The organism is Roseibium sp. AWQ4_254, assembly GCF_056161025.1.
Genome location: NZ_JBSWYH010000014.1, coordinates 57,672 through 115,342 on the forward strand (window position 1 = coordinate 57,672; position 57,671 = coordinate 115,342).

General features: G+C 60.2%; 53 protein-coding genes (2 of these 53 cut by a window edge). 18 read left to right on the plus strand and 35 right to left on the minus strand.

Annotation, left to right across the window (positions count from 1 at the left end; translation table 11 throughout):
• Together ACXAIC_RS12475 and ACXAIC_RS12480 are read right to left on the minus strand one after the other, a co-directional pair.
• On the minus strand, positions 1–39 hold the beginning of the coding sequence (locus tag ACXAIC_RS12475) for a metal ABC transporter ATP-binding protein (RefSeq protein ID WP_475178948.1). 765 nt of this gene lie to the left of the window's left edge; only the first 39 of its 804 coding nucleotides appear in the window; its start codon is at positions 37–39; the stop codon falls past the left edge of the window.
• A 487-nt stretch (positions 40–526) separates the two neighbouring features.
• Positions 527–2,038, minus strand: a complete 1,512-nt coding sequence (locus ACXAIC_RS12480; RefSeq protein WP_475178951.1) for an AMP nucleosidase — start codon at positions 2,036–2,038, stop codon at positions 527–529.
• Between the two features lie 296 nt (positions 2,039–2,334).
• On the opposite strand from ACXAIC_RS12480, the gene ACXAIC_RS12485 reads away from it, so the two are divergent.
• The 5 genes from ACXAIC_RS12485 (at position 2,335) to ACXAIC_RS12505 (ending at position 9,855) form a co-directional block, all read left to right on the plus strand.
• Complete coding sequence (locus ACXAIC_RS12485) at positions 2,335–3,135, plus strand: transporter substrate-binding domain-containing protein (protein WP_475178956.1); 801 nt, start codon at positions 2,335–2,337, stop codon at positions 3,133–3,135.
• 115 nt (positions 3,136–3,250) lie between these two features.
• Positions 3,251–4,057: an amino acid ABC transporter permease gene (locus ACXAIC_RS12490; protein ID WP_475178960.1), complete on the plus strand. Its 807-nt coding sequence runs from the start codon at positions 3,251–3,253 to the stop codon at positions 4,055–4,057.
• 681 nt (positions 4,058–4,738) lie between these two features.
• Positions 4,739–5,416, plus strand: a complete 678-nt coding sequence (locus ACXAIC_RS12495; protein ID WP_475178963.1) for a DNA-3-methyladenine glycosylase I — start codon at positions 4,739–4,741, stop codon at positions 5,414–5,416.
• Between the two features lie 140 nt (positions 5,417–5,556).
• Positions 5,557–6,696, plus strand: a complete 1,140-nt coding sequence (locus tag ACXAIC_RS12500; protein WP_475178968.1) for a DNA methyltransferase — start codon at positions 5,557–5,559, stop codon at positions 6,694–6,696.
• A 411-nt stretch (positions 6,697–7,107) separates the two neighbouring features.
• On the plus strand, positions 7,108–9,855 hold the full coding sequence (locus ACXAIC_RS12505; RefSeq protein WP_475178972.1) for a Dyp-type peroxidase: 2,748 nt from the start codon (positions 7,108–7,110) through the stop codon (positions 9,853–9,855).
• Positions 9,856–10,049: 194 nt separating this feature from the next.
• Here the strand turns inward: ACXAIC_RS12505 and ACXAIC_RS12510 are convergent, their stop codons facing one another.
• The 9 genes from ACXAIC_RS12510 to ACXAIC_RS12550 all read right to left on the minus strand — a co-directional run bounded on the left by ACXAIC_RS12510 (position 10,050) and on the right by ACXAIC_RS12550 (position 17,848).
• A complete protein-coding gene (locus ACXAIC_RS12510; protein WP_475178976.1) occupies positions 10,050–10,763 on the minus strand; it encodes an alpha/beta fold hydrolase in 714 nt (237 codons plus the stop codon).
• A gap of 307 nt (positions 10,764–11,070) precedes the next feature.
• On the minus strand, positions 11,071–12,348 hold the full coding sequence (gene tyrS, locus ACXAIC_RS12515; RefSeq protein ID WP_475178981.1) for a tyrosine--tRNA ligase: 1,278 nt from the start codon (positions 12,346–12,348) through the stop codon (positions 11,071–11,073).
• 264 nt (positions 12,349–12,612) lie between these two features.
• Positions 12,613–13,263 carry a hemerythrin domain-containing protein gene (locus tag ACXAIC_RS12520; protein WP_475178985.1) on the minus strand — a complete coding sequence of 217 codons (651 nt, stop codon included), beginning with the start codon at positions 13,261–13,263 and terminating at the stop codon, positions 12,613–12,615.
• 159 nt (positions 13,264–13,422) lie between these two features.
• Positions 13,423–14,070, minus strand: coding sequence for a cysteine hydrolase family protein (locus ACXAIC_RS12525; RefSeq protein ID WP_475179210.1), 648 nt, complete (start codon positions 14,068–14,070; stop codon positions 13,423–13,425).
• A gap of 59 nt (positions 14,071–14,129) precedes the next feature.
• Positions 14,130–14,597 (minus strand): MarR family winged helix-turn-helix transcriptional regulator, encoded by a 468-nt coding sequence (locus ACXAIC_RS12530; protein WP_475178990.1) that lies wholly within the window; start codon positions 14,595–14,597, stop codon positions 14,130–14,132.
• Between the two features lie 181 nt (positions 14,598–14,778).
• Positions 14,779–15,264: an OsmC family protein gene (locus tag ACXAIC_RS12535; protein ID WP_475178994.1), complete on the minus strand. Its 486-nt coding sequence runs from the start codon at positions 15,262–15,264 to the stop codon at positions 14,779–14,781.
• Positions 15,265–15,268: 4 nt separating this feature from the next.
• A complete protein-coding gene (gene gcvH, locus ACXAIC_RS12540; protein WP_475178998.1) occupies positions 15,269–15,640 on the minus strand; it encodes a glycine cleavage system protein GcvH in 372 nt (123 codons plus the stop codon).
• A gap of 22 nt (positions 15,641–15,662) precedes the next feature.
• Positions 15,663–16,817: a glycine cleavage system aminomethyltransferase GcvT gene (gene gcvT, locus ACXAIC_RS12545; RefSeq protein WP_475179003.1), complete on the minus strand. Its 1,155-nt coding sequence runs from the start codon at positions 16,815–16,817 to the stop codon at positions 15,663–15,665.
• 446 nt (positions 16,818–17,263) lie between these two features.
• Positions 17,264–17,848, minus strand: coding sequence for a hypothetical protein (locus ACXAIC_RS12550; RefSeq protein WP_475179008.1), 585 nt, complete (start codon positions 17,846–17,848; stop codon positions 17,264–17,266).
• 195 nt (positions 17,849–18,043) lie between these two features.
• Between ACXAIC_RS12550 and ispH the strand changes: the two genes are divergently transcribed.
• The 4 genes from ispH (at position 18,044) to ACXAIC_RS12570 (ending at position 21,742) form a co-directional block, all read left to right on the plus strand.
• The gene (ispH, locus tag ACXAIC_RS12555; protein WP_475179012.1) at positions 18,044–19,042 is read left to right on the plus strand and encodes a 4-hydroxy-3-methylbut-2-enyl diphosphate reductase; all 999 of its coding nucleotides are present in this window, start codon (positions 18,044–18,046) and stop codon (positions 19,040–19,042) included.
• A gap of 4 nt (positions 19,043–19,046) precedes the next feature.
• On the plus strand, positions 19,047–20,012 hold the full coding sequence (gene thrB / locus ACXAIC_RS12560; protein ID WP_475179017.1) for a homoserine kinase: 966 nt from the start codon (positions 19,047–19,049) through the stop codon (positions 20,010–20,012).
• On the plus strand, positions 20,009–20,452 hold the full coding sequence (gene rnhA, locus ACXAIC_RS12565; RefSeq protein ID WP_475179022.1) for a ribonuclease HI: 444 nt from the start codon (positions 20,009–20,011) through the stop codon (positions 20,450–20,452). Before thrB ends, rnhA begins: the two co-directional genes overlap by 4 nt.
• A 366-nt stretch (positions 20,453–20,818) precedes the next feature.
• Positions 20,819–21,742 carry a diacylglycerol/lipid kinase family protein gene (locus tag ACXAIC_RS12570; RefSeq protein ID WP_475179026.1) on the plus strand — a complete coding sequence of 308 codons (924 nt, stop codon included), beginning with the start codon at positions 20,819–20,821 and terminating at the stop codon, positions 21,740–21,742.
• 57 nt (positions 21,743–21,799) lie between these two features.
• Here the strand turns inward: ACXAIC_RS12570 and ACXAIC_RS12575 are convergent, their stop codons facing one another.
• The 5 genes from ACXAIC_RS12575 to ACXAIC_RS12595 form a co-directional block, all read right to left on the minus strand.
• The gene (locus ACXAIC_RS12575; protein ID WP_475179028.1) at positions 21,800–24,709 is read right to left on the minus strand and encodes an EAL domain-containing protein; all 2,910 of its coding nucleotides are present in this window, start codon (positions 24,707–24,709) and stop codon (positions 21,800–21,802) included.
• Between the two features lie 31 nt (positions 24,710–24,740).
• Positions 24,741–25,379, minus strand: coding sequence for a GNAT family N-acetyltransferase (locus ACXAIC_RS12580; protein WP_475179033.1), 639 nt, complete (start codon positions 25,377–25,379; stop codon positions 24,741–24,743).
• 17 nt (positions 25,380–25,396) lie between these two features.
• Positions 25,397–26,686 (minus strand): M16 family metallopeptidase, encoded by a 1,290-nt coding sequence (locus ACXAIC_RS12585; protein ID WP_475179037.1) that lies wholly within the window; start codon positions 26,684–26,686, stop codon positions 25,397–25,399.
• Positions 26,687–26,690: 4 nt separating this feature from the next.
• On the minus strand, positions 26,691–28,097 hold the full coding sequence (thrC, locus tag ACXAIC_RS12590) for a threonine synthase (protein WP_475179039.1): 1,407 nt from the start codon (positions 28,095–28,097) through the stop codon (positions 26,691–26,693).
• Positions 28,098–28,329: 232 nt separating this feature from the next.
• Positions 28,330–28,926: a YqgE/AlgH family protein gene (locus tag ACXAIC_RS12595; RefSeq protein ID WP_475179044.1), complete on the minus strand. Its 597-nt coding sequence runs from the start codon at positions 28,924–28,926 to the stop codon at positions 28,330–28,332.
• A gap of 352 nt (positions 28,927–29,278) precedes the next feature.
• On the opposite strand from ACXAIC_RS12595, the gene ACXAIC_RS12600 reads away from it, so the two are divergent.
• Together ACXAIC_RS12600 and ACXAIC_RS12605 are read left to right on the plus strand one after the other, a co-directional pair.
• Entirely contained in the window at positions 29,279–30,100 is an 822-nt protein-coding gene (locus ACXAIC_RS12600; RefSeq protein ID WP_475179048.1) for a protein-disulfide reductase DsbD domain-containing protein, read from the plus strand.
• Positions 30,101–30,233: 133 nt separating this feature from the next.
• Positions 30,234–30,722 carry a redoxin family protein gene (locus ACXAIC_RS12605; RefSeq protein ID WP_475179052.1) on the plus strand — a complete coding sequence of 163 codons (489 nt, stop codon included), beginning with the start codon at positions 30,234–30,236 and terminating at the stop codon, positions 30,720–30,722.
• Positions 30,723–31,064: 342 nt separating this feature from the next.
• On the opposite strand, the gene ACXAIC_RS12610 is transcribed toward ACXAIC_RS12605, so the two are convergent.
• From ACXAIC_RS12610 to coxB, 9 genes are all read right to left on the minus strand, one after another.
• The gene (locus ACXAIC_RS12610) at positions 31,065–31,784 is read right to left on the minus strand and encodes a 3-keto-5-aminohexanoate cleavage protein (RefSeq protein WP_475179056.1); all 720 of its coding nucleotides are present in this window, start codon (positions 31,782–31,784) and stop codon (positions 31,065–31,067) included.
• The gene (locus ACXAIC_RS12615) at positions 31,781–32,593 is read right to left on the minus strand and encodes an SURF1 family protein (RefSeq protein WP_475179058.1); all 813 of its coding nucleotides are present in this window, start codon (positions 32,591–32,593) and stop codon (positions 31,781–31,783) included. The genes ACXAIC_RS12610 and ACXAIC_RS12615 overlap by 4 nt, the downstream gene beginning before the upstream one ends.
• A gap of 46 nt (positions 32,594–32,639) precedes the next feature.
• Entirely contained in the window at positions 32,640–33,029 is a 390-nt protein-coding gene (locus ACXAIC_RS12620) for a DUF983 domain-containing protein (protein ID WP_475179061.1), read from the minus strand.
• A 102-nt stretch (positions 33,030–33,131) separates the two neighbouring features.
• A complete protein-coding gene (locus ACXAIC_RS12625; protein WP_475179064.1) occupies positions 33,132–34,010 on the minus strand; it encodes a cytochrome c oxidase subunit 3 in 879 nt (292 codons plus the stop codon).
• A gap of 48 nt (positions 34,011–34,058) precedes the next feature.
• Complete coding sequence (locus ACXAIC_RS12630; RefSeq protein ID WP_475179067.1) at positions 34,059–34,664, minus strand: cytochrome c oxidase assembly protein; 606 nt, start codon at positions 34,662–34,664, stop codon at positions 34,059–34,061.
• Between the two features lie 16 nt (positions 34,665–34,680).
• Entirely contained in the window at positions 34,681–34,842 is a 162-nt protein-coding gene (locus tag ACXAIC_RS12635; protein WP_475179071.1) for a hypothetical protein, read from the minus strand.
• 4 nt (positions 34,843–34,846) lie between these two features.
• Positions 34,847–35,788, minus strand: coding sequence for a heme o synthase (locus ACXAIC_RS12640; protein ID WP_475179215.1), 942 nt, complete (start codon positions 35,786–35,788; stop codon positions 34,847–34,849).
• A gap of 139 nt (positions 35,789–35,927) precedes the next feature.
• The gene (gene ctaD / locus ACXAIC_RS12645; RefSeq protein WP_475179073.1) at positions 35,928–37,523 is read right to left on the minus strand and encodes a cytochrome c oxidase subunit I; all 1,596 of its coding nucleotides are present in this window, start codon (positions 37,521–37,523) and stop codon (positions 35,928–35,930) included.
• A gap of 75 nt (positions 37,524–37,598) precedes the next feature.
• Positions 37,599–38,546, minus strand: coding sequence for a cytochrome c oxidase subunit II (coxB, locus tag ACXAIC_RS12650; RefSeq protein ID WP_475179075.1), 948 nt, complete (start codon positions 38,544–38,546; stop codon positions 37,599–37,601).
• A 524-nt stretch (positions 38,547–39,070) separates the two neighbouring features.
• Between coxB and ACXAIC_RS12655 the strand changes: the two genes are divergently transcribed.
• Positions 39,071–39,619, plus strand: a complete 549-nt coding sequence (locus ACXAIC_RS12655; RefSeq protein ID WP_475179219.1) for an invasion associated locus B family protein — start codon at positions 39,071–39,073, stop codon at positions 39,617–39,619.
• Positions 39,620–39,737: 118 nt separating this feature from the next.
• On the opposite strand, the gene ACXAIC_RS12660 is transcribed toward ACXAIC_RS12655, so the two are convergent.
• From ACXAIC_RS12660 to tldD, 3 genes are all read right to left on the minus strand, one after another.
• The gene (locus tag ACXAIC_RS12660) at positions 39,738–41,555 is read right to left on the minus strand and encodes a monovalent cation:proton antiporter-2 (CPA2) family protein (RefSeq protein WP_475179077.1); all 1,818 of its coding nucleotides are present in this window, start codon (positions 41,553–41,555) and stop codon (positions 39,738–39,740) included.
• 483 nt (positions 41,556–42,038) lie between these two features.
• Entirely contained in the window at positions 42,039–42,653 is a 615-nt protein-coding gene (locus ACXAIC_RS12665) for an HAD-IA family hydrolase (protein WP_475179078.1), read from the minus strand.
• Between the two features lie 19 nt (positions 42,654–42,672).
• Positions 42,673–44,097: a metalloprotease TldD gene (gene tldD / locus ACXAIC_RS12670; protein WP_475179081.1), complete on the minus strand. Its 1,425-nt coding sequence runs from the start codon at positions 44,095–44,097 to the stop codon at positions 42,673–42,675.
• 519 nt (positions 44,098–44,616) lie between these two features.
• On the opposite strand from tldD, the gene ACXAIC_RS12675 reads away from it, so the two are divergent.
• Entirely contained in the window at positions 44,617–44,844 is a 228-nt protein-coding gene (locus ACXAIC_RS12675) for a hypothetical protein (RefSeq protein ID WP_475179083.1), read from the plus strand.
• Positions 44,845–44,955: 111 nt separating this feature from the next.
• On the plus strand, positions 44,956–45,168 hold the full coding sequence (locus tag ACXAIC_RS12680) for a DUF2093 domain-containing protein (protein WP_475179085.1): 213 nt from the start codon (positions 44,956–44,958) through the stop codon (positions 45,166–45,168).
• Positions 45,169–45,200: 32 nt separating this feature from the next.
• Here the strand turns inward: ACXAIC_RS12680 and lpxK are convergent, their stop codons facing one another.
• From lpxK to ACXAIC_RS12710, 6 genes are all read right to left on the minus strand, one after another.
• Positions 45,201–46,223: a tetraacyldisaccharide 4'-kinase gene (gene lpxK, locus ACXAIC_RS12685; protein WP_475179087.1), complete on the minus strand. Its 1,023-nt coding sequence runs from the start codon at positions 46,221–46,223 to the stop codon at positions 45,201–45,203.
• Positions 46,207–47,544, minus strand: a complete 1,338-nt coding sequence (locus ACXAIC_RS12690; RefSeq protein ID WP_475179090.1) for a 3-deoxy-D-manno-octulosonic acid transferase — start codon at positions 47,542–47,544, stop codon at positions 46,207–46,209. The genes lpxK and ACXAIC_RS12690 overlap by 17 nt, the downstream gene beginning before the upstream one ends.
• Complete coding sequence (locus ACXAIC_RS12695) at positions 47,537–48,235, minus strand: lysophospholipid acyltransferase family protein (RefSeq protein WP_475179092.1); 699 nt, start codon at positions 48,233–48,235, stop codon at positions 47,537–47,539. Before ACXAIC_RS12695 ends, ACXAIC_RS12690 begins: the two co-directional genes overlap by 8 nt.
• A 126-nt stretch (positions 48,236–48,361) precedes the next feature.
• Complete coding sequence (locus ACXAIC_RS12700) at positions 48,362–48,601, minus strand: DUF4170 domain-containing protein (RefSeq protein WP_475179094.1); 240 nt, start codon at positions 48,599–48,601, stop codon at positions 48,362–48,364.
• Between the two features lie 37 nt (positions 48,602–48,638).
• Positions 48,639–49,451, minus strand: a complete 813-nt coding sequence (locus ACXAIC_RS12705) for a 3'(2'),5'-bisphosphate nucleotidase CysQ (RefSeq protein WP_475179095.1) — start codon at positions 49,449–49,451, stop codon at positions 48,639–48,641.
• Positions 49,438–50,781, minus strand: a complete 1,344-nt coding sequence (locus ACXAIC_RS12710; RefSeq protein ID WP_475179098.1) for a TldD/PmbA family protein — start codon at positions 50,779–50,781, stop codon at positions 49,438–49,440. The genes ACXAIC_RS12705 and ACXAIC_RS12710 overlap by 14 nt, the downstream gene beginning before the upstream one ends.
• A 402-nt stretch (positions 50,782–51,183) precedes the next feature.
• Between ACXAIC_RS12710 and ACXAIC_RS12715 the strand changes: the two genes are divergently transcribed.
• The gene (locus ACXAIC_RS12715; protein ID WP_475179101.1) at positions 51,184–51,774 is read left to right on the plus strand and encodes a DUF6101 family protein; all 591 of its coding nucleotides are present in this window, start codon (positions 51,184–51,186) and stop codon (positions 51,772–51,774) included.
• A gap of 58 nt (positions 51,775–51,832) precedes the next feature.
• On the opposite strand, the gene ubiA is transcribed toward ACXAIC_RS12715, so the two are convergent.
• Positions 51,833–52,777, minus strand: a complete 945-nt coding sequence (gene ubiA / locus ACXAIC_RS12720) for a 4-hydroxybenzoate octaprenyltransferase (protein ID WP_475179104.1) — start codon at positions 52,775–52,777, stop codon at positions 51,833–51,835.
• A gap of 199 nt (positions 52,778–52,976) precedes the next feature.
• Here ubiA and purD point away from each other — a divergent pair, with 199 nt between their 5' ends.
• From purD to ACXAIC_RS12735, 3 genes are all read left to right on the plus strand, one after another.
• The gene (gene purD, locus ACXAIC_RS12725; RefSeq protein WP_475179107.1) at positions 52,977–54,260 is read left to right on the plus strand and encodes a phosphoribosylamine--glycine ligase; all 1,284 of its coding nucleotides are present in this window, start codon (positions 52,977–52,979) and stop codon (positions 54,258–54,260) included.
• Positions 54,261–54,356: 96 nt separating this feature from the next.
• Positions 54,357–55,262, plus strand: coding sequence for an alpha/beta fold hydrolase (locus tag ACXAIC_RS12730; RefSeq protein WP_475179109.1), 906 nt, complete (start codon positions 54,357–54,359; stop codon positions 55,260–55,262).
• Between the two features lie 253 nt (positions 55,263–55,515).
• Positions 55,516–57,671: the 5' portion of a putative bifunctional diguanylate cyclase/phosphodiesterase gene (locus ACXAIC_RS12735; protein ID WP_475179112.1), read on the plus strand. Its footprint extends 1,012 nt past the window's final position; 2,156 of the gene's 3,168 nt are visible here — the first part of the coding sequence; it begins with the start codon at positions 55,516–55,518; its stop codon lies beyond the right edge, outside the window.

Sequence of the window (57,671 nt, forward strand, 5' to 3'; positions counted from 1 at the left end):
TTGAGAGGCCGTTTCTTGGGAGCGGTCCAAACGGATCATGGCAGCGCCACCGCCCACGCGACGCAGAGCCACAGGAGCACAAGCAGCAGCCCCACGCCAGCCAGACGGTGCAACACCGTCCTTGCCATAAGGGAAGAAAGAAAGGGATCTCGATCCAGCAAGGGATATGTCCGAATTCGAAGAATTTTACGTTATGTTATAACGTAAAATTCTTGGTTCTAGAGATGTGTATGGCGAGTATGTTTGGAACTATCAGAAGGAAACCACACGGGGATTTAACCACCCTAAGGCAGGCAGAACCGCCCCATTGGGTGCTGATTCAATTAAGGATGAAATGTGGCAATGCCGAGACTCACCGGCCGCTGAAAAATTAAGTTTTTGTCATGTCTGTGAAAGGGTTAGCGCCCTTTCAGCAGGAGAACAGACCGGGCCTGGGCCAGGACTTTCCCCCCGCATGGGGTGAGCATGTCCGTTTTCCAGACGGGACCGGGCATGCTCCTGAGGCGCTTCCGAACCGATGATCCGCCTATTGGAAGGCGGTTTCGGCAAAGCTGCGCAATTTTCGCGAATGAAGGCGCTCGGCGGTCATGGTGCGCATCTTCTCCACCGCACGGATGCCGATCTCAAGATGCTGGGCCACCTGGCGCTTATAAAAATCGGTGGCCATGCCGGGAAGTTTCAGCTCCCCATGGAGCGGCTTGTCGGAAATGCACAGCAGCGTGCCATAGGGCACCCGGAAGCGGAACCCGTTGGCGGCAATCGTGGCCGATTCCATATCCAGGGCAATGGCCCGTGACTGGGAAAACCGCTTCACCAGTTCCGGCTGGTCCCAGAGTTCCCAGTTCCGGTTGTCCAGGGAAACAACTGTGCCGGTGCGCATCAGCCGTTTCAGCTCATAGCCGTCAATGCCGGTGACTTCGGCGACCGCATCTTCCAGCGCCACCTGCACCTCCGCCAGGGGCGGGATCGGCACCCAGACCGGCAGGTCCTGATTGAGCACATTGTCATCGCGCACATAGCCATGGGCCAGCACATAGTCGCCCAAGGTCTGGCTGTTGCGAAGTCCCGCGCAATGGCCAAGCATCAGCCAGACATGGGGCCGCAGGACCGCGATATGATCGGTAATCGTCTTGGCGTTGGAGGGCCCGACGCCGATATTGACCATGGTGATGCCGCTGCCGTCGGCCCGTTTCAGGTGATAAGCGGGCATCTGGGGCAGTTTCAGCGGCGCTGTGCCGCAGCAGGGTTCCTGCTCGCCCGCCAGCGTGATCAGATTGCCCGGCCCGACAAATGCCTCATAGCCGCTGTCCGGATCGGCCAGCTGCTCCTGGGACATGCGGCAGAATTCGTCGATATAGAACTGATAGTTGGTGAAGAGCACATAGTTCTGAAAATGCTCTGCCGCCGTTGCCGTGTAGTGCTGCAGCCGGTGCAGGGAATAGTCGACCCGCGGCGCCGTGAAAGAGGCCAGCGGCATGATGCCGTCCGCCGGCTCATAGGTGCCGTTGGCAATGGAATCGTCCATCACGGTCAGGTCCGGCAGATCAAAGATATCCGCCAGGGGCTGGTCCAGATTGGCCGCTGCCGCCCCGCCTTCCACATGGGTTCCGTCGTAAAAGGCGAAATGCAGCGGGATCGGCATGTCGCTGTCGCCCACCAGGATCGGCACATCATGGTTTTTCATCAACAGTGAGAGCTGGGTTTCCAGATAGTGCCGGAACAGATCCGGCCGCGTAATGGTGGATGCGTGGGTGCCCGGGCCGGAAACAAAGCCATAGGACAGGCGGCTGTCGAGGCGCACATGGCTGTCGGTGACGATGCGCACTTGCGGATAATAGGCCCGCACCCTCTCCTCGATCTCCTGCCCGTCCAGAAGGGCCTTGAAATGGGTCCGCAAAAAGGCGGTGTTGGCTTCGAAGATCTCGATCAGCCGGGCGACCGCCTCACGGGAATCCGTGAAGACTTCAAGAGGGTGAGAGGGCGCGAGCCGGACCCGCCGGGGAGAGACCGGAAAATCGCCTTTGATCAAATTGGACATGAAGGATCCTTATTGTTGTTATGGAGGGCACAGTCCGTTTCTGTGCGTGGCGGGTCAATAGATTTAACAGGTGTTTTTGACTTTTCTGCGTGAGCAGGCCTTTTCAACGCTGCCAGCGGCGCAGAAAGCCCCTTCAGATCCGCTGCGGGTTTCCCTTGCGCCAGGGCGCTTTCCCGCCCCGTGTCCCCCACCGCTGGCCGCGGCGGGTCCAGCCTGGGGCCGAACTGCGCTCCAAGGTCTTTTCCGGGCTGCCCGATCTCTGTAAGATCCCGGCACGATTTGTTCAGGAGCTTCCCATGAAACGTGTCCTTCTATCCCTTGGCCTTGCCCTTTCCACCGCCCTGGCTGCCCAAAGCACCGCCTCGGCCACGGAACTGCCGGATCTGGGCGGACGTGACGTGGTAATCGCCTCTGAAAACACCTATCCGCCGCTGCAATTCGTTGATCCGGAAACCGGCAAACCTGCCGGTTGGGAATATGATGCGCTTGCGGAAATGGCCAAACGGCTGAACATGAAGGTGACCTATGAAAATGTGAGCTGGGACGCGATGATCCCGGCCATTTCAGCCGGTGAATATGATGTCGCCATCAATGGCATCACCATTCGCGAGGACCGGGCCCAGCAGGTCGCGTTTTCCGATCCCTATATGCGCTCTGAAATGTTCATGCTGGTGCGTGAGGACGAAGACCGTTTCACCGGACCGGAGGGCTTTGCGGCCAATTCTGATTTTCTAGCCGGCGCCCAGCCCGGTACAACCCCGTTTTATGTCACGGTCTATGAAGTGCTCGACGGGGATGAGAACAATCCGCGCATCCGGCTGTTCGAGACATTCGGGGCCGCCGTCCAGGCGCTGAAGACTGGCGATGTGGATCTGGTGCTGACCGACAGCACCGGCGGCCAGGGCTATGTGAATGCCAATCCCGGCACCTTCAAACTGATCGGCGACCCGATGGGCACAGAAGAATTCGGGTTCATCTTTCCCAAGGGCTCGGATCTGGTTGCCCCCTTCAACGCAGCCATTGCGAGCATGAAGACGGACGGCACGCTGGACGCTCTCAACAAGAAGTGGTTCTTCGACTACAAGGCCGATCACTGACATCAACACCACAGGCATCCAGGACCCGCCGGGCCAGCCCCGGCCCGGCGGGTCTGAAGCTGCTCTTGAGAGCTGTGCGGCGCGCGGCTGAGCATGACAAGCCCAGGGCGGCAATATGCAAGACATTTCCTCTTCCAAAGTCGCTGCCCAAAAGGAGTTCCCCTACTGGCTGCTGGTGGCCTGTGCTATTGCGGCGGTCCTTTTGTTTCAGATCGGCACGGACGATATCTATTCCAAGGTCATGGCCACGGTCTCCAGGGGAATTGGCCTGACCATCTTCGTCACGCTGGTTGCCTTCCTGCTGGCCTCTCTGTTCGGACTGCTGCTGGCGCTGGCGCTTTTGTCCCCGTCCGTGATCCTGCGGCAATGCGCCCGCTTCTATGTGGAGATCGTGCGCGGCCTGCCGATCATCGTCCTTCTTCTCTACATCGCCTTTGTTGGTACGCCGCTTGTGGTGGCCGGGCTGAACGCGCTTCTGGAACCGGCCGGGTTTGATCCCTTGCGCACCCGGGATTTCCCGCTGCTGTGGCGCGCGGTTGCCGCATTGACCATCGGCTATTCGGCCTTTATCGCGGAAGTCTTCCGGGCCGGAATTCAGGCGGTAGACCAGGGGCAGATCGAAGCGGCGGAAGCGCTCGGCATGAATCGCTGGCTGCGATTCCGGCTGATTGTATTTCCCCAGGCGCTCAAGACCATCCTGCCTCCTTTGGGCAATGACTTCGTGGCCATGATCAAGGACAGCTCCCTTGTGTCCGTCCTCGGGGTCGCGGACATCACCCAGCTCGGCAAGGTCTATGCGGCGGGATCGTTCCGCTATTTCGAAACCTATAATGTGGTCGCGCTGATCTATCTGATGATGACCATCACACTGTCGCTCGCCCTCAGGCGGTTCGAGCGGTCCAGGGAGACCGGCGAGCGGTAGCGCGCTTGATCAACCGGGCCAAAGCAAGGGCAATGTCAGGTCCACATCAATCCCAAGGCATGTCATACCAACCTCACTAGATAGGAACCGATCTGACCGTGTTTGGGGACTGTTCGGCAAGGAGCAGGTTGCAGGGCGATATGGTTTATCGTTCAAAACCTGGGACGCAGCTGAACAGTCCTCAAACACGGCCTCGGTGGCCTGGTCCGGCCCGCCGGACTGCGTTGCGCCGCTTGAACGGCCAACCAGGCCGTCCTGCGCAACGCGCCTTGCCGGCCAATCCGGACCAGCGCCATCAGATAGGTTTCTATCTAGTGAGGTTGGTATAGCGCCTTCACCAGCCAGTGTCCCCAGGTCCCCTTTCCCTAGTGATCCGCTCTGGACAATGCAGTTCGCCTTCAGCGCCGCGAAAAACGACACAGGATCGCTTGCAACCTCACCATGACAAACGACCTTGCCATCCCGGTCCTTCGCACAGAGCAAAGTCTTTTCCTTCGAGACATCAAACCCAACCTACTTGGGCACGGTCACTCTCTTTTCAGACCTCCTGGGGCGTGTGCTACGCCCCCGCATCATAGGCCCTGGAGAGTGGCAGCCGGAATTACGCGATGGAGTACAGTCACAAACATGACGTTCCTCTGACGTATCCGGTATCTTTAGCTTCACATGGAGGACATTCAGATGCGCTCTTTCGACGAGCTCGCGGCCCTGGCAGAAGAGAAGAAGGGCGGACCGGAACAACTTGCCGCGCTGCTCGACGAACATGCTTTGCCCAAGGCCCCTGACATACTTGAAACCCTTGGCGATGACCGCTGGCTAGCCATGTTCACCAAATGTGTGTTCCAGGCCGGGTTCAGCTGGAAGGTGATCGAGCAAAAATGGCCAGGCTTCGAAGAGGCCTTTGAGGGCTTTGATGTGGCCCGCCTCGCCTTTCTGCCCGATGAAGCCTTTGAGGCCCTGCTCAAGGATGCGCGGATCGTGCGCAACGGGGCCAAAATCCGCTCCGTGCAGCAAAATGCGGTTTTCCTGAAAGACCTCGCCGCAGAACATGGCAGTGCCTCCAGGTTCTTCGCCCACTATCCGGTGGAGGATCAGATAGGCCTGATGGAAACCCTGAAAAAGCGGGGCAGCCGCCTTGGCGGCACCACAGGCCAGATCGCGCTGCGGTTCATGGGCAAGGAAAGTTTCCTGCTGACCGGGGACGTGGTTAATGCGCTTTTGCGCGAAAATGTCATTGAGAATGATCGCATGTCGAAAAAAAATCTAAAAGCTGTCCAGGAGGCCTTTAACACTTGGAAGACAACATCGGGCCGCACGCTCAATGAAATCAGCAGAATTCTGGCCTTTTCGGCCGGCTGACGGCGTTAACTTCTCATTTAACTTTTACGATTGTAAACAAAGCATTGATTCAAAGGATATTTTTCTTTTGTCTACTTAACCGCTGATTTACCAAACCCGGTAACCATGACACTTGAAATTGCGTGAGGTAATGCGTCGCAATGAGTGTACTGCGTACCGGGGTGTCCTTAGCGGCACCCCACCCTAAAGACAAATCGGAAGCCCCTGCTTCCTGGCTCAACACGATCTTGAAGGGCGACTGCGTGTCCGCCCTCGAGAAACTGCCGTCCAGGTCCGTGGACCTGGTGTTTGCAGACCCGCCCTACAATCTTCAACTGGGCGGCGACCTGCACAGGCCTGACCAGTCCAAGGTCGACGCCTGCGACGACCATTGGGACCAGTTCGAGAGCTTTCAGGCCTATGACACCTTCACCAGGGCCTGGCTCCTGGCGGTGCGCCGGGTCATGAAGCCGGATGGATCTCTCTATGTGATCGGATCCTACCACAATATCTTCCGGGTTGGCGCGATCCTTCAGGATCTCGGCTTCTGGATCATGAATGACATTGTCTGGCTGAAATCCAATCCGATGCCCAACTTCCGGGGCAAACGGTTCACCAATGCCCATGAAACCATGATCTGGGCGGTGAAGTCGAAAGATGCCAAGCCGACCTTCAATTATGATGCGCTGAAGACCTTCAACGACGATCTTCAGATGCGTTCCGACTGGCACCTGCCACTGTGCACCGGCTCAGAACGGCTGAAGGACAAGAACGGTCAGAAGGTGCATCCGACCCAGAAACCGGAAGCGCTGCTCTACCGGGTCCTGACCGCCTCTTCCCAGCCCGGCGATGTCGTGCTCGACCCGTTCTTCGGCACGGGAACGACTGGCGCCGTTGCCAGGAAACTCGGCCGCAACTTCGTCGGCGTGGAACGGGAACAGGCGTATATCGACGCAGCAACGGCGCGTATCGCGGCGGTTGAACCGGGCGACAGTGAAGCTTTGGAAATGCAGAAGGGCAAACGTGCCCAGAAACGCATTCCCTTCGGTACGCTTCTGGAAAGCGGCCTGCTGACACCGGGGGTCGAGTTGACCTGCTCCAAGGGCAAACATGTGGCTGTCGTGCGGGCCGACGGGTCGTTGAAGTCAGGCGATCACACCGGGTCAATCCACAAGGTCGGCGCGCTTGTCCAGGGCCAGGAGGCCTGCAACGGCTGGACCTTCTGGCACACGAAGGACGGCAGTGCCAAGGCGCCCATTGATGAGTTGCGCAAGGAGATAAGATCCCGCCTGCAGGCATAAGCAGGCTGCCAAAGCAAAAAAGCTAGACGCGATCCCCGCGGTCCTGACTGAGCCCTGCCCTCGCAAGAGGGCGGGGTTTTCTTGTTCCCCTATCCGCGGGTGGGGGTGAGTGCAAGCCGCGTTGCATCGGCTTTGCCTTGCCTTTCTGTGCGCGGTGAATGCCTTTTACCAAGGCCTTCACCTGAGCGAACAAGACTGAAATGAAATTGCATCGAATATACCAATAAACTTTAAGATGTCCCCGTTGTTGAATTTGCACTATCCTAAAATCTTACCTAAGGTAATTTTAAGGATTTTTAGAATGACACGTAGTTTCTTACATTTTCATTTCAAGTTGAAAATCAGAACCTTAACGCGATTGAAGACAAGCTGGTCAGCTTTGGTAATCCGGTTTCGCCGGAGATCCGGGAGATGCTTGACGGCAGCAGCGTTCACTTCATCTCGATCAATGTGCTGCCCGCCGACCCCGAAAGCGGCCACGGGGCTTTTCTGGTTGCCGAATCCAGCCAGGATGGCAGCAAGGCGGCCGCGATCCAGGATCTCGCCCGGCGTCTGGAAACGCCACTGACAGAGATCCTCGCCCTTGCCGGGCACGAGATCAGGCCGGGCGGGCTTGCCTCGTTCATCGACGACCATTCCCATGACACCGGCTGGGGGCTCCTGAGCACGCCCGGCCTCAATCATTCCGGCACGCCTGGCCTGACCGAACTCCGGATCGGTGCCGAGAAGCGCTTCGCGGACAGGGTCCGGGACATTGTCTCCAGCGGCACGGTGAGTGGAACACCTCTCGACATTCTCAAGACCGTGCGCGCGCAGATGGGCGAGCTGCCGGAGTTCCGGGACATGATGCGCCCCGAAGATGTTCCGTTCGCCAGGGCCTCCGGCCCCGTCTCGCTGCCGCTTGCAAAGGTGGCCCTCAATGGCCTGAAAACCTTCGCCTGGCCCTATCTGATCGTGATTGGCCTGTTTCTCCTGTGGTGTCTTTTTGCAGCCTTCAGCACCTCGGGCTTCTGGTATGCGGTCGCCATGGGCGTGCTCACACTGCTGGGGGGCGCGGTTTTGCTGCTGGGGATCGCCGCAGCCCTCTACGGGCTGCTGCGGCACAAGGAGCGCACGGACCCGGCCGAAGATCTGGCACCGGATTTCAACATTCTGAGCGCGGTGATGGCCCGGGAGAATGATGGCAGCGTCAACCACCTCTATGGCATCTCCAAGATGAAGCCAGGCCTCTTGCGCCGCCTCACCTTGCGTCTCGCCTTCTGGTTCATCGCCCAGATGGCAACCCATGTGTTCCGCCCCGGTTTTCTCGGCAAGATCGGCACCATTCATTTCGCCCGCTGGATCCTGCTGCCGGGCACGGACAAGCTGCTGTTCTTTTCCAATTTCGGCGGCAGCTGGGAAAGCTATCTGGAAGACTTCATCACCAAGGCCTCTTCGGGACTGACAGGGGTGTGGAACAATACGGAAGGATATCCCAGAACCGAAAACCTTTTTTTCAAAGGGGCAACGGATGGGGACAGGTTCAAACGCTGGGCCCGCCGCCAGCAACGCCCCACCCTGTTCTGGTACTCCGCCTATCCCAATGCGACCACCGATCTGGTCCGGCGCAATGCCCTGATCCGTTATGGCCTTTTGAAAGGCGAGACCGACAGCCAGGCAAGGGAATGGCTCTCTCTTCTTGGGTCCCGCCGGCTTCCGGCCCATGCGCTCGAAACCGAGGAAATCCAGTCCATCCTCTTTGGCGGAATGGCGGCGCTCAACAAGGCCGCCTGTCTTCTGATCCGGCTGCCGGACACGCCCGCTGCGGCCAAGGCCTGGCTCAAGGCGGCCGCGCCCCATGTGAGTTTCGGCGACCGCCCCCCCCACGAAAAGGCAGCCCTGATTGCCCTCACCCAGAGCGGTTTGCGCAAGCTGGGCCTGAACGAGACCCAGCTGGGGGCTTTCCCGGCCGCGTTCCGGCAGGGCATGGATGAACCGGTGCGCGCCCAGTATGTTCTAAAGGACACCGGGGACGATAAACCGGAAGACTGGTGGTGGGGGCACGCGGACAGAAGCGTGGATGTTGCCCTGCTGGTCTATGCGACCGAGGACGGGCTTGAGAAAACGGTGGCGGTCCAGACGGGGCTGATCAGTGCACATGGTTGCCACCTGGTGCATCAGATCATCTCGAAGACCGGGCCCGGCAAAGGCAAGATCGAACGGGAGGCGTTCGGATTTGCCGACGGCATTTCCCAGCCTGTCATCAAAGGCAGCCGCCGCTCGATCGATCCGGCGAATGCCATTCATCTGGTCGCGCCCGGCGAATTCATTCTCGGTTATCCGGACAACCGGAACTATATGCCGACAACGCCGCTTTTCAGCGCCAAGGACGATCCCCGGAACCTGCTGCCCACCCACAAGCCCCTGTCGGAAGCCGAAGACTGGCCGGACTTCTCTGCCGGGGAAGCCACCGCCCAGCGCAATTTCGGGCGCAACGGGTCTTATCTCGTGATCCGGCAGCTTGAACAGGATGTGGACACGTTTCATGCATTCTCCAAAACCGCCGCAGAGCAGATCACGGGCCGCCCGGGCACGCCTCCAGGGGCCAGCGGCAAGGCGCTTCAAGAGTGGATTGAAGCCAAGATGGTCGGACGCTGGAAGGACGGCACGTCCCTGGTCCGTCATCCGTTCAAACCGGGCGGAGAGACGCCGGACAATGATTTTCTGTTCGGGGACACGGACCCGTCCGGTTTCCGCTGCCCGTTCGGGGCCCATATCCGCCGGTCCAATCCCCGCGAAAGCCTGCATCCGCAGGAGGGGGCGGAAGAACTCTCCATCACCAACAGGCACCGCATCCTGCGCATGGGTCGGCAATATGAAGCCTCCGGCGCCGGGCAGGAGGCCGCTGACAATCCGGGGCTGCTGTTCATGTGCCTGAATGGCAATCTGGAACGCCAGTTCGAATTCGTGCAGCAAACCTGGTGTATGGACCGGCTGTTTCATGGGCTCGATGGCGAGGTCGACTCCCTTCTGGGCCGGGGCCGCAAGGGCGGGCGCCTGACCATTCCCACCCCACAGGGTCCTCTGGTCATCAAAGGCATGCAAGACTTCGTCAAGGTGCGGGGTGGAGCCTATTTTTTCCTGCCCGGACGGGGCGCGCTGACCTATCTGGTGCAGTAGCAGACGTTGTGGCGCTCTGGGTGCACGCTGGATACGCTCTTTGTTCTACAAGCTGTGTCTTGGTTTTTCTTCACCAAAGCCGGGCCGAGCTGAAGGGCAACGTCGGATCGCTGCAACGCTGGACCATGTGAAAACGGCAGCCCGGCCTCCGGGATGCCGCTCATACCTCGAACATGTTCTTTAAAGACGCGGCTTCATGCCAGCTTTTCGAGCAGGTCTGCCAGAGCCTCTGGTGCGCTTACCATCGCATCGTGTCCGGTCGCGATCTTTTCAACGGGCCATCCCAGTTTCCGCGCCCTTTGAAGGGCAATCGCCGCAGGCCGGTACGGCGGATCGGTGCATTCGATATACGCGGCGGGAAGATTGTTGCCGATGGGATTTTTCAGATCGAGCGCCGTTGTGAAGGTCTTGAAAGGATGAGGTGTCAGCCGGGACGCGACAAAGGCGGCATCTGCCGGATCGCTCAGGCCAAAACTGTCCGGCGCGCCCGGAGGCAGGGACAGACCACCGCTGGAGGTCTGCGCCAGAGCCGACCGGTCGCGGGCGATCTCCCCCGGGAGCAGATCCAGCCAGGTCTCGCCACTGTCCAGCATGATCGCATCCAGATAGACCAGCTTGGCAATCCGCTCCGGCACCTTGTCCGCTGCACCGGTCACCGGAATGCCGCCGAAACTGTGGCCAACCAGAACAACCTGGTGCAGATCTTCAAAATGTAGATGCTGAACAATGTCTTCGACAAAGGTGCCGATCGTAATATCCGGCGACAGCAAATGGGCCCGCTCGCCCAGCCCTGTCTGGGTGGGGGCCGTGACCCGGTGGCCCCGCGCCCGCAAAATCCGGGCAACCCGCGACCAGCACCAGCCGCCATGCCAGACGCCATGCACCAGAACGAATGTTCTTGCTTCCATCCGCGGTTCCTTTCCTCGGGCACCAGGGAGGCACCACAGGGACAAGCCTATCAGTCCGAAGCATAGACCAGAAAGCGGAGACAGCGCATTCTTTAAAAAAGGCGTGTCCTTGCGCAGATCTGCTCCGGACCGGACCCAAGACCACGCCCCTCCAGCCTGGGCCAGCCCCGGCACGAGAGCCAAACGCGTTTCACCGGATTGGCATTACCTGCCAGAAACCAAAGGTTTCAATGCAAGAGACAAAGCGGTCTGAACCCATATGAACGCGGCTTGCTCCAGCCCGGGGCGGCGCTGGAAGGCTGTCAGATCATTCAAAGCCGACCAGAGCCTTGCGGCGTTTGCCGACCGAAACGTCCAGCCGGTCGTCGGCCTTCAGGTCCCCGGTGGCGATGCGCCGGCGCGGATCGTCGATGATGCGGCCATTGAGGCGTATCCCGCCCCCTTCCACAAGACGGCGGGCCTCGCCATTGGACCCGGCAAAGCCGATGGCCACCACCAGTTCCAGAAGTCCCAGCCCTTCGGCCAGGGTCTTCAGGGGTAATTTGTGGGTCGGCTCCAGCAAAGCGCTGTCCCCGGCAAACAGGGCATCGCCCTGCTCCAGCGCGGCACGGGCGTCTTCAGGCCCATGCACAATCGTGGTGACCTGGGTCGCCAGGATCTTCTTGGCCTCGTTCAGCTCGGCCCCTTGCAGATCGGACAAGCGTTCAGCCTCCCGGATCGGCAATTCGGTGAACAGGCGCAAGAACTTGCCAACATCCGCATCAGCCGTGTTGCGCCAAAACTGCCAGAAGCCGAAGGGGGAGAGATGTTCCGGATGCAACCAGACCGCCCCGGCAGCGGTCTTGCCCATCTTCGCGCCGCTCGCCGTTGTCAGCAGCGGCACCGTCAGGCCGTGCAGCTTGCGCCCGTCCCGGCGGCCCAGCTCAATCCCGTTGACAATGTTGCCCCACTGGTCCGATCCCCCCACCTGCAAGACACAGTCGAGGCGCTTGGCCAGTTCCAGAAAGTCAACCGCCTGAAGCATCATGTAGCAGAATTCCAGAACCGTCAGCGGCATCTGCGCCTCCAGACGCGACTTGACACTTTCAAAGGTCATCATGCGGTTGACGGTGAACTGGGAGCCATAGTCGCGCAGGAATTCCAGAAAGCGGAACTCCTTTAGCCATTCCGCATTGTCAACCAGAAGCGCCCCATCCGGGCCATCCATATCAACAAGACGCTCAACGGACCGGCGGATGCTGCGGATATTAGCCGCGATCTGGCGTTCTTCCAGAAGCGGGCGGGCGTCATTGCGGAAACTCGGATCGCCGATCTGGCTGGTGCCACCGCCCAGAACCAGGATCGGCCGATGGCCGAGCTTCTGCAGCCAGCGCATGGTCATGAGCGGCATCAGATGGCCCACATGGAGGCTGGCGGCGGTTGCATCAAACCCCGCATAGGCGGTGAGAGGACCGGCGCTCAGACGCGCATCCAGCGCTTCCAGATCCGTGCATTGGTGTACGAGGCCACGTTCCAGAAGCACGGCAAGCGCTTCGGATTTGAGTTTCGTTGCCGGTTTTCCGGCTTCAATCATATGGTTGGTCATATTCGGCTTCCTGGTGTCCCCGCCAGGAGCCTTCTTGAAACCAAAAAGCCGCCTGACGCGGCGGCTTTTGGGGTCTATCAGTTAAGCAAGATCCTACGCAGCCGCCGATATGTCGGTGACGTAATAAAAGTACACGAAGGCTGCGGACATCTTGTTCATGGCCCTTCTGATGCGCGATGTGGCGGGCAGAGTCAAGCCTGAAATGCCAAGACACTTTCCAGGCCTTTGCGGAGGTCCCGGCGGCCGCAGGGCTCCCCAAGGAGATTAAGCGAAGTTCAACTCCGGCTCCGCCCGGCTGAGCAGGATCGGAATGATCAGATCCTCCTCATCCGAAAGATGGCGTTTCAGACCAATGAGAAGCGCCTCAATCGCAACGGTGAAGTCGTCCAAAGCCGGAAGAGCCGACGTGAGGTCTCCGGCTCCAAGCCCGGACAAGAGCTCATTGGCCGCACTGGCTACGGCGCCCATCCGCCCGTGCAGCTCGGCATGGTCGGATTCCAGACACTCAAACCCCGGCACCAACTGCGGCTCAGCCGCCATCAGCGCGGGAAAATATTGGTGATCCTCGATCATGTTGTGGCTGTGCAATTCGGACAGAAATTGCTGCAGGCGAGGCAAGAACATGGGACCAAAGCGATCGGCAGGGATCTGCCCTTCCCGCAGTTGCCCGACCAGGGCGGTCAGGCTGTTGGCAAAATGGCGGAATCCGTCATGCCGGTTCAACCACATTCCCGCCACCGGGCCAAAGCCCTGATGCCCGATCCACTCCGACCGCGGGCAACCGGCCAAAAGCACCAGCCAGTCGTCCGGCAAGTGACGGTTGGGGTCGATTCCTGACTTGCCTGCCACCGAAAGCCCCGGCCGCTCACTTTGCATCAGCCGGAACGTCAGCTCCGTCGGTTTCCGAACACTCACTCGAAGCACGCCTTCGCTCCTTCCTTGCTCAAAGCTGGCGGACGCAGTCCCACTTGCCGTCTGTGCAATCAGGTCCCGTCCGCACTGCCTGTGCAAGATAAGGCTGCCACACGGCCATGCTGTCGCCAAGATCACAGATGGCCGGATTGTTCCAGATGATCAGGCAAAGACCACACCGGAATGTTCCAGGGCCTGCCGAGTTCCAGGCCATTTCGCTGGTCTGGCCGTCAGGGTTCCCGGCTCATGGATCTCGACCCGGTAGCCCCGGGACAGGGCGCCTTTGGCTGTGAGCTGTACGCAGTGGCAGGCATCCAGCCCCACCAGTCTCAACGTGCCGACCCGGTTGTCCGCCAGCCAGGCTTCGAATTCCGGGTTGGAAAACGCGTCGCCGACCGATTTTTCGAAAACCGACGCCTGACCGACCTTCAGCGCCCTGTCGAATGCCAGCCCCGCCCGGCCCGGAGTGTCCATGCCACCGGCAAAAAGCTTCCTCATCTGGATCACCGGCCAGTCTCGGAACACATTGCGAATGAACGCAATCTCAAGATCCTGATACCGGGCCGCGTCGAGTTCCAGATTGATTGCAGTCAGGGCACGCTCGCAGAGTTCCGGCGCAAAGGCGCTTTTGCCCGGCGCGCGGGTGAAGTCCTCTTGCACGTCGATCACAACCAGGGCCACATTGGGCCGCTGGGTGAGGTCAATCCGCTCCCCTTGCGTGGGCGTCGCCAGCTTGCGGGCATAATAGCCAAGACAGGCACCAAGTCCCGCCAATAGCAGCAGCATCGCCCCCATGACACCCCAAAACACAGACAAATCCTTTCTCCCTCTTGGTAGTGACGTGAGAACTGGGACTTGAAGCGTGACAGCTATTCAAGCGCCTTGGGACAATCCGGGTCGTCCTCGAATTCCGCGAAATGATCCAGTAAGGCGCAGAGCACTTTTTGAGTCGCGGACAGGTCCTTGTCCGAAAACAGTCCGCTGACCGCATCGATGTCCACATTCTCCCGCGTCCGGATCTGTGAAAAGAGCTGATGGCCTGTGTCCGTCAACGAAAAAAGAGGGGAGCGCCGGTGGGCCGGATTGGATTGCCGGACCACAAGCTCCGCAGTCTCAAGGGAATTGACCACCAGCTGAATCTGCTGGCGCGCCAGAAACAGGGTCCGGCCTATCTCCGGCACCGGCATCGGGCCGCTCCTGTCCAGAACCTCCATGACGGCGCGCATGGCAACCGTGACGCCGGTCCCTGCCAGTTTGGCCTCGACAACCCGGGCCAGCCGGCGGTGGGCCGGCCGGATCAGCTGAATGATCTCGTAAAGTTCAACAGATCGGTTCATGACAATTAATTTGTCATTACGACAACTAAATTGTCAATAAGATCTTGCGCGAATTGTTTCTGTCCGTTCGCGATACGCTCAAGACACAAAGCATGTCTCACTCCCGTGTCCAGCGCACGGACACGGGAGTGAACAGCCAATTCCGTGTTTCCAGCAGTTCAGCTCCGGGCAGACCGGCTGCTCAAGGGGCCTGCAGTCTGACCGGTTCCGGCTCGATCAGGATCTCGCATTTCACCGAATTGGCGATGAAACAGACTTCATGCGCCTTGTCATGCAGATCCGCCAGCCAGGACTGATCCGGCATGACATCCGCCACAAGCGTAATTTCCGGCTTCAGGACCACCTTGGAGATCCCCATCCGGCCACGTCCGATGCGGCTGAGTTCCCCCTGAGCCTTGTCCCGGTAGGAGGCGACGAGGAATTCGGCCCGCCGTGCCAGGTCCAAAAACCAGAGCATGTGACATGAGGCAATGGATGCGATGAACGCCTCTTCCGGGTCAACGGCGGCTTCAATAGAATAAGGGGCCGCTACCACTTTTGGCGAAGCGCTTGCCGGAATTTCGAGCCCGCCATCGAGCCGCCAGATATGCGCGCGCGAATAAGCATTGGCTGCATAGTCCCCGTCGCAGGCCCATTCCACCTGAGCTGAATGATATTGAGATGCCATTGGGTCAGAGCGTCTCCAGAAAGGTCTTGTAGGCTGCTTCATCCAGAAGCCCGGTCAACTGGTCCGGGTTCGCAACACTCATCTTGAGAAACCAGCCGGCGCCTTGCGGGTCTTCGTTCACCTTGGCCGGCGCGTCCGCCAGGATCTGATTGGTCTCAACCACGGCCCCGTCAATCGGCGCATAAACTTCACTGGCCGCCTTCACTGATTCTACAACAGCAGCCTCATCCCCTTGCGCGAAATCGGCCCCGGTCTCCGGCAGTTCCACATAGACCACGTCCCCCAGCTGTTCCTGGGCGTAGGCGGTGATGCCGACGGTGGCGACACCGTCCTTGACGGCAATCCACTCGTGGTCCTTGGAATAATAGATGGTCATGGTTGGTTCAGCCCCCTGAAGATCATTGTTTCTTTCGTTTGCAGGTCCGGTCCGGCACAAAGGGCAGCTCCGTGACCGTTGCTGCCAGACGGCGTCCACGGGCAACCACCTCCAGCCGTGCTCCGATTCGCCCATGAACTGGAGGAATATATCCCATGCCGATAGGACCACCCAAACAGGGAGAAAACCCGCCCGAGGTCAGACGGCCGATGACTGGCCCTTCATCCGGCAGGGCAATCTCCGCGCCGGCGCGCATGGGAACCTGCCCGTTCAGGCGCAGCCCAATGCGCTGGCGGACGGGCTTGTGGTGATACTCCCGCAAAATCCGCTGTTCCCCGGGAAAGCCGCCCTGTTCCCGGCGCCGTTTCGGCAGGCAGGCCAGAAGCCCTGCCTCCACGGGAGAGACTGTCTCATCCAGATCCAGGCCATAAAGACACAAGCCCGCTTCCAGCCGCAGTGTGTCCCGGGCGCCCAGACCGGCCGGCGCGACCCGGTCATCCGCCAGCAAAGCCTTGGCTATCGGCTCGGCAGCTCCAGCGGGCACCGACAGTTCGAACCCGTCTTCCCCGCTATAACCGGACCGGGAAATGTGACAGTCGATCCCGTCGAACTCCATTGAGGACGCTGAGAGAAACTCAAGACCAGCCACTTCGGGCGCGTGACGAACCAGAACCCGATAGGCATCCGGCCCCTGCAGCGCCAGCAGCGCCCGGTCTTCAACGGGCGTCAACCTGACGGGGCTCGGGAGCTTATCTGTGAGCCAGGCGAAATCGGCCTGCTTGCGCACCGCGTTGACGGTCAGCATCAAGCGGCCGTCATCTTCCGGCGATGCGGACCGGGTCACCAGGAGATCGTCCACAATCCCGCCCTCCTCGTTGAGCAGCACCGTATAGCGCTGCTGGCCAAGCAGCAGACCGGCAAAGCAGGAGGGGGTCAAGGCTTCAAGGGCCGAGGCGGTTGTTGCGTGATCGGAACCGCACACAAAGGCCAAGCCCAGGTGAGAGATATCGAACAGGGCGGCGTTCGCCCGGGTGTGCAGATGTTCGCTGACAATGCCGCCTTGATAGTGAAGCGGCATCTGATAGCCCGCACAGGACACCATGCGTGCGCCGAACTCCACATGAAGATCGTGAAGAGGAGTTTCCCGCACTCCGGTTTCAGCCAAGGCGTCCAACATGACCAGTCCTCCCCAAGGGCATGGTTTCAAGACCGCTGGAGAAAATCCGGTCCCGTGACCCAACGAGACAGGACAGGGAGCCATCAGGCGGATCATGACAGTCACCCGGCAAGTGGCGTCCTTTGTGCCGACGCCGGGTGCGGACCGATGGAGCTCTTGCGAGCGGGCACCGCTGAAATGAGACGTTTGTGAACCGGACCATGTCTTGTCAACACTGCAAGCATGTAGAAACCGGCTGCTGCACGTCAAGGCACCCTGATCGTTGCCTTAAATAAAACAACGGCTTTCAAGGGATCTTTCATTCAAAAGACGATTAGCTTCAAGTCATCTGGCAAGGACCTTGAAACAATTTTATCTTCCGCATTGGAATTAATACGGAAGATGTTTCATCACCTTCAAAACGGGTCCTATCAGGCTGCGCCCGCAGCCGGGCAACCGGCGCGCACCTAACGGCGCTTGCCGTCATCAAAACCGAAGACAACCTTCACGCTGGCCCCTTGCGGGATCAGAAACTTGTTTTCGATCAGGGTCCATTTTTCCGCGGGTGCATCGTCGCCGACGGTTACCGGCACGCTCAGAATTTCGGAGCTGAGCGGTTTGGCCCCGGCCCCGGCCGGCACAATGGCCACGCGCACAGGCAGCACCACTTCCCCCCCCTTCCAGGCAGGTCCCGGCGTAACATCTCCGGACAGGCCCAGTTTCATCCGGCGCTGGCCATCCGCTTCCTGGGTACAGGTATTGGCCCAGTCTTCAATGGTTGCCTGATACAGCAGGCCCTCTTTTTCGTCTTGCTTGCCACGCACATATTTCTGGATCAAATAGGTGCTGGACCGAAGCTCCAGAGGCGGGCATTTCACCGGAGGCGCAAAAGTTTCAGGAGACACTTCGATCGGTTTCTGACCACCGGTAATAATCTTGCCGGCCATGCTTTCAGGACCACCGCCGCAGCCGCTCAAGGCCATGGCACACAGGCCTGCCGTTAGGAAAATCTTCAGTCTCTCGGCAATTGCAGCCTGGAATACAGTGATCATTATCTACCCGTCGGATCGAAAACAAACTTGGCGCAGTGTCATAGCAGGTGCGGATTTGCTTGGCGAGAACCAATCCAGCCCCATATTGGTTGTTGAAGAATGTGGCCGAAAGACAGTGCCCGGACCTTCGGCTGACTTGACAGGACAGGGCATCCCCCTCTTATTGCGGCCATGAAGGTTTGCTGAAAGAGCACAATGAGCAACACCCCACAGACGAAACCGGCCCTGACGATCAAGCTTTGTGCGCCGCGCGGCTTTTGCGCAGGCGTGGACAGGGCGATCCAGATTGTTGAGCTGGCTCTGGAAAAATACGGCCGCCCCGTCTACGTGCGTCACGAGATCGTGCACAACAAATTCGTTGTGGATGGGCTCAAGGCCAAAGGCGCCGTCTTTGTTGAAGAACTGGGAGAGATCCCGGCGGCCGATCTGGACCGGCCCGTGATCTTTTCCGCACATGGGGTGCCGAAATCAGTGCCGCAGGACGCGCAGGCGCGCAACATGTTCTTTCTGGATGCCACCTGCCCTCTGGTCTCCAAGGTGCATAAGGAAGCCGAGATCCATAACCGGCGAGACCGGGAAATTCTGTTGATCGGCCATGCCGGCCACCCGGAAGTCATCGGCACCATGGGCCAGCTGCCGGACGGCACCGTCTCGCTGATCGAGACGGAAGAGGACGCCCGCGCCTATCAACCCCGCTCCGACCGGCCGATTGCCTATATTACCCAGACGACCCTGTCGGTCGACGACACGGCAGGCATTGTTGCTGTGCTTCAGGAACGCTTCCCCGAGATTGTCGCGCCGCATAAGGAGGATATCTGCTACGCCACCACCAACCGCCAGGAGGCGGTCAAGCATGTGGCCCCAAGTGTCGATGGCATGATTGTGGTTGGCGCGCCGAACTCTTCCAACTCCCAGCGCCTGCGGGAAGTTGCCGAGCGGGCAGGCTGCAATGTGTCGGTCCTGATCCAGCGGGCAAGCGATATCGATTGGCGGGATTTTGACGATGTGCGCACCCTGGGCCTGACAGCGGGTGCCTCTGCCCCGGAAACCCTGGTGGAGGAAATTATCGATGCCTTCACAGAACGGTTTGACGTCACGGTGGAAACCGTGCGCACCGCTCAGGAAACCATTTCCTTCAATCTGCCGCGCGAATTGAGAGAGACCGTCTCGCCTGCGCAAGCGGCCACCGGATAGTAGAATGGCAGTTTATACGGACGTGACCGATGAAGAGTTGCAGGCCTTCATCGGCGGCTATGACGTGGGGCGCCTGCTGTCCTTCAAGGGCATTGCCGAAGGTGTCGAAAACAGCAATTTTCTGGTTCACACCGACAAGGCGTCGTTCATCCTCACGCTCTATGAAAAGCGGGTCAATCCGGACGACCTGCCGTTTTTTCTGAACCTGTTGACGCATCTTGCCGCCAAGGGCCTGTCCTGCCCGACGCCGGTGCCCGCGCGCTCCGGCAGCCTGCTTGGCACCCTGGCCGGGCGCCCGGCAGCCCTGGTGACCTTTCTGGAAGGCATGTGGGTCAAACGCCCGCGGGTGGAACATTGCGCCGAACTTGGCAAGGCCATGGCCGCCTTGCATCTGGCCGGTCAGGATTATCACGGGCAGCGTGCCAATGCGCTTGCCGTCACCGGCTGGCGGCCCCTGTTTGAGCAGTGCGGCGGCCGGAGCAACGGTGTCCATCCGGGCCTGGAAGAAGAGATTGGCAGTGAGCTTGCGCATCTGGAAACGGTCTGGCCGCCGGATCTGCCCGGCGGGGTCATCCATGCGGATCTGTTCCCGGACAATGTGTTTTTCCTTGGCGATGAGCTCTCCGGCCTGATCGATTTTTATTTCGCCTGTAATGATGCCTTTGCCTATGACATTGCCATCTGCCTGAATGCCTGGTGTTTTGAGAAGGATCTCTCCTTCAACGTGACCAAGGCCCGGGCCCTTTTGAAGGGCTATTCGGATGTGCGTCCCCTGACGGACAGGGAATATGACGCACTGCCGACCTTGTCACGCGGGGCGGCCCTGCGGTTCCTGCTCACCCGGCTCTATGACTGGCTGAGCGTTCCGAAAGGAGCGCTGGTGACCCCCAAGGACCCGCTGGAATATCTGAAGAAACTGCGTTTCCATCAGACAGTTGACGGCACGGAGGCGTACGGCCTGAGCAAATGAGCACCGAGAACCGCGTAACCATCTATACGGACGGCGCCTGTTCCGGAAATCCCGGCCCGGGCGGCTGGGGCGTCCTTCTGCGCTTCGGCGAGCATGAAAAAGAACTGAAGGGCGGCGAACGGGAAACCACGAACAACCGCATGGAGCTGACGGCTGCCATTGAAGCGCTGAATGCCCTCAAACGGCCCTGCGCCATCGATCTTTATACGGACAGCACCTATGTGCGCAGCGGCATCAAGGAATGGCTGGCAGGCTGGAAACGCAAGAACTGGCGCACCGCAGCCAACAAGCCGGTGAAGAATTCGGATCTCTGGCAGGCCCTGGACGAAGCCCGGAGCCGCCACGATGTCACCTGGCACTGGATCAAGGGGCATGCGGGCCACCCCGGCAATGAAAAGGCGGATGAACTGGCCCGGGGCGGCATGGCGCCGTTCAAGTAAGCCAGGGCCTCTGCTGCCAGTCTGACGCATGTTCCGGAGCTTGTCCCACCGTACCTTAGAGCCTCGTGCGATCAGTCTGCACCATTTGATGCTGGAAAGCAGATCCTTCGGCAAGGCGCTTCGCGCAGCGCGATGCGCTGTACCGGGCCAGCGACGCAACGCTGCCGTTCCGCTGAAACGGGCCGGTCAGGTTCGGCACCCAGGCTTCAAGCTCGCCCTTTTCCGTCTTTTCCTTTATAGAGCTTGCATTTGCCGCTGTTTGTGCTGCCGGGGCGTCCCGGCAGTCCGGTTCCACGTTGGATCAGACAGGCGTATAAAGCGTCCCAAGGGCTTCAGCACCGGCCTGTGCTACATGAAGGAAAATACGTGAGAGTTTTCTGGTGGTCCGCTCCGGTTTCGCCACGTTCAGCCGCCCAGGATATCGTCGGCGATGTGCTGATCATGGCCAATCCGACATCCGGCGGATACAAGCCCGGCTTTCTGGACAATGTGCGCATACGGCTGGAAGATCACGGGTTCCGCACCCAAATCAAGCTGACCAGTCATGCCGGTGAAATCGGTGAAGTCTGTGCCGATCTCTCCCCCAGAGTGAAAACCCTGGTCGTGGCAGGCGGGGACGGCTCGATCAACGAGGCCCTGAACGGCTTTCAGACCCACCCCACACCGCCCCAGCTTGCGGTGATCCCATTTGGAACCGCCAATGTGCTGGCGCTGGAACTTGGCCTGCCGCGCACACCCCGTGCCATTGCAGACATGATCGCGCAGCAAAAAACAAAGCCGCTGCATTTCGGGCTCGCAAATGGCCATCCCTTTGTGCTGATGGCCTCCACCGGCTTTGACGCAGAGGTCGTGCATGCCGTGCCACTTGCCCTCAAACGCAAACTGGGCAAACTGGCCTATGTTATAACGGCGTTCAAGACGGGCTTTTCCCGCAAGGCGACGCCGCTGGAGGTCACACTGGATGGCGAGACCCTGTCCGGCAAATTTGCCGTGGCCAGCAATGCCCGCCACTATGGTGGCCCGTTTGTCATTTGCCCGGGCGGCGCCACCGACCCGGGGCTGCACATGCTGGTTCTGGAAAAGGACGACCCGTGGTCGTCCATGCGCTACGGGCTGGCGCTGCTGATGGGCCGCATCCACAAGGCGCGCGGTGCGGTCGTAAAACCGTTTACCAGAGCGACGATCAGATCCTCAGGCCACGTGGCTGCCCAGGTCGACGGAGATCCCTTCGGCGCAACGCCTCTGGACATCCGCCAGAGCAGCAAGACTGTTCCCGTTCTGGTGCCCTGACGCACACCCGGCAGGCCATCCCCCCAGTTATCGCACGATGCTATAGAGCCCCGTGCGCTAAGCGGTTTCAGTCTGAGCTGGCATCTTGCGCAGCAATTTGGTTGCCTCTGCCGCTGAGACGGCTTCCCCGAAGAAGAAACCCTGAGCGTATTCACAACCGATCTGGTAAAGCTCCAGCGCGTCGGTCTCGCTTTCCGCCCCTTCCGCCACCACTGACATGCCAAGGTCATGCCCCATGGCCACGATGGTCCGCAAGAGGACCGGCCGCGCGGCAGAACCATTGGGTTTGACAAAAGACTGGTCGATCTTGATCGTATCGAACGGAAAGCGCTGAAGGTAGGACAGCGAGGAATGGCCGGTGCCGAAATCGTCCAGCGAAAGTCCTGCCCCCAGACCGCGCAGCCGCTCCAGCACCTTAGCCGAATATTCCGGGTTGGACATGACCAGAGACTCGGTCAGCTCCAGCTTCAACGTGCCTGGCTCCAGCGAGGTCCTCGAAAGAACTGCCTTCACATCGTTGATGAGGTCCTGTTTCAGGAGTTGCCGCGACGACAGGTTGACAGAAGCAAAGAGCGGCCGAGGCATCGGGAATTCCCGCTGCCAGAGGGCAAGCTGCTGAGCGCCCTTGTCCAGCATATACATGCCCAATTCATTGATCAGGCCGGACTGCTCGGCAATCGGAATGAATTCGGAGGGCGAAATCTTGCCCCGCTTTGGATGGTTCCAGCGGGCCAGCACTTCATAACCCGCAATGGACTGGTCCTGCAGGCGGATGATCGGCTGGAAATAGACCCCGAGAGTCTCCTTCTTGATCGCCTCGCGCAGATCCGATTCCAGATCGACAATATTCTTGTCCAGCGGCCGCAGGATCGGACGGAACACTTCCTGGCGGTCTCCGCCCAGCCGTTTGGCGTGGTTGAGGGAAATCTCCGCATTGGTGAGCATGTCCTCAACGGCCTGCTTGCCGCCTTCGAAAAAGGCGATCCCGACGGAACAGGTCAGAAAGATCTCCCGGTCCCCGAAGGTGATGGGCGCACGCACAGCCTTCCGAAGAGCATCGGCCAGCGAAACAATGCGGTCCGGCTCCTGTTCGGACAAAAGTACAAGGCCATATTGGTCGCCGGACAGGCGGCCAAGCGTGTCCTGCTGGCCGATCAGGCGGCCGAGCCTGCGGGCCACGGTCAGCAAAATGCTGTCCCCTGCAGAAAGGCCAATGCTGTCATTGACCTGTTTGAACCGGTCCAGATTGAGCACCAGAAGGGTCGGCTTGGTCGTCTCTTCCGCCTTGGCCCGCACAACACTGGTGCGCAGCCGGTCGACAAACAGTTCCCTGTTGGGCAGACCTGTCAGATTGTCATGAACCGCGTCATGCAGAAGACGTTCTTCGGCTGTGCGCTCCTCGGTAACATCCAGCAGCGTGCCCACGCAGCGGATCACCTCGCCGTCGGACCCGATGATCGGCCGGGCGCGCAGTCGGAACCAGCGGAAATGCCCGTCTTCGGACCGGAGCCGGAAAGTCTGCATGACCTTGCCCCGGCGCTGATCGATAACTGCGTCCAGCGTAGCCCTGAACCGGTCCCGGTCCTGCGGATGCAGCACATCAAGCCAGTCCCGCGCCGGACCTTCCAGTGCCCCGCGCCTGAGGCTCAACAGTTCCTCGACTTCGTTGCCGGTGGTCACCCGGTCCCGGTCGATGTCCCAGTCCCAGATGATGTCGCCCGACCCGGTCATGGCCAGGGCCTTGCGCTCTACATCGGAAATGATGCCTTGGGTAATCGCCCCGCCGGCAAAAGCATGCTGCATCACCGTAAAGCCGATCAGAAGAACGATCAGAACAAGACCACCACCAAGCGCAGGCTGGACAATGTCGTTGGACAGATAGCCCGTCACTGTCATGGCCGAGCCGATCAGCCAGGCGATCAGGAGACTCCAGGTCGGGATCAACAAGATCGCCCGGTCGTAGTGCTGGAAGGCCAGGACCGCAATGATGACAAAGCCGAGCGCTCCGATCACCCCCAGGGAGAGACGGGCAATCCCGGCTGCAATCGACGGGTCCCAGACCGCCACACCCAGAAGGCCGAGGATCAGGATCAGGGTTGTCAGCGCCAGATGGGAATAGTGGATGTTCCAGCGGTTGAGATTGAGATAGGCATAGAGAAAGATGATCAGACTGGCTGCGAGCATGACTTCGGCGCAAGCCCTCGCCAGCTGGCTGCCGCCACCATCCAGATTGAAGACCAGGCCCCAGAAGCCGAAATCAATGCACAAATACGCAAGAACGGACCAGGCCAGCGCCGCCGTTGCGGGAAACATGACCGTTCCCTTGACCACAAACAAGATGGTCAGGAACAGGGCCAGCAGGCCGGAAATGCCCAGAATAATGCCCCGGTAGAGCGTATAGGCGTTCACGGTTTCCTTGTAGACATCCGGTTCCCAGATGCGGACTTCAGGCAAATTCGGCGTGGTCAGCTCGGCCACGAAAGTGACCACGGACCCCGGGTCCAGCGTGACCAGAAAGACATCTGCCTCCAGGCTTTTCTGGCGCACCGGCGCAATGCCCTGGCTGGGTGTTATGGCGGCAATGCGCGACGAGCCCAGATCCGGCCAGAAGATCTTGGAGCCCACCAGCATGTAGTTGGGGGCCACGATCAGGCGGTCGATCTGTTCGTCACTGGTATTGGCCAGCGCAAAGGCGGCCCAGTTCGTATTGGTGCCGTCCAGCGAGGGCACCTCGATCCGGCGCACAATGCCATCGGCTCCCGGTGCGGTGGAGATCTGAAGGCGGGTGCCCGCATCCCGGTGCATTTCAATGGCGCTTGTAATATCGAGCGCCTCGATATCAATCGGAACGGGGATCGGCTCCAGCGCTTGCGCCGGAATGGCGGCGAGCAGACTGACAACCATGCACAGGGCAAAAACGAGACGATTGATCACGCTGTTTTTCGGGTCCGGTATCAAAATCGACATGAAGCGAAGAACTACCGGGTTGGAACACATGTCACAAGAATTCTTTCAAGATACCCTCAACACTCGGGCTTATCCTCCCGGTGAGCGCTGCGTGATCCTCCGCCAGACAGGCAAACAGCAGGTGGTCCTGCCAGCTGCCGTTGATGAGCAGATAGTTCCGCGCATAGCCTTCCCGTTGAAACCCTGCATTTTCGAGCAAACGAATAGACGGCCCGTTGACTGGAAGGCAGGCCGCCTCAATGCGATGGAGATTCAAAACGTCGAAACAAAATGGCAGTATCATGGCGACCGCTGCGGACATATGGCCTTTTCCCGCATAGCGCTCGCCCATCCAATAACCTAAAGTTGCAGTCTGACTCACGCCGCGGCGGATGTTGCTCAAGGTCAAGCCGCCCAGGAGTTCGTCGGTCCGGGAGCGGAACAGGAGAAAGGTCAGGCTGCGGCCCTCCTTGCGGTCGCGTGCATAGCGGCGCAGGCGGCGGCGGAAGCCGGACTTTGTCAGATCATCCGACGGCCACAGGGGCTCCCAGGGTTTCAGAAACGCCCGGCTTTCCCCGCGCAGATCGGACCAGGCTCTGAAGTCGGACATGATCGGAGGGCGCAAATAATACGCCCCCGCCTCAATCTGCAGCTCGGCATCAGGCGATGTTCCCGGCCGTAGCAATGCCATGCCCAACTCCCACGACGTTACAAGGAGGCTGCCCTCAAGACAGGGCCCTGCTCCAATCTTCCTGCCAGTTCGTCCGCCGTCATGATACCGTCCACAGGTCCAATTGCGGTCAGCGTAGGCTTCGTCCCGACAAAGGTCTCGGCTGCCACCCTGCGGATATCCTCCGGCGTAACTGCTTCAATCTTACCTGAAATTTCGTCCGGACCAAGTACCCTGCCGTGCACCAAGATCTGCCGCGCAATCTGACCAGCCCTAGCCGCAGGGCTTTCCATGGCCATCATCAGTCCGGCCCGGATCTGGGCCCGGGAGCGGGCAACCTCGTCCTCGGAGATGGTTTGGGAGGCGGCAACCAGCTCATCGGCAATCATCGGCATCAAAGCAGCCAGATCATCATGGCTGGTGGCCGCATGCACGCCGAACAGGCCCGTGTCGGAAAAGGCCCAGTGGAAGCTGTAAATCGCGTAGCACAACCCATGCTTTTCCCGGATTTCCTGGAAGAGGCGGGACGACATGCCCCCGCCCAGGACCGAGGCCAGAATCTGGATCGCATAATAGTCGCTGGACTTGTAAGGCTGGCCTTCAAAGCCCATCAGCACCTGTGCTTCCATCAGGTCCTTGTTGCGCAGGGTCTGGCCGCCGCAATAGTGGGCGGACGCATCGGGCGCCGCCGCTTCCGAACTGAAGCCGCCGAATTTTTCCCGGGCCATGGCCACAAGCGCGTCGTGATCGACGGCCCCGGCCGCTGCCAGCACCATATCCGGAGCCCGGTAGCGCTCCGCCAGATAGGCATTCAGCGCAGTGCGGTCAAAACCCTTGACGGTTTGCGGCGTGCCCAGGATCGGCCGTCCAATCGCCTGGTCCGGCCAGGCGGCTTCCTGGAACAGATCAAAGGCCTGATCGTCCGGAGAATCATTGGCCGCCCCGATTTCCTGCAGGATGACATGCTGTTCGCGGGTCAGTTCCTGGGCATCGAAGGTCGAATTCTGCAGAATGTCTGAAAGAAGATCCACCGCCAGCGGCATGTCTTCCGCCAGGATCCGGGCATAATAATTGGTGTGCTCGATGCTGGTGGAGGCGTTGAGCTCACCACCCACCGCCTCGATTTCCTCGGCGATGCCCCGGGCGGTCCGGGTCTTGGTCCCCTTGAAAGCCATGTGCTCCAGAAGATGCGTGATGCCGTTCTGCTGCACGGTTTCCGCGCGCGAGCCGGTACGCACCCAGACCCCAAGAGCGGCTGTTTTCAGGCTCGGCATCCGGTCGGTGACGACCGTCATCCCGTTTTCCAGGACAGTTGTTTGTACTTTCATATAGCTACACCCCGGCAGTGACGGCCCGGGCGTGATCTTCGATATATCGCTCCACCACGTCGAGTTCTGCCGCCAATACCTGCTGGCGCTCCTCCGCGCTCATCATGTCTTTCAAATTGTCAGGCAATTCTGGACGCAGTCCAGAGGCTTTTTCAACCGCATCGGGAAATTTAGCTGGATGGGCCGTTCCCAGAACCACCATCGGCACGGTGCCGTCGTCATGTTCCTTGGCCACATGCACCCCGATTGCCGTGTGCGGATCGAGCAGATATCCCGCTTCTGCGAAGGTTTCTGCAATTGTCGCAGCCGTCTGAGCCTCGTCACAGCGCCCGGCGCCAAAATGACGGCCCATCTCCGCCAGCGGGCCTTCGTCAATTTTGAAGCTGCCCGATTGCTGCAACTGGTTCATCATCCGGCGCACGGCCTCCCCGTCCCGGCCGCAGACTTCTGCCAGAAGCCGTTCGAAGTTGGAGGAGACCTGAATGTCCATGGACGGAGAAATGGTCGGCGTAACACCGCGTTTTTCGTAGCGGCCCGTTTCCAGGGTGCGCGCCAGAATGTCGTTCACATTGGTCGCCACGACCAGCTTTTCGACCGGCAGGCCCATTTTCATGGCGGCGTAGCCCGCGAAAATATCTCCGAAATTGCCTGTCGGCACCGTGAAGGACACCTTCCGGTACGGGGCGCCCAGTGCGGCACCTGCCACGAAATAATAGACGATCTGTGCCAGTATCCGCGCCCAGTTGATGGAATTGACCCCTGACAGGGCCACCCGGTCGCGGAACGTAAAGTGATTGAACATGCCTTTGACGATTGCCTGACAATCGTCAAAGTTCCCGGTCAGGGCAAGCGCGTGGACGTTCGCCTCCGTTGGCGTGGTCATCTGACGGCGCTGCACGTTTGAGACCCGGCCATCCGGAAACAGAATGAAGATATCGGTCCGCTCCCGGCCCCGGAACGCTTCAATGGCCGCTCCGCCGGTATCGCCGGACGTCGCCCCGACGATGGTCGCCCTCAAGCCCCGCTTGGTCAGGACATAATCCATCATGCGGCCGAGAAGCTGCATGGCCACATCCTTGAAGGCCAGCGTCGGGCCGTGGAAAAGTTCCAGAATAAAGCTGTTAGGGCCCGTCTGAACCAGCGGTGTCACCGCAGGATGGCGGAACGCGCCATAGGCTTCTCCGATCATCGTTTTCAGATCAGCTTCGGGAATGGCATCGCCGACAAAGGGGCGGATCACTTCGAAGGCAACAGCTTCATAAGACTTGCCGGCAAAAGACGCGATTGTGTCCGCGTCGAAGTGCGGCCAGGTTTCGGGCAGATACAAGCCACCATCACGGGCAAGTCCCTGCAGCAGAACATCGGAAAACTCCAGGACCGGTGCGTCGCCTCGCGTGCTGCTGTATTTCACCCTGAACTTCCTTTTTGCGATGCCCTCACCCGTGCTGGCCGAAGAGGCAGACAGAAGGTCAGGGGGAATTCAAACCCGGCGGCGTTGGCACAATCCAAGCCATCCAAGCGACTTACGCGCCCGGCAGCACAAGCGCAAGCCGATTTTGGCCAAAACAGGGCTTCACGGACAGGAGAACGCCCTTCCCCACCCAAACGCCTGTTTCGCAACGGCACCTGCAAAGCCCCATCGCTCAGGCGTGTCCTGCATCAGAATAGAGCATGGCCGGGTCAATGCCCAAGGACCCCAGAGCCCGGTGCCATTTGCTGCTGAATTCCGTGTCAAACAGGATGTCCGGATCGGCCGGGGCCGTGAGCCATCCATTGGACTGGATTTCGTTTTCAAGCTGGCCGGGCGCCCAGCCCGCATATCCAAGGGCCAGAATGGCGTTTTCCGGACCGTCACCTTGGGCGAGAGCCCGCAAGATCTCAAGGGTCGCCGTCAGGCAAATGCCATTGTCGATGGGCAGCGTCGACTGATTGACCGTGAAATCATCGCTATGGAGCACGAAGCCGCGTTCCACTTCCACCGGTCCGCCCTTGTGCACATTCATACCGCGCACATGATCTGGCAGCCGGATCGCGCAGTCATCATTGAGAATGTCGAGCTGAATGAGCAGTTCTTCAAGCGACAGGTGGCGGGCCACCTGGTTGACCACCAGCCCCATGGCGCCCTGGTCTGAATGGGAGCACATGTAGATGACGGAATGTTCAAACCGGCTGTCTGCCATGCTGGGCATGGCAATCAGAAACTGACCTTCGAGGGTATCCGTTTCTTCCGCTCCGATCATAAAAACCTCAAAACCGCGTGACTTTAAGCCGCTGGAAAAAAGCATACCGCCTTTGGGGCGCTTTGTTAATGACTGTTTGCCGGAGCCCGGAGGTCAGCCCGCCCCAGTTCTCAGCACAAGCCAATAGGGAGCACAGGCGAGACCCGGTGCCTTTTCAGAACCTTATGCAAAATGGCGCCTGCCTTTCCTGCCAGGCTATGACAGACGCTGCGGCAGCACGTCTCACAAGATTGTCACATAGCGGCAACACCTGAGCAAGGCTCGCGGTGTAACGAAGCCGTCACAAGGAAATGACTGTCCAGTCGCAGCCAGCCCCATGACGGCCGGGTCAAACTGGTGTAGCAGAGGCACCATGAAAACAGCGTTCCAGATCCTATGTTTTATCCTGCTGCTGCCCCTCACCCCGGCCCGGGCTGACATGACCGATTGGGTCGAGGTTACAGGCGGGGCGGTCCGGTTGATTTCCACCGGGCCGATAGAAGATGGCCACTATCTTGCCGGGCTGGAATTTCTGCTCGCCCCGGGCTGGCACACCTATTGGCGCTATCCGGGCGAAGCGGGTATTCCGCCTCAGATCTCGGTCATCCGGTCGGAAAACATGACCGGCCTGGATATTCTCTACCCGGCACCGGAGCGTTATTTTGACGGCTTTTCTCAGTCGATTGTCTATCATGACGGCATCGTGCTGCCGATCCGGATCCAACCGGGCCGAGAGGCCGAAACAACGCATCTCAGCCTTGAGGTTCTGTTCGGCATCTGCAAGGACATCTGCGTGCCGGGCGACGCCCGGCTGTCGCTTGATTTTTCGCCCGGCGCCCCGAAGGACCGTCTGGCGGCCAAACTGATCGCACGGGACCTTGCGGCTGTTCCCGTGCCTTCCCCGGCAGGCGACCTTGCTATCAGTTCCGTTACACTAGACGGCTCCGGCAAACTGATGATTACAGCAACGGTGGCTTCGGGCGTGGATGCGGAGCTTTTTGCGGCTGGACCGGAAGGGTCTTACATCGGCCTGCCGGAGCTGGCCGAACGGGCCGGGACCAAAGCCGTCTGGCAACTTTCCACCAAGGGGCTGCGTCTTGCAACAGATGACAGGGACCTCAGGCTGGTGCTGTCCTCCGCCGGACAGGCCGTCGAACACCTGGAACCCATTCAGGACCAGTGGCTGCCAAAATAACAGAGCATGTTGCCGCTCGCCTTCGCTCCATTGCACCAATTTCATTCAAGCTTCACTCGACGGGGCCGCCCCGAAGCACTATGTGTCGTTCGGGCCACGAAGGGGCCTGTCAGTCAGCAAAGGGAAATTCGTTATGACAATCAAGGTTGGAGACCGTCTTCCGGAGGCGGCATTCAAGATCATGACCGCCGATGGGCCCGGGGAGCTGTCGACGGCGGATCTGACCGCCGGAAAGACGGTTGTTCTCTTCGGTGTTCCGGGCGCGTTTACCCCGACCTGTCACATGAACCACCTGCCTGGCTTCGTGGAACACGCTGAAACGCTGAAGGCAAAGGGTGTCGACACTATCGCCGTCCTGTCCGTGAACGACATCTTTGTGATGGATGCCTGGGAAAAGGCCTCCAATGCCGGCGGCAAGGTCATATTCCTGTCCGACGCAGCAGCAGAATTTGTCGAAGCCATCGGTCTTGGTCTTGGCCCGGCGCCGATTTTCGGCCACCTGCGGTCCCAGCGCTTTGCCATGATCGTAAAGGACGGGGAAGTGACCTTTCTGTCCGTTGAAGAGACACCGGGCGAAGCCACCAAAACCGGCGCAGCCGCAATTCTGGAAGCCCTCGGCTAGAGCATCGTGCGACACGCTTTCACCATTTGATGCTGGAAAGCAGATCCTTCGGCAAGGCGCTTCGCGCAGCGCGATGCGGTGTATCGGGCAAGCGAAGCGACGCTGCCGATGGGCTGCTTTCCATCACCTGAGGGCCCGGTCTGCTTTGCCCGCTGACATCGTTGGATCGCACTTGTGGTGGTAAAGCGCGCCGCGTTTCTTCAGGGTAAATCTGTTTTCCCTTTTGTGTTGACCTCTTGGAGGCCTGACCGCGAAAGGGACTTCCGATAGAACGCGATTGGCTCAAAAGCTATCTGGCCGGCAGACTTGGCTGGTGTGAAAAGGCCCCCTGGGCCTTTTTGCCTAAGGAACTGATTTGAAAAGAGCCACAGCGTCCGCCACAAGTTCAGCATTGTCTGTGGCTACCAGCCCGTTTGTGCGCAATTTTCCGTCTTCAAGCCCGACCCGTGTTGAGAAGCCTTTCGCCTTGGCAAGGCGGACAAAGTGCCAGACGGTGTCATCAAATCCATGCAGCAGCAGGGGACGGGTCATCCCGGCGGCCTGCAAGATTTGCTCGATTCCCGCAAGAGCCGTTTCCGCCTCGGCGATATCCTGCTCGTCCAGCTCGACAAGCACCCGCAACACTTCATGGCATTCGGGCAGCGCCACGAACCGTTCCGCATCCGCGACTGACGCAAGACCGGCTTCAATACCAACGCCTTTCTTCCGCAACAGCGTCATAACCGCCGGGGCATCCTCTTCGTTGAGATTGACGGACGCATAGTCCGGACATTGGCGCCATCCTGCGATACAGGCCCGTGTCGCTTGTTTACTGTTTTCAATCCAGGCCCCGGTCGACACACCAATCAACGTGCCCGGACATGCCTGGCGTAGCGGCCCCATCAAGGTCTCCACAGCGACAAGGCTTTCAGCGCCTGTTTCGCTGCGGGGGTGAACATGCACTTCACCTGCTCCGGCTGTCACACAGGCCCGGGCGTCGGCAACCATTGCTTCAACGCTCAGCGGCAGGGCCGGATGATAGCCGTAAGGGCGGGCGCCATTGAGACATGCTTGAACGATCATTGCCCCATCCCCTCAGACATGTTGCGGGGCCAGAGCACGCTGGCCGTATAGGCCAGGAACACACCGGCCAGGGTCGCCGCCAGCCCGAACCAGGTCAGCGCGTATCCAAGATGGTCGTTTTTGAAGCGGACGATGGTTTCTCCGGCTTGCGGCAAACCGGCTTTCGGGGTGAAACCTGCGTCCAGATCAACGCTGTAGGGCGCAAGCTCTGTGGCCTCAAGCCCCAGAAACCGGCCCATGGCGCTGGTGTCGCGCGCAAACCAGAGCCGGTCCCCCGCATCCGGTGCCGGGGTGGTCCAGTTCGGGATTTCACTCAAACGCAGGAGACCGGTCAGCTCCTGTGGCCCTGCCGGAGGCACAAGGGCAGCTGCCCTTGCGTCCGACTCCAGGGGGCCGGGCTGGCCCTGGGGCAAAAACCCCCTGTTGACCAGAAGCGTCCAGCCCTTGTCCGTGCGGAACGGCGCATAGACCAGAACGCCCGGCCCGCCCAGGGGGCCGGCCGGTTTGCTCAGTGCCGTATAATAGAAGACGGTGCCTTGCAGAAACGCACCGGACAGTCTGACATGCCGGTAGTCGTCTTCAGGTCCAAGACTGTCCCAGCCGTCCGGGCCGGGAGCGGCCTGCGGAGGACTGGAGAGCCCGGCTTCAACCTGCGCAATCAAATCTGTTTTCCAGGCCAGCCGGTCCAGTTGCCAGCTGCCGAGCGATAACAGCACGGCAAGACCGGCTGCGGCCGCCACAGCCGGCAGCAACAGCTTCCCGGCGCGGGCCGATTTTTCCAGATCCGGTTTCCCGGTTCCGTTGTCCAAGGCGCAACCTCCAAAGCACGGCGGTTTTGCCGCCGGAGCAAACCTGTCAACTGCCGCCAGACGTGTCCAGTCGGCCTTCTTCGGCCTTATGCTTGAATTGCAGGGCAATCATCAGACCTTTCAAGGGCCGCAGAACACCGGCTGCCAGAACAACCGTCAAGGGCAGCCACAAGACCAGATGTACCCAGACCGGCGGCTGGAAGGACAGTTCCACGAACAGAACAAGCCCCACAATGATAAACCCCACCAGCATGATGACAAAGACGGCAGGACCATCACCGCTATCTGCAAAACTGTTGTCGAGGCCACAGGCCGGGCACGCTGGCCTGACACTCAAAAACCCGTCAAACAAATTGCCCTGACCGCACCGGGGGCATTTGCCTGTCAGACCGGACTGCACCGGATTGACCGGCGGAAAGTGAGCCTTGTCTTCCACGTTGGGCCTCTTGCAAACTGATATCAAAACGCCCGATCCGCTGACTGGACCGGGCGCTTGCAAATGCGATGATCAATCGCTCAAGATCATCACGGCAGGCCCCTAATGCGGCGCCGGGGCCCCGGCGCCCCAGATATAGATCGCCACAAACAGGAACAGCCAGACCACGTCCACAAAGTGCCAGTACCAGGCCGCCGCCTCGAAACCGAAATGCTTTTCCGTGGTGAACTGCCCCCCCATGGCCCGGAACAGGCAAACCAGCAGGAAGATCGTTCCGACAATCACATGGAAGCCATGGAAACCCGTCGCCATGTAGAAGGTGGCGCCATAGATGTTGCCATCAAAGGAGAAGGCAGCGTGGCCATATTCATAGCCCTGAACGATGGAGAACAGGACGCCGAGCAGCACGGTGAGCGTCAGTCCCCATTTCAGGCCCTCTCGGTCATTATGCAAGAGGGCATGGTGGGCCCAGGTGACCGTCGTACCGGAGCACAAGAGGATCAGCGTATTCAAAAGCGGCAGATGCCAAGGATCGAAGGTCGCAATGCCTTCCGGCGGCCACTGCCCGCCGGTCGCCTCGACGCGGCTATACTGGATCGCTTCCCCGGCAAACAGGGCTGCATCAAAATAAGCCCAGAACCAGGCCACGAAGAACATCACCTCAGAGGCGATGAACAACAGCATGCCATAGCGCAGGTGCAGTGAGACCACCCGGGTGTGATGCCCTTCCCGGGATTCCTTGATCGTATCGCTCCACCAGCCATACATCACATAGAGTACCATCAGCAGGCCGATGGCGAACAAACCCCAACGAGCCGAGGCAAAATCAATGCTGAACAGTTCAAAGGATTCCCCGCCCGCATATTTCATCCAGGCGATGGCGCCAATTGCCAGAACAAACGCGCCGACCGAGCCGAGAAACGGCCAGGGACTCGGCTCCACAAGGTGGTAATCGTGGTTCTTGGTATGTGCCTCAGCCATTGGTAAGCTCCCCCAACACGGTCGGTTTCAGCGCGCGGCGCGCAATCCTCATAAATTCGTTCCGGCACCGGGCGCCTGCGCGCGCGCTGCCACGGGTTGATCCGGCTCCTCGACCGGGAAAAACGTATAGGACAGGGTGATTTCCCGCACATGTTTCAGCTCGGGATCCTTGTCCATCTCCGGGTCGACAAAAAACACGACCGGCATTTCGACGCTCTGGCCGGGAACCAGTTCCTGTTCGGTAAAACAGAAACAGTCCAGCTTGTTGAAATAGGCGCCAGCGGTTGGCGGCCAGACATTGAAGGTCGACGTGCCGACCGTTGTCTCTTCGCTGTCATTGGTGGCCACATAGGCCAGCTGCGCCGTCTCTCCCATTTTCAGGGTGAGCGAGCGCTGCGCCGGTTTGAAATGCCAGGGCAAGGCGTGGTTGACGTTGCCGTCAAAGCGCACGGTGATTTTCCGGTCGATAACCACATCGCTTGCACTATCGGCCACCTGCGTGGTGCCGCCAAACCCGGTGACCCGGCAAAACAGTTCATAAAGGGGAACAGCCGCATAGGCAGCGCCAACCATCGAGACAAACATGCCCGCACAGGCAAAAGCCACCTTCCGGTTGCTCCTGGCGATATCGGGTCTGTCCTGCTCGTGCGTCACACGCTCCTCCCTGGGTTTACAATGCCCTGTCCATAACGCCCGGTCCCAGCTTGACGATGGTCACCACATAAAACAACACCACAAGCGCCACCAGAACGAGGGCAATCGCAAAAGATCTGGATCGGCGTCTTTGTTCCTGTTCCGGGGTCAACCGGATGCCCTGCTCCTCCTCCGCCATGCCGTCAGATCCCGCTCACCAGGCTTTCGCCCAACAGCAGAGCGAACAACATGAACAGGTAAAATAGCGAGAATTTGAAAAGCCGGACGCACGCCTTGCGGGCAATCTCCCCGTCCCGCTTGCGCCAGACATCCGCAGCAAGAGCAACAAACGCTGCACCCAAGGCGGCCGATGCCAGTCCGTAAACCGGGCCAGCAAAGCCCAAGAGATACGGCGCGGCTCCCACCGGCGCGAGAATTAGCGAATAGATCAGGATATGATGGCGCGTGCTGGTTTCTCCGGCCACAACCGGCAGCATCGGCACCCCTGCGGTCCGGTAGTCGCCGCTCTTAAAGAGCGCCAGCGCCCAGAAATGCGGCGGGGTCCACATGAAGATCATCAGAAACAGGACAAAGCTTTCCAGGCTGACAGAGCCGGTGACGGATGCCCAGCCGATCATCGGAGGGAAGGCTCCGGCCGCCCCGCCAATGACAATGTTCTGCGGGGTCAGGCGTTTCAGCCACATGGTGTAGACCACCACATAGAAGAAAATCGTGAAGGCCAGAAACGCGCCTGCAAACCAGTTGACCAGCAGCCCAAGCGTTACAACAGAGCCGATGGACAAGGTCATGCCAAAAGCAAACGCCTCTTCCGGCGTGACCTTCCCCGCCGGAATCGGCCGGGTGCGGGTTCGGGACATCACTTCGTCGATATCGGCGTCATACCACATGTTCAACGCACCGGACGCACCTGCGCCAATGGCGATGCACAGGATCGACACGCCTGCCAGCACCGGATGCAGCTCCCCGGGGGCCAGCATCAGGCCCACAAAGGCCGTGAAGATCACCAGGGACATGACCCGGGGTTTCAGCAGCGCCACATAGTCGCCGACCGATCCCATCCCGCCATTCCATGCGGCACTGTCTTCACTCATCAACTCCTGGCGCTCGGCGAGCGACATGGGCATGTCCTTCATTCCAGTCTGCCCCGGCAAGACGCAGCGGATGTCCGCGCCAATGCGCTGCCGGGCAGGATCTTAAGGGTGGCTCCGCGCCAGGGCTGGCGCGGGTCCGGTCTCAAAGCGGGAGCAGCTCCCGGGCAACGACTTACTTGATCCGCGGCAGAGTTTCAAACTGGTGGAACGGAGGCGGTGACGACAGGGTCCATTCCAGGGTCGTCGCCCCCTCGCCCCACGGGTTGTTGCCCACAGCCCGTTTCTTGGCAAAGGCTTCGAAAATACCAAACAGGAACACAAGAACCGCAAAGGCGGAGATGTAGGACCCGATGGAAGACACGAAGTTCCAGCCCGCGAGCGCATCGGGATAGTCGGCATAGCGGCGGGGCATGCCGTTGAGCCCCAGGAAGTGCTGGGGGAAGAAGATCAGGTTCACGCCCACGAAGGTGATCCAGAAATGGGCCTTGCCGATCGTCTCATTATACATGTAGCCGAACATTTTCGGGAACCAGTAGTACCAGCCGGCAAAGATCGCAAACACCGCGCCCAGGGACAGAACGTAGTGGAAATGCGCCACCACGTAATAGGTGTCATGGAAGGCCCGGTCGAGACCGGCATTGGCCAGCTGCACACCGGTCACCCCGCCGACCGTGAACAGGAAGATGAAGCCGATGGCCCAGACCATAGGGGTTTTGAACTCGATCGATCCGCCCCACATGGTCGCAATCCAGGAGAAGATTTTCACCCCTGTCGGCACTGCGATCACCATGGTTGCGGCCACGAAATAGGCCTGAGTTTCGGTGGACATGCCAACTGTGTACATGTGGTGGGCCCACACGATGAAGCCGACCACGCCAATGGCAACCATGGCATAGGCCATGCCCAGATAGCCGAAGATCGGCTTGCGCGAGAAAGTGGAAATGATGTGGCTGACGATCCCGAAGCCCGGGAGGATCAGAATATAGACTTCCGGATGGCCGAAGAACCAGAACAGGTGCTGGAACAGGATCGGGTCGCCGCCGCCTTCAGGAGCGAAGAACGTAGTACCGAAATTGCGGTCCGTCAGCAGCATGGTGATGGCCCCGGCCAGGACCGGCAGCGACAGAAGCAGCAGGAAAGCCGTGATCAGAACCGACCACGCGAACAGCGGCATCTTGTGCAAGGTCATGCCCGGTGCGCGCATGTTGAAGATCGTCGTGATGAAGTTGATCGCCCCCAGAATGGACGAGGCACCAGCCACGTGGAGCGACAGGATCGCCAGATCCATGGCTGGCCCGGGCTGACCCGACGTGGACAGCGGCGGATAGATTGTCCAGCCCCCGCCAACACCGTTATTGCCCGGAGGCCCTTCCACGAAGAGCGACAGGATCAGCAGCAGGAAGGCAGGCGGCAGAAGCCAGAAGGAAATGTTGTTCATGCGCGGGAAGGCCATGTCCGGCGCCCCGATCATGATCGGCACGAAATAGTTGGCATAGCCGCCGATCATGGCTGGCATGACCATGAAAAAGATCATGATCAGGCCATGCGATGTGGTGAACACATTAAAATAGTGGGCATTGGCGAAATACTGCATGCCCGGCTCTTGCAGTTCGAGCCGGATGCCGACGCTCAAGGCGCCTCCCACGACCCCGGCAAAGATCGCAAAGAAAAGATACATGAGGCCAATGTCTTTGTGGTTGGTCGAATAGACCCACCGGCGCCACCCGTAAGGATGGTCATGTACAGCATGTGCTTCGCTCGCAGCCATGTGAGGCTCCCTCTTTCCGTTCCTTTAAGCGCTGCGTCCGATCGCGCGCTGACAACTTACCCTGCGGCGGCCGCATCAGTTTGCGGCGACAGAGATCTCCTCACGCTTGCCTTCCGCAAGCCTCTTGGCCTCATTGATGGAAGCCAGCAGCTGTTCGTTCGCCGTATCAAGATCGTCTTGTGCGGCAGCAGCCCAGGTCTGGAACTGTTCCTTGGACACGACACGCACTGCAATGGGCATGAAAGCGTGGTTCACGCCGCACAGTTCCGAACACTGGCCGTAGAAGACGCCTTCCTCGCGCGCACGGAACCAGGTTTCGTTCAAACGGCCGGGAATAGCGTCGATCTTAAGTCCCATGGAGGGCATTGCAAAGGCGTGAATGACATCTTCAGCAGTCACCTGCAAGCGCACGGTGGTATCGACCGGCACCACGAGATCATAGTCGACTGCGAGCAGCCGCGGCACTTCCTTCAAGGGGACCCCACGACTTTCGGCGACGTCGCGCCGGGCCGCCTCATCGGACTGGGCATCCTGTGGATCGCCGACCATGTAGGAATCGAAATAAAGCTCCCCCATCCCTTCATCGGTATATTCAAACCCCCAGTACCACTGGTAGCCGGTGGCCTTTACCGTCATCTCATACTCGGGAATGTCGAGCTGCTTGTAGAGAAGGCGGAAAGACGGGATCGCGATCACCACCAGGATCAGGATCGGCGCAACAGTCCAGACCACCTCGATCATGGTGTTGTGGGAGGTGCGAGACGGAACCGGATTGGCCTTCGCGCTGAAGCGGAAGATGCAGACCAGAAGCAGCGCCAGCACAAACAGCGTGATAACCGTAATGATCACAAGGGTAAAGCCGTTGAACCAGGTGATGTCGTCCATGACCCCGGTTACGGAATTCTGAAAACCAAGCTGCCAAGGTGTCATGCCGGATTCCGCGGCCAGGGCCGCTGTGCTCAGTCCGGCTGCTCCGGCCACCGCTGCGGCCACTGTCATAAGACGATTGAAGACTGCCTTCACGTCTGTGCTCCCTTCCCTCAACCGCACTCCCGCGGCAAATGCATCCTTATCCGGTGTGCCGATCCGGCCCGTTCCTCCCAGGCCTTTTCGATCCCCACATGGCCGCGCCCCTCACTTTGGCGCCGCCATCCGGACAGGATCCTCCTCGTGACCGGACTATAACCATAAACCTCTACAAAGGGCGATTGGTACATAGGGAAAGAGCGGCGATCTGCCGCATCCATCCACCGGCACGTGCTTTCTCACAAAAACCACAAGACGGCAGAAGCCGCAACGTTATTTCCAACTTTTCGCAATTCATAGAAGGACTTCCCCTTTTGAGGTATGTCAAAGACGCACTGATTTTCGACAAAAATGCGGGCTAATTGTCTTACCCGCCCCCCGGCAGACTGGAATCGCGCGTCATCATGCGGCACTGTCTGGCCGGATTTACCTGATGATTCGCTACAGCAGTCCGATTTGCGACCGGACGCCGCGCTGCCGGATCGGACCACGATTGACCGGAGGATTTCTTGTCAACTCATATGCCGCAGTCCTTTCTGCCCCGCCGGTGCGGACGTTTCAGCCTGTCACTCGCGACCTTTGCCGCCCTTGCCGGCCTCCTGATTGGAAGTTTCGCGCCCGGGATTTCTCCTGCCCTTGCGCAAGGCGAAGTCCGGGCCACCCATGGAGATTGGCAGATGCGCTGCGATACGCCTCCGGGCGCAAGCAGCGAACAATGTGCCCTGATCCAGAACGTGACCGCATCGGACCGGGAAAATGTTGGTCTGTCCGTAATCATTCTGCGCACTGCCGACAAACAGGCCCGCATCTTGCGGGTGCTGGCCCCGCTCGGGGTGCTGCTGCCCTCCGGGCTCGGGCTTAGGGTCGACAATGCCGATATCGGCCGCGCCGCCTTTGTGCGCTGCCTGCCCAATGGCTGTATCGCCGAGGTTATTCTGGAAGACGACCTGCTGACCAAGCTTAAATCCGGAAAACAGGCCACGTTCATCATTTTCCAGACGCCGGAAGAAGGCATTGGTATCCCCATTTCGCTGAATGGATTTTCTGCAGGCTTTGACGCCCTGCCTTAAATTCTGGAGCGTGTCGCACTGCTATGGACAAAACCGGATTGTCTTTTGGTTAGGAAGGCACTGACCCCAGCCCATGGCATGTCGAGCAAAAAGGCGCCAGAAACGGCGCCTTTTTTTTTCATTTGACCGGTTTAACGGCGGCCTCCTCCACCTCTGCCTTGTCGCTCTTTGTGTCATCCGGGGGCTTTCGCGGGGTCACCTGGTGCAGCCGGTCCGCCCCGGCAAACATGCCTTCCTCAAGCTGGACAGCCAGGCGCTCCAGGTCCCGGCCCCGGACATCTTCCTCGATCTGATCGATCCGGTTGAGCGGCGTACCAAGCGCTTCCAGTGCGGCCCGGCCAAACACCACGCTCGATTCAAAGGTCTCCCGGATCTGGAAATCGACCCCACGCCGCTGCAGATCGAGATAATGAGCCCGGTCGGTGGCGCGGCAGAAGATCAAAGCCTTCGGAAAGCCTTCGCGGACCAGCTCGATCGCCCGGCCCATCACCTTGTCATTTTCAATGCACATGGCCACCAATGCTGCCTGGCCCGCGCCGGCGGCCGCCAGCACATCGGCGCGGGTGGCGTCTCCGTAATACACTTTGTAGCCTTGCTTGCGGGCGTAATCGATCCTGTCCGGCCGGTTGTCGATGGCCGTGATTTCCAGGCCCTCAGATGTCAGGATCTGCGCGACCACCATGCCGAAGCGGCCAAAGCCGATCACCAGCACTGTGGGCGTTGCATCCTCAAAGGTTTCAATGGACGGGTTTTCAACGCCGCGGGCCTTGGCCCGGGCCGCAAGCCGGTCCAGAGCCAGACAGGCCAGCGGGGTGAGCAGCATGGTCAGGATGACCACGGCATTGAGCAAGTTGGCCGTCTGATAGCTGAGCAGGCTGTTGCTTACGGCCGCCGTGAAGAGCACGAAGGCGAATTCACCTCCCTGCGGCAGGGTGACCGCAATGCGCATCGCATCGGAATTGGGCGAGCCGGTGCTTCTTGAGAGCCCCCACAAGAAGCCCCCCTTCACAGCCATCACCACAGCCACGCCCGCGGCCACCATCATCCAGTTTTCAACGACCAGCGACACATCCAGCGACATGCCGACGGCCACGAAAAACAGCCCCATCAACAGGGAGCGGAAGGGTTCAATGTCAGCTTCCAGCGTGTGCCGGAAGCTGGATTCTGCCAAAAGGACCCCGGCCAGAAACGCTCCCAGTGCCATGGACAGCCCGGCCGCATGCATGATCCCGGCGCTGCCCAGCGCCACCAGAAGCGCCGCCGTGAGCATGACCTCCCGCGCCCGGCTGGCGGCCAGAAACAGAAAGATCGGCGATATCAGATAGCGGCCGGTCAGGATCACCGCTGCCACCGCGCCCAGAACAACCAGCAACTCGCTGGCGATTTCCGTTGCCGTTGACGGGCCTTCTCCCGGGGCCAGAATGGGGATCATCGCCAGAAGCGGCACAATGGCGATATCCTGCAGCAGCAAAATGCCAAACGCCCTCTGTCCATAGGGTGAGGACAACTGGCCGCGCTCTTGCAGAATCTGGAGGGCAAAGGCCGTCGACGACAGGGCAAGACCAAAGCCAGCGACAAGCGCCGTTGAAAGGGGCAGCCCAAACAGGCGCGCAAGGGCGAACAATGTGGCACCGGTCAAAACAACCTGAGCCGTTCCCAGTCCGAAAATATCGCGCTTCATGCGCCAGAGTTTTCTCGGGTCCAGCTCCAGCCCGATCACGAAGAGGAGCAGAACCACCCCCAATTCAGCCACATGGAGAACATCTTCTCCCGAGCCCAGAAGACGCAGCCCGTGCGGGCCGATGACAGCGCCAGCGGCCAGATAGCCGACAACTGAGCCGAGCCCCAGCCGCTTGGCGATGGGAACGGCGACGCAGGTCGCGGCAAGAAACACGATTGATTCAGCAAAAAACGGAGGTGCGCCCTCTGATGCCATCCCATCTCCTCTGCTCTGCTGGATCCCGAAAGTTCAGATCCACACCCGAACGATGATTCTATTTTATCAGGCTTCAGGCGCATGCTCTTTGATAAATCTAAAAAGAGCGCCTTAAAGGGATGTATAAACATGTTTTTCAAAGTCAAATTCTTTGCCCGCCGACACTGCGGCGCGCAGAACTTGAGAAAAACCGCTTAAAACTAAACTTAAAAGATCTCTTGGCCAGGAAGTTTCAGAAATGTTTCCTTGTCATGAAACTCAATTCGATTTGAGTATCACAAGTAAATTTTCCGCAAACGCATGATGCCCGCACCGGGACGGCGTTGTGCCTTCCTGGGCCATTGCACCCCTTAAGAGACCTAGTCAAAAATGACGGTCCCCTTGGCTCGGATCGCGTTGAAACAGATCTTCTGTGCGCCGACTCAACACAAAGCGATCTGCGCCACAGACGACCGGTTTGCCCTCCCATGGACGCGACACTCTCTAAATCAAACGATGGTCCTGAAGAAACGCCTTTAACCCGTCGAAAGACGTGTAGAGGTGCCCGGTCAGGCCTGCGGCTTCCGCGCCTATGACATTGTCGGCCCGGTCATCGATGAAAACACTCGTCTCGGGCGCATGGCCGTATTGCGCACATATAAGCCGGAAGACATCCGGGTCTGGTTTGCGGGCCTTGAAGTCGGCGGATACATGGGCCTTGTCCCCGAAGATCTCGATCATCTCCGGTGCGCAGACCGGCAGTGCCGCTTTCAGCATCATGCCGTTGTTGGTCAACAGCGCGGCATCGGTCTTTTCCGCCAACTGCCGCACCAGATCAATCACATCAGGACGCGCCCGCATCATCTTACGACGGATGTCCGCCCAAGTGCCGAAATCGATCGGGTATCCCAGCAAGGCTCCAAACTGGGCCAGATAGCCCTCGGCCGTTGCCGGATCTCCGGCCTCGGCCCGATTTTCATGGGGCCCGCCCCACACGGCGGCATCAATATCGGCCGCCGGACGTCCGGTCAGCTCCTCCAGCAGGCGAAGCCGGATCTGGTGATCGTAATCATAGAGCACCTGATCCATATCGAAGACCGCAAAAGTTACAGCTGGCATGCCGCGCCCCTGAAAGAAATCACAGCGCAGTGCCCCCGATCGTCATTCCATTGATACGCATGGAAGGCTGGCCAACGCCGACCGGAACCCCCTGGCCCTGCTTGCCGCAGGTGCCCATGCCCGGATCGAGTTTCATGTCATTGCCAATCATCGACACACGGGTCAGGGCATCGGGGCCGTTGCCGATCAGCATGGCGCCTTTCAGGGGCGCGCCCACCTTGCCGTTTTCCACCCGATAGGCCTCGGTGCAGGAAAACACGAACTTGCCGGAGGTGATGTCCACCTGCCCTCCGCCAAAGGAGACCGCATAGATGCCGTCCTTCACAGAGCTCAGGATTTCGTCCGGCTCCTTGTCCCCTGCCATCATCACGGTATTGGTCATGCGCGGCATCGGAATATGGGCAAAGGACTGACGGCGGCCATTTCCGGTCGGTGCCATGCCCATCAGGCGCGCATTCTGCCGGTCCTGCATATAACCTTTCAGGATGCCATCCTCGATCAGCACGGTCCGGCTGGCCGGTGTGCCCTCATCATCCACAGTCAGGGAGCCGCGCCGGTCCGGGAGGGTGCCGTCATCGACAATCGTTACCCCGGGAGAGGCCACCCGCTCGCCCATAAGCCCGGCAAAGGCGGAGGTCTTCTTGCGGTTGAAATCCCCTTCAAGCCCGTGGCCGACCGCTTCATGCAGCAAGATGCCCGGCCAGCCGGGCCCCAGCACAACATCAAAGGCCCCCGCCGGAGCGGGGACGGCTTCCAGATTGACCAGCGCCTGACGGAGTGCTTCATCCACGCCCCCCTGCCAGTTTTCCGCCGTTATAAAGCGCTCGAAGCCTTCCCGGCCGCCGCAGCCGAACGACCCGCTTTCCTGACGCTCATCCGTTCCGGCGACAACGGAAATGGACAGGCGCACCATGGGGCGGACATCGCGCACCAGATGCCCGTCAGCCCGCAGAATTTCCACCACCTGCCAGGATCCGGCCAAGGAGGCACTGACCTGGCGCACCCTTGGGTCCTTCGCCCGGGCATAGGCGTCAATGTCCTGAAGCAGCTTCACCTTGTCTTCAAAGCTCGGACCGCCCAGCGGGTTGGCATCGGTATAGAGCGACTGGTTGGTGCGCGCAGGGGCGGCCGCATAGCTGCCCGAATAGCCTTTCTTGACCGCGCTCACCGCCTCGGCCGCCCGTTTCAGAGCGCCTTCGGAGATGTCGCCCGCATGGGCATATCCCGCTGCCTCTCCGGCCACAGCCCGCAGGCCAAAGCCTTGGGCGGTGTCGTAGTTGGCGCCCTTCAGACGGCCGTTGTCAAAGACCAGCCCTTCTGTCTGCCGGTATTCAACGAACAGCTCGCCGTCATCGGCTCCAGAGAGCGCCTCTTCCGTAATCCGTTTGGCGGTCTCCAGACCGAGGCCGGACGTTTCGATAAGATCGGTTGTTGAAAGGGTCATGCCAGTGTCCTGTTCCGGCCGCAGATCAGCCGGGCGGTTGGGGCTCCGGAAAGGGGCCCGGGAAGCTCTTGGATGGCAACATAAGCGCTTTGCCGCAAATTTCACATGAAATCCCGGAAATTCCACTTGAGAGATTTTAACTTGAGTATAATATTCATATTAAAATCTGCGTCCGATACGCAGACTGTCAGCCGAGCCGTTGAACCGCTCTGCCAGCTTTCAGCTCCTTTTTCCTCGTGTCAGCCGCCGCTCCAACCCGCGCTCGGCCAAAGGATTTTCTATGTCCAGATTTTCAGGCCCGCCCGCAGGCGGCCCGATAACCTCCTTTCACGACGTTGCCGCCCGGCGCGGGGACGGGCTTCACCCTCTCCTGCGTGAGGCTCTTTGCAAAAGCGGCACTGTCTCCGGCCCGCCGGCGGACAGCGGGGTGCAAGACAACAAAGTTGTCCCGCTCCGGACCGGCCAATCAGCCTTAACCGGCAGCCGCGCAGCCTTCAGCGGCACAGGGGAACAGAGCCGGTGAAAACGGTTCTTGTGGCGTTGCATTTGGTGGCCTGTCAGCCAGACCTTCTGATCTGCCGCGATCTGTCTCCAGACAGCAAACGCTGGGCCGATATGGACCTGTGCCAGAAGGACCGCCCGGCGGAAATGGAACGGGTGAGGCAAGGCCTGCCCGTCTGGGCGGTCGTGATGGCCCGCTGCCGGTATCTTATCGGGCGCGACCGGCGCAGCCTGCCTGTGTTCTGAACCGGCCTGTCAGCAATCGGCTGAGGGTTTGTGCGCCGAAGGTCTTGCCCAGCGAAGTCCTTTTGCCTTACAAGAAGCTCATAGTGCGAGCAGAAAACACATCCGGCCCCCATGAACCGTTACGAAAACCCGCGAATTCCCAGTGAAGCCCGTGTGCGCTATCTGGATGGCGACTATCAGGTCGAGACGCCGGGAACCTTTGTGCGCTGTGCGGTGACGGGCGCTGCCATCCCCTTGGATGAGCTGAAATACTGGTCTGTGGAACATCAGGAAGCTTATGTGGATGCCAAAGCGTCCATGAAGCGTTATCTGGAAACCCACTGACGCGCAGCTTGTGCCTCAAGACCCGTCAAGTCTCACCCGGAAAAGGACCTTGCCCGAAGTTTTTCGCGGATGAGCGCCTTCAGACGGTCTAAATCGTCAATTTCCATGGTCACCTCAAGCACATCTGCGCGTGAGGCAATCCAATGGAACAGTTCTCCGTCCGCAGAGGCAAGACGGGCCATGTCCTTTGCGGTCGTGACCAGCGTCAAGTCTCCGGCTTCAGCTTCCGTCAACAGGTCACGCACCTCTGCTTCGCTGTAGCTGTGGTGATCGGGAAAGTCCCGGGTCTTGCGCACCGTGTAGCCAAGCTCTTCCAATGAGGCATAGAACTTTTGCGGCCTGCCAATCCCGGCAAAGGCAAAAAGGCCGGCTCCCTCCAGCGCCGCATTGGGGAGCGGACGGATATGCGCATGCAACAGGGGCAGTCCCTTGCGGCTGGCAAGTTGCACAGCTGCGTCCGCCGCCGTCCCCTCTCCGATCTGCACAAGGCAATCGGCCTTGATGATCTGCTTTTGCGCGGGAGCCCGCAACGGCCCGGCCGGAAAACACCTCCCATTGCCAAAGCCGACCGCGCAATCGACCAGCAGAAGGCTCAGATCCTTGAAAAGGGACGGGTTCTGGAAGCCGTCATCCATCAGCACCAGATCAATGTCCTGCGCCTCGGCAAGGCGCGCGCCTGCAGGCCTGTCGGAGGCAATCACGGTCGGGCCATGACCGGCCAGCAGCAGAGCCTCGTCGCCCACGTCTTGTGCGCTGTGCTGTCCCGGCTCCACGAGCAGGGGGCCATTGTTGCGCCCCCCATAGCCGCGCAGCAGAAAGCCCGGCTTAAACCCTTCGGCCCGGAGTGTCTGCGCAAGGGCAATCGCAAAAGGGGTCTTGCCCGTGCCCCCAACCACAAAATTGCCGATACAGATCACCGGCAGACGGCTTCTGGCCTTGGGCGGAGCGAACAGCCGGCGCCCGGCCACACTCCCATAAAGCCAACCCACGGGACGCAGAAAATGTGCAGCAGGCGGCTGTTCCGCCTGCCACCAGAAATCAGGAGACTTGCCCATTCAGCGCCTCCGTATCCCGCGGCATACCCGCTGCCGGTTCGCAGCTGTCTGCCGTCAGATAAGGCGCCAGGATGGTCAGCGTCTTGTTCAGCGCGCCCCGGCCTTCTTCGACAATGGCCCGTGCCCGGCCCGCCTGCTCCTGGCCGGTCCGCGGTGTGCGCAACAGGGCCGCCACCGCTGCTGCCAGATCCTCCGGCTCCTCCACCTTTATGGCCGCATGCTTGCTCCAGAACTCCTTGTAGACCGCGCGGGCATTGGCCACTTTCGGCCCAGTCAGCAATGCCGAACCCACCAGCGCCGCTTCCACCGGATTGTGCCCGCCGGCCTCCCCAAAGGAGCCGCCGAGAAATGTGACCGGGGCCAGGGAATAAAAGAGGCCCATTTCGCCCAGCGTATCGCCTAGAAAGACCCCGCACCGGGCTGAGAGCAGAGCACCAGAGCTGCGGGTGATGACTTCCAGGCCGCACTTTGTGGCGAGACCACAGACCTCCCCGGCGCGGACCGGATGGCGCGGCACGAGCACCAGAAGCAGGTCGGGAAAGGTCTGCTGCAACTGTATATGGGCCGCCAGCACCGCGTCTTCCTCCCCCGGATGGGTCAGAGCGGCGAGCCAGAGTTTGCGCCCCGCAATCTGCTGTTCCAGAAGCGCGACGGTCTCCCCGTTCACCGGCGGAGCATCGGCGTCAAATTTCAGGTTGCCCGGGCTGTCGACCGCCAAACTTCCAAGCCTGGAAAATCGCTTTGCGTCTGCAGAACTCTGGGCGAGCACCCGGTCCGGACAGCTGAAGACGAACCGGGCCAGCGGGCCCACTTTCGACCAGGTATGGAAGGACTTGTCCGACAGGCGGGCATTCAACAGCACCAGCGGGATCTTTCGGCTGCGCAGTTCATCAAACAGGCAGGGCCAGATTTCAGATTCCACAATGAGGGTCAGGTCGGGTGACCAATGTGTCAAAAACCGTTTCAGCGGACCGGGGGCATCAAAGGGCATGAACTGGTGCCGGGCCCCGTCGGGCAGCCGTTTTTCAGCCAGCTCGGCCGCCGTCACCGTGACGGTTGTCAGGAGCACCTTGTGCCCGGCCGCCGTCAGCCGCTCGATCAGCGGCAGCACCGAGGTGGTCTCGCCGACACTGGCCGCATGGACCCAGATCAGTTTTCCGGACGGGCGCGGCACGGTGCTGACCCCGAAGCGTTCTCCCTTTCGTGCGGCGACCTCCTTGCCGGACCGGCTTCTGAGCCAGAAAAGACCATGGAAAAGCGGCGTCAGGCCGCGGGCCAGGGCCCGGTAAAAGCGCAACAGAAAGGGGCTCTGTTCAGCCATTCGCCCTGCCGACAAGTTCATAGGCCCGTTTGGTGGCCGCGTTCAGCCCGTCTTCCACCTTGAGACGGAAGGCTTCCAGCGCCGCGTCTTCAGTGTCATTGGGCACCCAGATTAGCTCGCCAACGGCAATGCTTCCCCGGCCGAAAGGTAGATTGACGCTGGCCTTGTCCCAACTGTCAAGCTCGATGCTGCGGCTGGTGGCAACCGCCACCGGCAGGATCGGGCGGCCGGAATGTTTGGCCAGTTGAACAATGCCTTCACCCGCATGTCGTGCAGGGCCCTTTGGCACATCGGCCGTCATGGCAATGCTGAAGCCTTCGCGCAGCGCGCGGACAGCTTCGATGAAGCCGCGCATGCCCCCCCGCTTCTTGATCTGACGGGCATTACGGCCGCCGGAGGCCCGGATCAGGCCAAGCCCGAGTTTGCGCGCGGCAATCGCATTCACCTCGCCATCGGCGGAGCGGGATATCATGACCTTGGCGGGCCAGTGTTTCGGCTTGGCAAAGGGCACCATGAAGTGCTGTCCGTGCCACATAGCCACAATCACCGGCAGGTCCTCTTGCGTCTCGGCATGCACATGCTCCGGCTCGATCGTGAACCGGTTGGTGAGATAGACAAGCTTGAGATAGCCGGCGAGCGCCGTACCGATAGCGGCCAGAACCAGAGGATGGCGGCCGAGGCGTTTGATCATTTTTCTTATCGCCTAAAAAGAGGTTCCCGGAGAAAAGGGTATTCACACGCGCACGAGTGAACACCCAAAATTTGACCGATTTCAGAAATTGAGAGGATCTTGCGCAGTGTCCTTGCGCAAGAGGCTTCAGGCCGCCGCATCCGGGTCCAGAAGCCGGTGCATGTGCACGATGAAATAGCGCATATGCGCATTGTCGACCGTTGCCTGTGCCTTGGCCTTCCAGGCCGTGTAGGCTTCGGCGTAGTTCGGATAGATGCCAACGATGTCCAATTCGTCCAGATCGCGGAACGTCAAGCCTTCCGGCGATTCCAGCTCTCCGCCAAAAACCAGATGCAGCAGCTGTTTGGGGGTGTCAGTCTCGCTCATGAGCTTCCTCGCTAATTTGATCACGGCACCGTGCGGGTCACCGGATCACGTCTTTCAGCACGGCGCGCACAGGACCTATAAGGGCGCAAGACGCCGCAATCAATGCCGGGTGGCCGGTCCGGTTCCGGTTGTAGAACAGGCCCTGTCCGGCCACGTCCGTCACCTGTCCGCCTGCTTCCTGCACCAAAAGATCGGCGGCGGCAAGATCCCAGTCACTGGGCCCGCCGCGCGCTGTCCCAACGTCAATGCGCCCGGCCGCTACCATGGCCAACCGGTAGGCCAGAGACCTGAGAATCTCCGCCTTTTCAAAGCCTGCCGCAGCGACATCAACGTTCGAGATGATGGAATGCGTTCCTGTCAGACGCGCGCCTTCGATCCGGCCGTGCTCTGAAACGAATATTTTTTCCCCATTCAGCCAGGCGCCCCCCCCGGTCCGCGCCAGAAACATTTCCTCCCGCCGGGGACAAAAAACACAGCCTGCGACCGGCCGGCTATCCTCCACCACCGCAAGCGCGATGGTCCATTCATCGCCACCGGCCAGAAACGCGCGGGTGCCATCAATCGGATCCACGATGAAGACGCGCTTGCGGCTCAGGCGGATCTTGTCGTCGGCGGTTTCCTCCGAAAGCCAGCCATAGTCCGGCCGGGCGCTGAGCAGCCGGTCCGCCAGAAAGCGGTCGACGGCAAGATCGGCTTCCGAGACGGGGGACTTATTGCCCTTGTACCAGGTCTCCAGACCCTGGCCGAAATAGCCAAGGGCCAGATCGCCAGCCTGGCGGGCGGCGGCCTCCAGCAGCGCCAGATCCGCCTCCAGCTCGGCAGGGGTCAAGGCCTGATCAGTTTCCGGCAAGCGCCATTCCTTCAATCATCAGGGACGGGGTAGCCGCGGAATAGCGGTTGTCGAGATCACTGCCGGGCACGAGCCGCTTGAACATGTCATTCAGATTGCCCGCGATGGTGATTTCGCTCACCGGTTCGACAATCTGGCCATTTTCGAACCAGAACCCGGCCGCACCCCGGGAGTAGTCCCCGGTGATCCCATTGACGCCATGGCCGATCAGGTCAGTCACCAGCAGGCCGCTGCCAGCCTCGGCCATTAAGGCCTCAAGAGAGTTCTCCCCCGGCATCAGCGTGATGTTGGTTGGCCCAGGCGCGGTGCCGCTGCCGCTGCGATGAGCCCGCCCGTTGGGGTGCAGGCCCAGTTCGCGCGCCGATGCCCCATCCAGAAACCAGTGTTGCAGAACCCCGTCCTCGACCATGTTCAACAGCGCCGCAGAGGTGCCTTCCCCGTCAAAGGGCCGGGTCGCACCACCGCGCCGCTTGAACGGGTCGTCCACAATCTGAATGCCCGGCGCAAACACCGCTTCGCCCATCCGATCTTTCAGAAAACTGGTCTTGCGGGCGATGGACGCGCCGTTGATGGCACCAGTCAGATGCCCAAGCATGCTGCGGGCGGCCCGGGATTCGTAAATGACATTGGCGGTGCGGGTCGACAGTTTCTGCGGATTGAGACGGCGCACCGCCCGCTCGCCTGCCCGTCTTCCGATCTCCGCCGGAGCCTCCAGATCCTCAAAGTAGGAGCGGCTGTCAAAGTCATAGTCCCGCTCCATGGCCGTTCCATCTCCGGCCACCGCCGTCATGGACATGCCATAGCGGGAGGTCATATAGGCGCCCTGGAACCCGTGGCTGGTGGCCAGAACGACCCCGGCAAGCCGCCAGGAGGCCCCTGCCCCACCAGATTTGCTGACCCCGTCCACCGCCAGACCGGCCGCTTCAGCCTCCAGTGCGATGTCCGACAGGGCCTCCGCCGTCATCTGCCTGGTGTCGAGCAATTCCAGCTCCGGCAGGTCCCGGATCAGCAACTCGTCATCAGCAAGCCCGGCAAAGGGGTCTTCCGGCGCCACCTTGGCCATCGCCACAGCCCGTTCGGCCAGCGCGGCCGGGTCATCCAGCTGGTTGGCGGAGACGGCGGCTGTCCGTTTACCGACAAAAACGCGCAACGTGACATCGTCGCCCTCCGCCCGCTCTGTCTCTTCAACCTTGCCCTCGCGCACATCAACACCGAGAGACACACCGGTCACTGCGACCGCATCGCAAGCATCGGCCCCCGCCTTGCGCGCGGCTTCGACAAGGCGCGCCGCCCGGGACTGCAATTCGCTCTGATCAATCAATTCTGACATTTACACCGCCTTGACGTGTCTGACTGGGGCGCCCCAAGGGCCGGATATGGTGGCAGGGCGGGCCGGATTGCAAGCCGTGGCAAGCCTGTCTTGCCATTCTGCCCTTCAAGTCCTTCGGGGCAGGGTCAACTCCCGTTGGTATTACGCTCCGGGTCCGGCCACTGCAACAACGGGAAGCGGAAAGGGCACAACCTATTCAGCATCCGTGCTTTTCAAGAAGCTTGCACCCGTGCCGGCCGCCTGTGCCCGGCAACAGAGTAAACAAGACGTTTCCGGCATGCTTACAATCCGGTAACCCTCTTTAAAATCATAGTTTTTTAACTCTATCTCTTAAGTGGTTCACGACTCTTCTTCGTTAGTCTGGTTGCATCATAGAGACCAAAAGGTCCGACGGAGAGTCATTTGAGACGTCAAACAGAAAGACAGGATCCAACGGCAACCGGGACAGGGGCAGACACTCTACTGCATCCCGGCTGCCTGCCGGTCCGCTTTGAACAAAGGCTCGAACCCCGCCCCGGGACGATGGCCCTTCCGGCCGAGATCATTCTGGACCGGGACAAGGTCATCATCAAACGCCGTCTTGCCGGTGTGCCGGTCCGGGTTGTGGCCGCCATCAGCGCCTTCGACGGGGTCATGGTGCGGATCGTGCCGGGGGAAGCCCCCGGGGAGATCGCCGCCTCCCTGATCCTGAAACACCCTGACAGCGCCCTGTCCATCACTCTGGCCGAACGGGCCGGGTCCGACGATCTGGCCGTGCTGTGGAGCCGCTGGGCGCAGACATTGAATCTGCCGATGCTGGTGTGTGATCTGGGTGGCGATGTCAAACCGATTGATGCCTATAGCGCGACACCGGCCGGAGGCCCTTCCCCGCGCCGCAAGCTGCGTCTTTTGACCGGCCGCCGCCCGCGCTTTTTGAACAAGCGCCAGCCGGGCCGTCCCGCCGCCGCGTGCAGCATGTTCATCAATGAACGGGAAATCATCGCCCGCAGCTGACGCGGGCGCCTTGCAGGATTCTCTGGCGCTTTGACAGGGGACACCCTGCTTTCAAGCGTCAGAGCCCGGCAACAAACCCATCGGCAACGAAGCCTGCAAACAGGATCCAGCCATAGGTGGAATTGGAGCGGAACAGCTTCAGGCACTGGTCGCCGTCATCAATATTCAGCACCACCACCTGCCAGCCCAGATGCCCCACCCCTGCGACCAGACCTGCAAAGGCGAGCGGGCCCGCATCGGCCAGAGAGGCCGCCAGGGCGAACAGCACGGTTGCCATGGCATAGAGCACAATCAGAGCCGGTTTGGTGCTGTCCCCGAAGAGGCGGGCGGTGGATCTGACGCCCACCAGCGCATCGTCTTCCTTGTCCTGATGGGCATAGATCGTGTCATAACCGATCGTCCAGCAGATCCCCCCCAGATACAAAAGTACCGGTGCCAGGGACAGGGACCCGAAGGCCGCCGCCCAGCCCATCAAGGCGCCCCAGGAAAACGCAAAGCCCAAAAACAATTGAGGCCAGTTGGTGATGCGTTTCATGAAGGGGTAGATCGCCACCGGAAGCAGGGAGGCAATCCCCAGGCCAATGGTGAAGCTGTTGAACTGCAAGAGCACCAGCAAGCCAATCAGGGCCTGCCCCACCAGAAACACCGCCGCCTGGGTTTTGGTGGCCTGGCCTGCCGGAATGGGCCGTGAACGGGTCCGCTCGACCTTGGCATCGATATCCACATCGACCAGATCGTTAAAGGTGCACCCAGCCCCGCGCATGGCCACGGCGCCAATGAAGAACAGCACAAGGTGCCAAAGGTTTGGCCAGCTGCTGCCAGAGGCAATCGCAGCGAGCGCGGCGGACCAGCAGCACGGCCACAGCAACAGCCACCAGCCGATAGGCCGTTCCCATCTGGCCAGACGTGCATAGGGGCGCAGCGGCGCCGGAAGTTTCGTATCGACCCAATGCTGCTTGACCGCGTCAGCAACCGGCCCCGTGTCCCTGGTGGCGAAAAACATTTTGTCCTCTTAATGCGTCTGCCAACTTTTACAGAACTTGCCCGCCGATTCCATCCGGCAAATGCGCACAGGCCTTGCCCCTTTCCCCTCGCCCCCCGATTTGCGGGCCGCGGCGGGCCATGATAGACCCCGCTCTGCAACGCTGACCCATCCAATCCGGCGTCAGCGACACGGATATTCTGCGAAAGACCGGCGAGACATGAGACTGCTGCTTCTTGGATCCGGCGGGCGTGAACACGCCCTGGCCTGGGCCTTGGTGAAATCCCCAAAACTGAGCAAACTGTTCGTTGCGCCCGGCAATGCCGGCATCGCCAGCCTGGCGGAGCTGGTGGATCTCGACGTCACCAACCATGACGCTGTCATCGGCTTTTGCCAGCGTGAGGCCATTGATCTGGTGGTTGTTGGCCCGGAGGCCCCCCTGGTGGCCGGTCTGGTGGATGATCTAGAAGCGGTCGGCCTGAAGGCGTTCGGCCCCGGCAAGGCGGCCGCCCAGCTGGAAGGGTCCAAGGCCTTTACCAAGGGCGTCTGCGACGAGGCCGGCATTCCGACAGCCGGATATGGGCGCTTCGCGGACCGGGACGACGCACTGGCCTATCTGCGCGAAAAAGGCGCCCCGATTGTGGTCAAGGCGGACGGTCTGGCCGCCGGGAAGGGCGTTGTCGTCGCCATGACCCTGCCGGACGCAGAAGCCGCTGTCACCGCCTGCTTTGAAGGCTCGTTCGGAGATGCAGGGGCTGAAGTGGTGATTGAAGAGTTTCTGGAGGGCGAGGAAGCCAGCTTCTTCGTGCTTTCGGACGGCATAAACGCCCTGCCGCTGGTCACCGCCCAGGATCACAAACGGGCCTTTGACGGCGATCAAGGCCCCAATACAGGCGGCATGGGCGCCTATTCTCCCGCCCCGGTTCTGACCGATGCCCTCGTGGACCGGGTGATGTCCGAAATCATCACCCCAACGATTGCAACGCTGGCTGCACGCGGTACGCCGTTCAAGGGCGTGCTATATGCGGGGCTGATGCTGACGGCAAACGGCCCGAAGCTGATTGAATACAACACCCGGTTCGGCGATCCCGAGTGCCAGGTGATGATGATGCGCCTGAAAAGCGATTTTCTGGATCTGGTGCTGGCCAGTGTGGACGGCACCCTGGATCAGGCCCGGGCCGACTGGCGTCAAGACACCGCCCTGACGGTTGTCATGGCCGCCAGGGGCTATCCGGGCGCCTATAACAAGGGCACGGAAATCAGGGGCCTGAACGGGCTCGATTCCGGCACCGTGACTGTGTTTCACGCCGGAACAAAGCAGGACGGGGCCTCGCTTCTGGCCAATGGTGGCCGGGTCCTTAACGTGACCGCTCTGGGCACCACGGTCGCTGAAGCCAAGGAACGGGCCTATGCAGCCGTGGAGCAAATCGACTGGCCAGAGGGCTTTTGCCGAAGCGACATCGGCTGGCGGGAACTTGTCCGGGAGCAACAGAAAAACAGCTGAGCGACTGCCGTGCCTTTCCGGTAAATCGCCAGTTGCGCCGCCCCGGCTTCTTGCTCTACAGCTAGTAGATCCAGGCAAATTGGTCAGGGGAACGGGTTGAGGACAGATCTTCCGGATCTTTTTCCGGACTTCGACACCAGACGGGTCCAGGCCAACGGGATTGGCCTGTTCTGCAGGATCGGCGGCTCCGGACCGCCTTTGCTGCTGTTGCATGGCTATCCCCAGTCCCATGTGATCTGGCACAGGATGGCCCCGGAGTTAGCCCGGCATTTCACGCTGGTCTTACCTGACCTGCCCGGATACGGCAGCTCCGACGTCCCGCCTGTCTCCGCCAGCCACGAGGCCTATTCCAAGCGCAGTATGGCAGCCGCCATGCGTGAATTGATGCGTGTTCTGGGGTTCGAGCATTTCTATCTTGCAGGTCATGACCGGGGTGGCCGTGTCGGCTACAGGCTCGCGCTCGACCATCCGGAAGCCCTGCTCAAACTGGCCGTGCTCGATATTCTGCCGACAGCGGACTATTGGGATCAGCTGGACCGCGCCTTCGGGCTTAAGGTCTATCACTGGACCTTTCTGGCCCAGCCGTTTCCCTTTCCGGAAAAAATGATCGGCGCCGCGCCGGTCCGCTATCTGGAACACACCCTGGCCAGCTGGACCGCCGCAAAGACACTCGACTGTTTTGACCAAACCGCTCTCGCCCACACCCGCAGCTGGTTCTGCGATCCGGACCGGATTTCCGCCTGCTGCGAAGACTACCGCGCCGGTGCCACGTGCGACTACGAGCATGATGACGCAGACCGGCAGGCGGGACGGACCCTCAAGCCGCCCATGCTGGCGCTGTGGGGCGACAAGGGCATCGCAACCAGTGTGGCCAATCCCCTTGAGATGTGGCGGGCCTGGTGCCCGCATGTGACCGGTCAGGCGGTGCCCGCCGGACACTTTCTGCCGGAAGAAGCCCCAAAAGAAACGTGTAACGCCTTGTTGCAGTTCTTTTCTCAATAAGCAAAGCAGTAGCTTGCAATCGGGCTGTCCGGCAGGATTTCTTGCGCTCTACTAGCTCGAAAACACTGTCTTTCCGGAAATGCCCTACCGGTCTCTTAATGCAATTTAACAACTGCATTCAAAACAATTTAACTATTCAGGTTTATTGAGAAAATTGGCAGTTATGGTTTTGAAAATAAACACTCGCGCAGCCATGTGATGAAGGTGTCCATTTCCATCCCTGCCGTCCAGATCGCAGCTGCGGCTGCCGGGGGTGACAGTGCAAGGTCTTGGAAGTCAAAATCCGGGGACACGGACGCATCTGCGTGGGCAAGAGCCCGGTGGACGCGGCGAAGAAGGTCTGCTTGACCGGATTGTCCGGAAGCTGTGCCCCGATGATCAGAATTTCGAAAAACCGCTCAGGCTCGTGTTCCTGTCTTTTCTGGCGCTCGTTGTCTGTGTCCTGACCGTTCAAAACATCGTGTCCGAATACCGGAACCTGCAGGCCCCGCAAGATGCGATTGCGCGGAGCGCTGAACGGCTTCTGGAAAAACAGCGGGCCTTCGGCGCCAGAATGCTGGACAGCATCGTTCAGGAAGCCACAGGGACCCCCGCATTTGAAAACGCGCTACGGCTCCAGGACACGGCCAGGCTCAAACACATTGCCGACGCGCTGGTGGCTTCCCGTTCCTCGATCCCTGATCTTACGGGCCTTGCCGTGTTCGGCCCCAATGAGGATCTGCTCTATCCGGTCGCAGACGCGGGCGAAGCAGCCCCCGCCTCAGGGCTCTACCGGTTGACGGACGGGATCGAGATTGCCCCGGACAACCGGTTCGCCGTTGGTGTCTACCGGCAGGTGGTGTCTGACGGCGAGCTCCTCGGCTATCTCAAACTGACCGTGGATATCGAGCATTCCCTGTCGCTTGCAAGCGCGGCGGTTGACGCTCAGATCATCAAGATCTGTGACGTGTCTTCCAAGGCAACGGAAGACGCAGCCACTGAGCCTTTCAAGGTCCTCGGCAGTCTGGCGCCAGCGGGGACAGGTCTGGACGCATTTTCCATCGGCACCCAGGATCTGAGAGACTTGCAGCCGTTCTACCTGCAGAACGACAGAATTTTTATGGCGCGGGACTTGCCGGTCGGTGCCAGTGTGGCCGACACGGACTTCAAGCTGCTTCTGGTCAAGGACGTGACCGGCAATGTCTGGTCTTTCATTCGCGGCATTCTTGTGTCGATCCTCGCCGGCTCCGGTCTGTCCCTCATTGCCTGGGCCGTCATCCAGCGCCTGCTGGTCCGCCTGCAAATGTCCGTTCAAACAAAACGGTCCCGGCTGGAAGCCGAGGTACGCAGCTATACAAAACGCCTGGAAGCCAACAATGCCCGGCTTCTGGAGGCCCAGAGGATCGCGGCGGTGGGCAGCTGGGAACGGGATCTGGAAACCGACGAAGTCAGTGGCACTGAAGAGTTCTTCCGGATCATGCGCATATCGCGGGACGTTCCCTCAAAACAGATCCTTGAACGGGTGTTCATGCAGATCCCGGAAAATGAACGCCAGGCCACCCGCTTGCTCGTTGAGCGCGCGATCAACACCTGCGGCGGTTTTGATTTCGAACATTCCCTGATTCAGGAGAACGGATCGTTCCGGACCATGCATGTGCGCGGCCGGATCGTTGCGGCAGCAGATGGCACCCCCAAAAAGGTCCTGGGGACCATTCACGACATAACCGAGCGCACGGAGGCTGAACGCCAGACCAATCTTTTGGCCAAGATCCTGGAATCTTCGCTCAACGAAATCTACATTCTCGACGCCAAAACCTTCCGGTTCGAACACGCCAACAAATGCGCGCTCGACAATCTGGGCTATGGCATCGATGCCCTGAAAGCCCTGCATCTTTGGGACATCAACCCGATCTACACCAAAGATACGATCCTGCGTCAGGTCCGGCCCTTGCAAAACGGCGAGCTGGAAGGGCTTTCGGCCGAATGCCTCCACAAACGCAAGGATGGCAGCGAATATCCTGTCGATCTGCGGGTCCAGCTGCTGAAGGAGCGGGACCAGGAGCTGGTCGTCCTGATCGCCAACGACGTGAGCGAACGGGTCCAGCGGGAAACAGAGACCCGGGAAGCGCGGGTCAGGGCCGAACGCCTTGCCTATTTTGATCCGCTGACGAAACTGTCCAACCGTGCGGGCTGCCAGCGGGACGCCAAGAGCCTGTTTGACCGGGACGGCAAACCCGCATTCCTTGTCCATGTGGACATGGACAATTTCAAACGGGTCAACGATACGCTCGGCCATGTGGCCGGAGACTACTGCCTGGAAGAGACCGGCCGCCGCTTGCGTGAAGTCTCAAGGGGCCTCGGCACACCATACCGCTGGGGCGGGGACGAATTCGTCATCATTGCGGAAAACGACCAGTCCGATCCGAATGA

Coding starts and splice junctions, on each gene's coding strand:
- ACXAIC_RS12480 (WP_475178951.1), bottom strand. CDS start 2,038: ATGTCCAATTTGATCAAAGGCGATTTTCCGGTCTCTCCCCGGCGGGTC.
- ACXAIC_RS12485 (WP_475178956.1), top strand. CDS start 2,335: ATGAAACGTGTCCTTCTATCCCTTGGCCTTGCCCTTTCCACCGCCCTG.
- ACXAIC_RS12490 (WP_475178960.1), top strand. CDS start 3,251: ATGCAAGACATTTCCTCTTCCAAAGTCGCTGCCCAAAAGGAGTTCCCC.
- ACXAIC_RS12495 (WP_475178963.1), top strand. CDS start 4,739: ATGCGCTCTTTCGACGAGCTCGCGGCCCTGGCAGAAGAGAAGAAGGGC.
- ACXAIC_RS12500 (WP_475178968.1), top strand. CDS start 5,557: ATGAGTGTACTGCGTACCGGGGTGTCCTTAGCGGCACCCCACCCTAAA.
- ACXAIC_RS12505 (WP_475178972.1), top strand. CDS start 7,108: ATGCTTGACGGCAGCAGCGTTCACTTCATCTCGATCAATGTGCTGCCC.
- ACXAIC_RS12510 (WP_475178976.1), bottom strand. CDS start 10,763: ATGGAAGCAAGAACATTCGTTCTGGTGCATGGCGTCTGGCATGGCGGC.
- tyrS (WP_475178981.1), bottom strand. CDS start 12,348: ATGACCAACCATATGATTGAAGCCGGAAAACCGGCAACGAAACTCAAA.
- ACXAIC_RS12530 (WP_475178990.1), bottom strand. CDS start 14,597: ATGAACCGATCTGTTGAACTTTACGAGATCATTCAGCTGATCCGGCCG.
- ACXAIC_RS12535 (WP_475178994.1), bottom strand. CDS start 15,264: ATGGCATCTCAATATCATTCAGCTCAGGTGGAATGGGCCTGCGACGGG.
- gcvH (WP_475178998.1), bottom strand. CDS start 15,640: ATGACCATCTATTATTCCAAGGACCACGAGTGGATTGCCGTCAAGGAC.
- gcvT (WP_475179003.1), bottom strand. CDS start 16,817: ATGTTGGACGCCTTGGCTGAAACCGGAGTGCGGGAAACTCCTCTTCAC.
- ACXAIC_RS12550 (WP_475179008.1), bottom strand. CDS start 17,848: ATGATCACTGTATTCCAGGCTGCAATTGCCGAGAGACTGAAGATTTTC.
- ispH (WP_475179012.1), top strand. CDS start 18,044: ATGAGCAACACCCCACAGACGAAACCGGCCCTGACGATCAAGCTTTGT.
- thrB (WP_475179017.1), top strand. CDS start 19,047: ATGGCAGTTTATACGGACGTGACCGATGAAGAGTTGCAGGCCTTCATC.
- rnhA (WP_475179022.1), top strand. CDS start 20,009: ATGAGCACCGAGAACCGCGTAACCATCTATACGGACGGCGCCTGTTCC.
- ACXAIC_RS12575 (WP_475179028.1), bottom strand. CDS start 24,709: ATGTCGATTTTGATACCGGACCCGAAAAACAGCGTGATCAATCGTCTC.
- ACXAIC_RS12580 (WP_475179033.1), bottom strand. CDS start 25,379: ATGGCATTGCTACGGCCGGGAACATCGCCTGATGCCGAGCTGCAGATT.
- ACXAIC_RS12585 (WP_475179037.1), bottom strand. CDS start 26,686: ATGAAAGTACAAACAACTGTCCTGGAAAACGGGATGACGGTCGTCACC.
- ACXAIC_RS12595 (WP_475179044.1), bottom strand. CDS start 28,926: ATGATCGGAGCGGAAGAAACGGATACCCTCGAAGGTCAGTTTCTGATT.
- ACXAIC_RS12600 (WP_475179048.1), top strand. CDS start 29,279: ATGAAAACAGCGTTCCAGATCCTATGTTTTATCCTGCTGCTGCCCCTC.
- ACXAIC_RS12605 (WP_475179052.1), top strand. CDS start 30,234: ATGACAATCAAGGTTGGAGACCGTCTTCCGGAGGCGGCATTCAAGATC.
- ACXAIC_RS12610 (WP_475179056.1), bottom strand. CDS start 31,784: ATGATCGTTCAAGCATGTCTCAATGGCGCCCGCCCTTACGGCTATCAT.
- ACXAIC_RS12625 (WP_475179064.1), bottom strand. CDS start 34,010: ATGGCTGAGGCACATACCAAGAACCACGATTACCACCTTGTGGAGCCG.
- ACXAIC_RS12635 (WP_475179071.1), bottom strand. CDS start 34,842: ATGGCGGAGGAGGAGCAGGGCATCCGGTTGACCCCGGAACAGGAACAA.
- ACXAIC_RS12640 (WP_475179215.1), bottom strand. CDS start 35,788: ATGCCCATGTCGCTCGCCGAGCGCCAGGAGTTGATGAGTGAAGACAGT.
- ctaD (WP_475179073.1), bottom strand. CDS start 37,523: ATGGCTGCGAGCGAAGCACATGCTGTACATGACCATCCTTACGGGTGG.
- ACXAIC_RS12655 (WP_475179219.1), top strand. CDS start 39,071: ATGCCGCAGTCCTTTCTGCCCCGCCGGTGCGGACGTTTCAGCCTGTCA.
- ACXAIC_RS12660 (WP_475179077.1), bottom strand. CDS start 41,555: ATGGCATCAGAGGGCGCACCTCCGTTTTTTGCTGAATCAATCGTGTTT.
- ACXAIC_RS12665 (WP_475179078.1), bottom strand. CDS start 42,653: ATGCCAGCTGTAACTTTTGCGGTCTTCGATATGGATCAGGTGCTCTAT.
- tldD (WP_475179081.1), bottom strand. CDS start 44,097: ATGACCCTTTCAACAACCGATCTTATCGAAACGTCCGGCCTCGGTCTG.
- ACXAIC_RS12680 (WP_475179085.1), top strand. CDS start 44,956: ATGAACCGTTACGAAAACCCGCGAATTCCCAGTGAAGCCCGTGTGCGC.
- lpxK (WP_475179087.1), bottom strand. CDS start 46,223: ATGGGCAAGTCTCCTGATTTCTGGTGGCAGGCGGAACAGCCGCCTGCT.
- ACXAIC_RS12690 (WP_475179090.1), bottom strand. CDS start 47,544: ATGGCTGAACAGAGCCCCTTTCTGTTGCGCTTTTACCGGGCCCTGGCC.
- ACXAIC_RS12695 (WP_475179092.1), bottom strand. CDS start 48,235: ATGATCAAACGCCTCGGCCGCCATCCTCTGGTTCTGGCCGCTATCGGT.
- ACXAIC_RS12700 (WP_475179094.1), bottom strand. CDS start 48,601: ATGAGCGAGACTGACACCCCCAAACAGCTGCTGCATCTGGTTTTTGGC.
- ACXAIC_RS12710 (WP_475179098.1), bottom strand. CDS start 50,781: ATGTCAGAATTGATTGATCAGAGCGAATTGCAGTCCCGGGCGGCGCGC.
- ubiA (WP_475179104.1), bottom strand. CDS start 52,777: ATGTTTTTCGCCACCAGGGACACGGGGCCGGTTGCTGACGCGGTCAAG.
- purD (WP_475179107.1), top strand. CDS start 52,977: ATGAGACTGCTGCTTCTTGGATCCGGCGGGCGTGAACACGCCCTGGCC.